At 68.9% G+C, this 44,400-nt stretch carries 24 protein-coding genes and 8 pseudogenes; 15 read left to right on the top strand and 17 right to left on the bottom strand.

Annotated features, from left to right (window positions below; all coding sequences use genetic code 11):
• The 9 genes from AB0H32_RS22985 to aroA all read right to left on the bottom strand — a co-directional run.
• The coding region (locus AB0H32_RS22985) for a type I polyketide synthase (RefSeq protein ID WP_361123654.1) at window positions 1–2,724 on the bottom strand (2,724 nt) is incomplete at its 3' end.
• A 73-nt stretch (window positions 2,725–2,797) separates the two neighbouring features.
• The gene (locus AB0H32_RS22980) at window positions 2,798–8,488 is read right to left on the bottom strand and encodes an SDR family NAD(P)-dependent oxidoreductase (RefSeq protein WP_361123651.1); all 5,691 of its coding nucleotides are present in this window, start codon (window positions 8,486–8,488) and stop codon (window positions 2,798–2,800) included.
• 2 nt (window positions 8,489–8,490) lie between these two features.
• Window positions 8,491–13,335, bottom strand: a complete 4,845-nt coding sequence (locus AB0H32_RS22975; RefSeq protein ID WP_361123648.1) for a type I polyketide synthase — start codon at window positions 13,333–13,335, stop codon at window positions 8,491–8,493.
• A 47-nt stretch (window positions 13,336–13,382) separates the two neighbouring features.
• Window positions 13,383–14,048 carry an NAD(P)H-binding protein gene (locus AB0H32_RS22970; RefSeq protein ID WP_361123645.1) on the bottom strand — a complete coding sequence of 222 codons (666 nt, stop codon included), beginning with the start codon at window positions 14,046–14,048 and terminating at the stop codon, window positions 13,383–13,385.
• Between the two features lie 2 nt (window positions 14,049–14,050).
• Complete coding sequence (locus tag AB0H32_RS22965) at window positions 14,051–15,301, bottom strand: MFS transporter (RefSeq protein ID WP_361123642.1); 1,251 nt, start codon at window positions 15,299–15,301, stop codon at window positions 14,051–14,053.
• 278 nt (window positions 15,302–15,579) lie between these two features.
• Entirely contained in the window at window positions 15,580–17,664 is a 2,085-nt protein-coding gene (locus AB0H32_RS22960) for an NADPH-dependent 2,4-dienoyl-CoA reductase (protein WP_361123639.1), read from the bottom strand.
• Between the two features lie 17 nt (window positions 17,665–17,681).
• Window positions 17,682–18,476, bottom strand: coding sequence for an SDR family oxidoreductase (locus AB0H32_RS22955; RefSeq protein ID WP_361123636.1), 795 nt, complete (start codon window positions 18,474–18,476; stop codon window positions 17,682–17,684).
• A 47-nt stretch (window positions 18,477–18,523) separates the two neighbouring features.
• Window positions 18,524–19,687 (bottom strand): acyl-CoA dehydrogenase family protein, encoded by a 1,164-nt coding sequence (locus AB0H32_RS22950; protein WP_361123634.1) that lies wholly within the window; start codon window positions 19,685–19,687, stop codon window positions 18,524–18,526.
• Between the two features lie 43 nt (window positions 19,688–19,730).
• Window positions 19,731–22,751, bottom strand: a complete 3,021-nt coding sequence (aroA, locus tag AB0H32_RS22945; RefSeq protein ID WP_361123632.1) for a 3-phosphoshikimate 1-carboxyvinyltransferase — start codon at window positions 22,749–22,751, stop codon at window positions 19,731–19,733.
• Window positions 22,752–23,359: 608 nt separating this feature from the next.
• On the opposite strand from aroA, the gene AB0H32_RS22940 reads away from it, so the two are divergent.
• Together AB0H32_RS22940 and AB0H32_RS22935 are read left to right on the top strand one after the other, a co-directional pair.
• Window positions 23,360–24,682 (top strand): 3-deoxy-7-phosphoheptulonate synthase, encoded by a 1,323-nt coding sequence (locus AB0H32_RS22940; RefSeq protein WP_361123630.1) that lies wholly within the window; start codon window positions 23,360–23,362, stop codon window positions 24,680–24,682.
• Window positions 24,683–24,702: 20 nt separating this feature from the next.
• On the top strand, window positions 24,703–25,473 hold the full coding sequence (locus AB0H32_RS22935; RefSeq protein ID WP_361123628.1) for an alpha/beta fold hydrolase: 771 nt from the start codon (window positions 24,703–24,705) through the stop codon (window positions 25,471–25,473).
• Window positions 25,474–25,479: 6 nt separating this feature from the next.
• Here the strand turns inward: AB0H32_RS22935 and AB0H32_RS22930 are convergent, their stop codons facing one another.
• Complete coding sequence (locus AB0H32_RS22930; protein ID WP_361123660.1) at window positions 25,480–26,229, bottom strand: transposase family protein; 750 nt, start codon at window positions 26,227–26,229, stop codon at window positions 25,480–25,482.
• 277 nt (window positions 26,230–26,506) lie between these two features.
• Here AB0H32_RS22930 and AB0H32_RS22925 point away from each other — a divergent pair.
• Window positions 26,507–26,641 (top strand): annotated as a pseudogene (locus tag AB0H32_RS22925) (transposase); the annotation flags it as partial.
• A gap of 905 nt (window positions 26,642–27,546) precedes the next feature.
• On the opposite strand, the gene AB0H32_RS22920 reads toward AB0H32_RS22925, so the two are convergent.
• The gene (locus AB0H32_RS22920) at window positions 27,547–28,011 is read right to left on the bottom strand and encodes an acyl-CoA thioesterase (RefSeq protein ID WP_361123625.1); all 465 of its coding nucleotides are present in this window, start codon (window positions 28,009–28,011) and stop codon (window positions 27,547–27,549) included.
• A 153-nt stretch (window positions 28,012–28,164) separates the two neighbouring features.
• The gene (locus AB0H32_RS22915; protein ID WP_361123657.1) at window positions 28,165–28,791 is read right to left on the bottom strand and encodes a GNAT family N-acetyltransferase; all 627 of its coding nucleotides are present in this window, start codon (window positions 28,789–28,791) and stop codon (window positions 28,165–28,167) included.
• A gap of 1,574 nt (window positions 28,792–30,365) precedes the next feature.
• Here AB0H32_RS22915 and AB0H32_RS22910 point away from each other — a divergent pair.
• The 9 genes and pseudogenes from AB0H32_RS22910 to AB0H32_RS22870 all read left to right on the top strand — a co-directional run bounded on the left by AB0H32_RS22910 (window position 30,366) and on the right by AB0H32_RS22870 (window position 38,061).
• On the top strand, window positions 30,366–31,712 hold the full coding sequence (locus AB0H32_RS22910) for an FAD-binding oxidoreductase (protein WP_361123622.1): 1,347 nt from the start codon (window positions 30,366–30,368) through the stop codon (window positions 31,710–31,712).
• Between the two features lie 100 nt (window positions 31,713–31,812).
• Window positions 31,813–32,061, top strand: a pseudogene (locus tag AB0H32_RS22905) (transposase); the annotation flags it as partial.
• Between the two features lie 457 nt (window positions 32,062–32,518).
• Window positions 32,519–33,142, top strand: coding sequence for a sigma-70 family RNA polymerase sigma factor (locus tag AB0H32_RS22900; RefSeq protein ID WP_361123619.1), 624 nt, complete (start codon window positions 32,519–32,521; stop codon window positions 33,140–33,142).
• Between the two features lie 77 nt (window positions 33,143–33,219).
• Window positions 33,220–33,642 carry a 3-isopropylmalate dehydratase gene (locus AB0H32_RS22895; RefSeq protein WP_361123616.1) on the top strand — a complete coding sequence of 141 codons (423 nt, stop codon included), beginning with the start codon at window positions 33,220–33,222 and terminating at the stop codon, window positions 33,640–33,642.
• 62 nt (window positions 33,643–33,704) lie between these two features.
• Complete coding sequence (locus tag AB0H32_RS22890) at window positions 33,705–34,403, top strand: MBL fold metallo-hydrolase (RefSeq protein WP_361123613.1); 699 nt, start codon at window positions 33,705–33,707, stop codon at window positions 34,401–34,403.
• A 295-nt stretch (window positions 34,404–34,698) separates the two neighbouring features.
• Complete coding sequence (locus AB0H32_RS22885; protein WP_361123610.1) at window positions 34,699–35,523, top strand: DinB family protein; 825 nt, start codon at window positions 34,699–34,701, stop codon at window positions 35,521–35,523.
• Window positions 35,524–35,632: 109 nt separating this feature from the next.
• Window positions 35,633–36,438, top strand: a pseudogene (locus tag AB0H32_RS22880) (transposase family protein).
• Window positions 36,439–36,567: 129 nt separating this feature from the next.
• A pseudogene (locus tag AB0H32_RS22875) lies at window positions 36,568–37,094 on the top strand (transposase family protein); the annotation flags it as partial.
• Between the two features lie 53 nt (window positions 37,095–37,147).
• Window positions 37,148–38,061, top strand: a pseudogene (locus AB0H32_RS22870) (transposase family protein).
• 93 nt (window positions 38,062–38,154) lie between these two features.
• Here AB0H32_RS22870 and AB0H32_RS22865 read toward each other — a convergent pair.
• The 3 genes and pseudogenes from AB0H32_RS22865 to AB0H32_RS22855 all read right to left on the bottom strand — a co-directional run.
• Window positions 38,155–38,730: pseudogene (locus AB0H32_RS22865) on the bottom strand (molybdopterin-dependent oxidoreductase); the annotation flags it as partial.
• A 171-nt stretch (window positions 38,731–38,901) separates the two neighbouring features.
• Window positions 38,902–40,032, bottom strand: coding sequence for a helix-turn-helix transcriptional regulator (locus AB0H32_RS22860; RefSeq protein ID WP_361123607.1), 1,131 nt, complete (start codon window positions 40,030–40,032; stop codon window positions 38,902–38,904).
• Between the two features lie 60 nt (window positions 40,033–40,092).
• Window positions 40,093–40,251 (bottom strand): annotated as a pseudogene (locus AB0H32_RS22855) (IS110 family transposase); the annotation flags it as partial.
• Window positions 40,252–40,365: 114 nt separating this feature from the next.
• On the opposite strand from AB0H32_RS22855, the gene AB0H32_RS22850 reads away from it, so the two are divergent.
• The gene (locus AB0H32_RS22850) at window positions 40,366–41,739 is read left to right on the top strand and encodes an IS1380 family transposase (RefSeq protein WP_361123604.1); all 1,374 of its coding nucleotides are present in this window, start codon (window positions 40,366–40,368) and stop codon (window positions 41,737–41,739) included.
• Between the two features lie 221 nt (window positions 41,740–41,960).
• Here the strand turns inward: AB0H32_RS22850 and AB0H32_RS22845 are convergent, their stop codons facing one another.
• The gene (locus AB0H32_RS22845) at window positions 41,961–42,350 is read right to left on the bottom strand and encodes a hypothetical protein (protein ID WP_361123601.1); all 390 of its coding nucleotides are present in this window, start codon (window positions 42,348–42,350) and stop codon (window positions 41,961–41,963) included.
• A gap of 242 nt (window positions 42,351–42,592) precedes the next feature.
• Window positions 42,593–42,991: pseudogene (locus AB0H32_RS22840) on the bottom strand (transposase); the annotation flags it as partial.
• 330 nt (window positions 42,992–43,321) lie between these two features.
• On the opposite strand from AB0H32_RS22840, the gene AB0H32_RS22835 reads away from it, so the two are divergent.
• Both AB0H32_RS22835 and AB0H32_RS22830 read left to right on the top strand, forming a co-directional pair.
• Window positions 43,322–43,615 (top strand): hypothetical protein, encoded by a 294-nt coding sequence (locus AB0H32_RS22835; protein WP_361123598.1) that lies wholly within the window; start codon window positions 43,322–43,324, stop codon window positions 43,613–43,615.
• A gap of 67 nt (window positions 43,616–43,682) precedes the next feature.
• Window positions 43,683–44,318 (top strand): hypothetical protein, encoded by a 636-nt coding sequence (locus tag AB0H32_RS22830; RefSeq protein WP_361123596.1) that lies wholly within the window; start codon window positions 43,683–43,685, stop codon window positions 44,316–44,318.
• Window positions 44,319–44,400 lie beyond the last annotated feature (82 nt).

Genomic DNA, 44,400 nt, shown 5'->3' with positions numbered 1-44,400 from the left:
AAGCACGTTGGACCAGTCCACCGGCAGGCCGGCGACGTGGGCCTCCAGCAGCGACAGCAGCGCACGGTCCAGCCCGCCGATGTCACGGCGGAGTGTGCCGACGGGCACGCCGGGCGCGCCGACCGCCTCAAGGGTCTGCTGCACACCGACCGCGAGCAGCGGGTGCGGGCTCGCCTCCACGAAGAACCTGAACCCGTCCGAGGCCAGCGCCTCGATCGCGTCCTGGAACAGCACGGTCTGCCGCAGGTTGCGGTACCAGTAGCCGGCGTCCAGCTCGTGCCCGGCGAGCCGGGTGCCGGTCACCGTCGAGTACAGCGGTACCGTGCCGTCCACCGGCTCGATCCCGTCGATCGCGGCGAGGAGTTCGTCGCGTATCGCTTCCACCGCCGCGGAGTGGGAGGCGAAGTCCACCTCGATCCACCAGGCCCACACGCCGTCGGCCTTGCACTTTCCGGCGAAGCCGCGCAACGCCTCCGAGGCGCCGGAGACCACCACGGAGTCCGGACCGTTGACCGCGGCGAGCGACAACTCGTCCCCCCAGGGCGCGAGACGCTCCAGGGTCTGGTGCGCCGAAAGCCCGACGGACAGGGCTCTGCCCTTCCCGGAGAGTCCGACGAGCAGCCGGGAGCGGGTCACCGCGACGCGCGCCGCATCGGCGAGAGTGAGCGCGCCCGACACACAGGCGGCCGCGATCTCGCCCTGCGAGTGCCCGACGACCGCGTCGACCCGCACGCCCCACGACTGCCATAGCCGGGCCAGCGAGACCATGACGGCGAACAGCGCGGGCTGGACCACGTCGATGCGGTCGAGCAAATGCCCGTCGGTACCGGCCACGACGTCCAGCAGACGCCAGGTGACGAGTTCGTCCATCACGTCCGCGCACGCGCGCATGGAGTCGGCGAAGACCGGTGACTCGGCCATAAGATCGCGAGCCATGCCCGACCACTGGCCGCCCTGCCCGGGGAACATCAGTGCCATACCGCCCTCGGCCGCGATGTCCGCGACCACTCCGTGTGGCAGGCTCTCACCGGTCGCCAGAACGTCCAGGCCGTCCAGCAGGGTGGCGCGGTCAGCGGCCAGCACCGCGGCCCGATGGTGGAAGAGCGACCGTGTGGTCGCCAGCGACCAGGCCACGTCGGCCAGGCGGGCCTGCGGCTGGGCCCGGAGGAAGGAGCGCAGCCGCTCGGCCTGGGCGCTGAGTGCGGCAGGGGACTTGGCCGACAGCACGACCGGTACCGTCGACGGCTTTCCGGAGCCCACCGCGTCCGTCTCCCGCGCCGGGTCCCCGCCGTCCCGCGGGTCGTCGTCGGCCGTCGGCTCCGCCTCGGGCGCCGTCGTCCGGGCGTCATGTTCCAGGACTACGTGCGCGTTGGTGCCGCTCATGCCGAAGGCCGACACCGCGGCCCGGCGCGGCCGGTCCAGCTCCGGCCAGGGCATCGCCTCCGTGAGCAGCCGAACCTGCCCCTCTCCCCAGTCGACCTCCCGCGTCGGCGCGCTGACGTGCAGCGTCCTGGGCATCACGCCGTGCCGCAGGGCGAGGACGGCTTTGATGATCCCGCCGACGCCGGCCGCGGCCTGCGCGTGGCCGATGTTGGACTTCATCGATCCGAACCACAGGGGACGCCCGGGATCGCGGTCGGTTCCGTAGACGTCGACCAGTGTCCGGGCCTCGATGGGATCGCCGAGCGGGGTCGCGGTGCCGTGCGCCTCGACCATGTCGACCTGGCCGGGCGCGACCTGGGCGGCGCGCAACGCGGCCTCGATAACCCGGTGCTGTGAGGGCCCGTGTGGCGCGGTGAGGCCGTTGGAGGCGCCGTCCTGGTTGAGCGCGGAGCCACGTACCACGGCTAGCACCTCGTGGCCGTTGCGGCGGGCGTCCGACAGCCGTTCCAGGACCAGCATGCCGGCGCCCTCGGACCAGCTGGTGCCGTCGGCGTCGTCGGAGAACGACTTGCACCGGCCGTCGGGGGCGAGCGCGCGCTGCCTGCTGTACTCGCTGAACACCGTCGGGCTGGCGATCACCGCGGCAGCACCGGTCAGCGCGAGGGTCGTCTCACCACGGCGCAGCGACTCGCACGCCAGGTGCAGCGCGACGAGGGCCGACGAGCAGGCGGTGTCCACCGTCATCGCCGGGCCTTCCAGGCCCAGGGTGTACGCGATGCGGCCCGAGGCGACGGCGGGGGCGACACCGGTCACGACATGTCCCTCGACTTCCGAGGGAATCGTGGGCGCCCCGGAGCCGTAGCTGTGTGCGGACATGCCGACGAACACACAGGTGCTGCTGCCGCGCAGTGTTTCCGGGATGATGCCCGCCCGTTCCACGGCTTCCCAGGAGGTCTCCAGCAGCAGCCTCTGCTGCGGGTCCATCGCAAGAGCCTCTCGGGGGGAGATGCCGAAGAACGGGGCGTCGAACTCGGCGGCGCCGCCCAGGAATCCGCTCTCCGTGACATAGCTTCTGCCCGGTGCGTCAGGGTCGGGGTCGTAGAGGGTGTCCAGGGGCCAGCCGCGGTCGGTGGGCAGTGGTCCGATCGCGTCCCCGTCGCCGAGGACGAGGTCCCAGAGCTGCTCCGGTGAGTCGACTCCGCCGGGGAACCGGCAGCTCATACCGATGATGGCGATGGGCTCGGTGGCGCGGTCGCGGACCTCCTTCAGGCTCTGTTTCGTGCTGCGCAGGTCGGCGGTGACGCGTTTGAGGTAGTCGCGGTACTTGTCTTCGTTTGACATGTGGGCGGGCTCCAGAGTGCCGTGCTCGTCCGTACGGAAGGCGGGGGCGTCGGGGGAGGGCGGAGACGAGGGGTCAGTCCCCGCCGAGCTCCTGGTCGACGAACGCGAAGACGTCCTCGTCGCTCTCGCCCTCGAAGACGGTGTCAAGATCCTGTGAGGGGCGCTGCCCGGGTGTGTCCGCGTGGCCGTCGACCCACCTCCACAGCAGTGCTTCCAGCCGCGTTGTGACGCGGCGCCGCTCGGCGTCGTCCGGCTGCTGCGCCGACAGCATCTCGGCCAGCCGGTCGATCTCGGCGTTCAGCGGTGAAACGGGCTCGGCGGGCCCCAGCAGCACCAGCAGACGGTCCGCGAGTGCGGCCGGTGTCGGGAAGTCGAACACCAGCGTCGCCGACAGGGTCAGGCCCGTCGCCGCGGTCAGCCGGCTGCGCAGCTCGACCGCTCCCAGGGAGTCCAGGCCCAGCTCGGTGAACGTCTGGCCGACGGCAACGGCCATGGCCGAGCCGTAACCGAGCACCGCCGCGGCCAGCTGCCGGACCAGCGTCGTCAGCCGGCCCCGTCGGTCGGCCTCAGGAAGGCCCGCGAGTTCGGTCTTCAGCGCGTTTGCGGAGTCATCGTCGTCAGCGCGGTCCCGGACACCGGCCAGCCGGTGCAGAAGGGCGGGCAGGCCGGGCTCGGCCGCCCGGCTCCGCAGGGTGCGCCGGTTGAAGGGAGCGGCCACCAGCAGGGCGTCGCCGTCGCCGGTGGTCGCCGCGTCGAACAGGGCGAGCCCCAGCCGGGTGGGCAGCGCGACGAGCCCGGCACGCGCCATCCGTCGTACGTCGGCGTCCGTGACGTCCCGGGTCAGCTCGGTGGCCTCCTGCCACAACCCCCACGCGAGGGACACCGCGGGCAGCCCCGCCGCCCGGCGGTGCTGGGCCAGCGCGTCCAGGAACGCGTTTGCCGCGGCATAGTTGCCCTGTCCGGGCGCGCCCATCACACCGGCCGCCGAGGAGAACAACACGAAGGCGGCGAGGTCCAGGTCCTGGGTGGCCTCGTGCAGCGCCCAGGCGGCCTCGGCCTTGGGGGCCAGCACCGTTGCCAGGCGCTCCGGGGTCAGCGCCGCCAGAACACTGTCATCGATCACACCGGCGGCGTGCACCACGGCGGTCAGCGGGTGTTCGGGCGGCACCGAGGCGAGCGCAGCCGTGACGGTCGCCCGGTCGGCGAGGTCGCCGGCGTGGACCCGGACATCGGCGCCGAGCCCGGCGAGTTCGCGCAACGCCCGCTCGGCGCCGGGGGTGCCGGCCCCCCGTCGGCTCAGCAGCAGCAGTCTGCGCATTCCGCGTACCTCCACCAGGTGACGGGCGACCCGCAGGCCGAGTCCTCCGGTGCCACCGGTGATCAGCACGGTGCCGTGCGGGTCCCATGCCGGCGCGGCTGTGCGTACCCGGCTGCCGGACAGCGCCTCCTCCTTGCCGACCGCGGGACGTGGCAGGTCCGGCAGTTCGTTGAGGGCTTCGGCCAGTGGTCCGGTCCCGAAGTCCCGTGCGTCGGCGAACCGTGTGTCGTCGGCCGTGAACCGGCGGACCGCCTCTGCGGCCGGCTCCGAGGCGGAGTCGGCTTCGTCGGGGAGGTTGAGAACCAGTCCGATCGGCCGGCCGCGCAGTGCCGGGGCGAAGGCGTGCGCGGCCTCCTCCGTGCGCGAGGACGCGAGGTGGGCGGCGTCGAGGCCGAGGGCACGCAGCAACGCTCGGGGGGCGGGCGCCGCAGTGGCGAAGACCTCCAGGCCCCGGTGCAGGGCCAGCGCCACGACGGCGTGGTCCAGCAGCGTGGCCGCGTCGTGCACCAGGACCGGCCGGTCCTTCGGCACCCGCGCGAGCACCCCCGCCGCACGCAGATACGCCGCGGCCGACGCCGCGCGCGGGTACGACCAGCCGGCGGGCACGGCGCGCAGTGTCCGCGCGTCGACCAGGACCGTGCGCTCGTCCGTGACCCGCTCGCCGGTCAGCGCCCGGTCGCCGGGAGCGAAATCCGTGACGTCCGTACCGGCGGCGAGTACCGAACCGGCCGCGCCGCCGCCGGACACCGCCCGCACCGCAAGAAGCACCTGGCCCTCGTCCGCGGTCCCAGGCGAGGTCGCCGACGGCATGGTCAGGTCGGCCGGGACGAGGCGGGGCACGAGCACCTCGCCGTCCCGGACCGCGTACTGCGCCTCCCCGTGCGCCAGCACGGCCGGCAGTTGGGCGGACGAGGACTCCCGGCTGTCGAGGTCCACCAGCACGAACCTGCCGGGGTGCTCGGACTGCGCCGACCGCACCAGCCCCCATACGGCGGCCTGCGCGGGATCGGGCTGTTCCTGCGGGGTGGCGGCCACCGCGCCGCGGGTGAGGACGACGAGTCGGCTGTCGTCGGTACGCCCGTCGGCAAGCCAGTCGTGCACGAGACCGAGCGCGCGGCTGGTCTCCTCGGCCACCGCGGCCCCGGAGTCCGGCTCGGCGTTCTTCCACCAGACCAGGACGGCCTCACCGGGATCCTCTTCATCGTCGAGCACGCCACGCAGGGAAGCGGCGGTTCGCACGGTCGGCACGACGTCGTGCCAGCGGGCCGGCGTGCCGGCGCCGCCGACCGCCGTCCACCGTTGGTGCTCGCGCTCCGGTGCGGGGCCCGCGTCGGACCATGCCACCCGGAACAGGTTGTCCCGGATCGCGTCCTGCGTGGCGTCGGCCGAGCCGATCGGACGCACTGTCAGCCCGGCGACGGTGGCGACGGGCGCTCCGTCGCCGTCCGCCAGGTCGAGTGTGGCAACGCCGTCCACGCCTCCCCGCAGCCGTACCCACAGCTCGGTGGCACCGGTGGCGTGCAGGGTGACGCCCTGCCACAGGAAGGGCAGCATGGCCGTGCTCTCGTTCCCGCCGCGCAGAGCCAGTGTGTGCAGCGCCGCGTCGGACAGGGCCGGGTGCAGACCGAACCGCCGAGCCTGGCCGTGGGCCTCGTCGGGCAGCCGCACCTTCGCGTAGAGGGCCTCGCCGTCGGACCAAGCCTGCGTCAGCCCTCGGAACCGCGGTCCATAGGCGAGCCCGGCGGCCGACAGGCGGTCGTAGAGTCCGGTGATGTCCAACTGCTCGGCACCTGCGGGCGGCCAGGCCGACCGGGTGGCCGCGGACGCCTCCGTCGTGGAAAGGGTGCCGGTGGCGTGCCGGATCCAGACGTCGCCGCCGTCTTCCCCTTCCGTCCTGTCCTCGCGGGAGTACACCGAGATCTCCCGTCGGCCCTGGTCGTCCGGTCCGCCGATCTCGGCCCGCAGCAGCCGGGCGCCTTCGGCCGCCAGCACCAGGGGGCTCTCCAACACCAGTTCGTCGAGCCCCGGGCAGCCGGTCGCACGGCCCAGATGCAGGGCGAGCTCGACGAAGGCAGTGCCGGGTAGAAAGATCTGGCCGCCGACGACGTGGTCGCCCAGCCAGGCATGTGTTGACAGGGACATCCGGCCGAACGCGGAGATGCCTGCGCCGTCAAGGGTGGTGGTGAGGGCGCCGAGCAGAGGGTGCCCTGCGGGTTCCAGACCGGCCGTCGCGACATCGGCGGCGGCTGGCTCGTCCGGCCAGAACCGGGTGTGCTGGAAGGGATACGGAGGCAGCACGACCGGTCGCGCCACTGTCCGGGGGAAGATCCGGGTCCAGTCCACGGGCACCCCGCCCTCCCACAACCGGACGAGCTCGGCAAGGACCTCCGCCCTGCCCCACCGGGTCTGTGGACCGAAACCGCTCTCCAGCATCCGGCCCTCGTCTTCGGGGGCGGTTGCCGGCACCGCGGCGTCCACGTCGAGTGCTTCACCAAGGGTGTGGTCTCCGCCCAGGTAGGCGGCGGCGCGGGCGGCGTCGCCACGCCAGGCGACCGGCTGTACGCCGAGGTGACGCCACATCCGCAGCAACGCGAGCCATCCGGTCAGGGAGACCAGCCGTCCGTCCAGGTCCTTCTCGATCGCGGCCGGCACGTCCTCGCCGGTGGCCGTGGTGAGTTCGGCGGCGGCCTCCGCCAGCTCGTCGGCGAAGGGCGCAAAGGCGTCGCGCAGGTCGCGGATGTCGGCGGCGGCGGCCGGATCACCGGTCAGTCGCAGGGTGGCCACAGCCGGTTCCGCGACCGCGGCGGCGGCCGACGCACTCATCAGCCGCGCGGCGAGCGTTCCGGTGTCCCCGCCCACGACGGCGGCGCGGTGGGCGAACCGTGTGGCGCGGCCCGCCAGTGCGGTGGCCACCTCGACGGCCGACGCTGCGGCGGCCGTACCGGTGGTTACCGCGTCCGCGATCCGGGCGCACTGATCCCGCAGCGCCGCGTGTGTGCGTGCCGAGACCATCCAGACGACCGGTCCGGCGGCGGGTGCGGGCCAGGTGCCGGCGTCGGGTTCCGGCGGGGCCTCTTCGATGATCACGTGCGAGTTGGTTCCGCTGATGCCGAACGAGGAGATGCCGGCGCGGCGGGTACGCTTCCCGGCGGGCCATGGCCGCGCCTCGGTCAGCAGCCGGACGCTGCCGTCGCTCCAGTCGACATGGGGGGTCGGGCGGTCGATGTGCAAGGTGCGCGGCAGCGACTCGTGGCGCAGCGCCTGCACCATCTTGATGAGACCGGCCATGCCGGCGGCGGCCTGTGTGTGGCCCAGGTTGGACTTCAGGGAACCAAGCCACAGCGGCTGCTCCGCCGGTCGCCGCCCGTAGGTGGCCTGGAGTGCCTGCGCCTCTATCGGGTCCCCCAGCACGGTGCCCGTGCCGTGCGCCTCCACGGTGTCGATCTGGGCGGGGGAGAGCCCCGCGTCGGCCAGGGCCTGCCGGATGACCCGCTGCTGTGCGGGCCCGTTGGGCGCGGTGAAGCCGTTGGACGCCCCGTCGGAGTTGACTGCCGAGCCACGGATCAGCGCCAGCACCGGATGCCCGTTGCGGCGGGCATCGGACAGCCGTTCGACAGCGATCAGCCCGACGCCCTCTGCCCATCCCGTGCCGTCGGCGGACGCCGAGAAAGGCTTGCAGCGTCCGTCGGGAGCCAGCCCGCGCTGACGGCTGAACTCGACGAACACCAGCGGGCTACTGATCACCGTGGCGCCGCCGGCCAGGGCGAGCGAGCACTCCCCCCTGCGCAGCGACTGCATGGCCAGGTGCAGCGCGACCAGGGACGACGAGCACGCCGTGTCCACCGTCAGGGCAGGTCCCTCCAGCCCGAACAGGTAGGAGATACGGCCGGAGGCCACTGACAGGGCGTTGCCCGTCGCGAGATGGCCCCGCACCTCCTCGGCCGACTGGGTCGCGGCGCTGATGTAGCCCTGGGTCCCGACACCCACGAACACCCCGGTGCGCGATCCGCGCAGGTCGGCCGGGTCAGCTCCGAGTCCCTCGAACAGCTCCCAGGACGTCTCCAGCAGCAGCCGCTGCTGCGGGTCCATCGCCAGCGCCTCACGCGGCGACAGGCCGAAGAACTCCGCGTCGAATCCGGCCGCGGCGGTGAGGAAGCCGCCACTGCGCACATACGACGTGTCGGGCCGGGCGGGGTCGGGATCATAGAGCGCTTCGACGCCCCAGCCCCGGTCGGAGGGGAAGTCACCGATGACGTCCCGTCCTTCTGCGACCACCCGCCACAGGTCCTCGGCGCTCGCCACCCCGCCGGGAAACCGGCAGGCCATGCCGACCACGGCGATCGGTTCCGCCGCCTTCTCCTCGGCGGCCCGCTGGCGCTCGCGGGTCTCGTGCAGCTCTGCGGTTACCTTTTTCAGATAATCGAGCAGTTCGCTCTCGCTGGCCATGGTCACTCCGCTTCCGGTTCGGAACCAATGCCGAGTTGGCTGGTGATGAAGGCGAGAACCGAGTCGGCGTCGGCGTTCGCCAGTTCGACCGATGGGCTGTCGCCCATCGGAGCGGGGGACAGCGCCCTGGTCAGTTCCCGCAGCCGGGCCACGACCGCCGCGCTGCCCTGCTCGTCGAGAGGGAGGCCAGCGACGAGCTCGTCCAGCCGGTCGATCTCGGCCAGGACCGGCTCCGGCCCCACCGCCGACCCGCTGAGCAGTGCGGACCGCAGGGACTGCGCCAGGGCATGAGGGGTCGGATGGTCGAGGACCGAAGCCGCCGGCAGAGCCAACCCGGTGACGGTGTACAGGCGGTTGCGTAGTTCCACGGCGGTCAACGAGTCGAACCCGAGGCTCTGGAAGGACTGACGGCCGTCGAGCGTGCCTTCGGCGGTCCCGAGCGTCAGAGCCACCTGCCGGCCGACGATCTTCAGTAAGTGCTCACGCTGCTCGTCCGCCGGGAGCCTCAGCAAGGTATGGGCCAGCCGTTCGGCGGGCTCCGGCCCGGACGCGGAGTAGCCGGAGACCAGTTCGGTCAACTGCGGACTCGGCCGGCCCGGTCGGACCTTCATGGCGAACCGGTCCCATTCCACGTCAGCGATGATCACTGCGGGCAGGTCGTCGGCGGCGGCCCGCCATAGCGCTTCGACCGCTTGGTCGGGGTCCATGGGCGTCAGACCGCCCTGCCGCAGCCGACCGGTGTCGGCGTCCTGTGCCATGCCGGCCGCCGCCCACGGTCCCCAGGCGACGGCGGTTCCGGGAAGCCCGAGGGCGTGGCGGTGCTCGGCAAGCGCGTCGAGATGAGCGTTGGCGGCGGCGTAACCGCCCTGGCCCGGAGTCCCGACTGCGCCGGAGAGGGAGGAGAACAGGATGAACGCGGACAGCGGCACATCAAGGGTCAGCTCGTGCAAATACTCGGCCGAACGGGCCTTGGCGTCCAGCACATCCGCCAGACGCCCCGGAGTCTGGCCGTCCAGCACTCCGTCATCCAGGACGCCGGCGGCGTGCACGACTGCACGTAGGGGCCGGTCCGGCGGGATCGACGCCAGCACTTCGGCGACCTGCGCGCGGTCGGAGACGTCGCAGGCTGCGACGGTTACTGCGGCGCCGAGTCGATCCAATGCGGCGCACAGCTCGGGCACGCCGGGGGCCCGAGGGCCTCGTCGGCCGACGAGCAGCAAGTGGACGCCGCCGCGCTCGGCCAGCGAAAGCGCGACGCGGGAGCCGAGCCCGCCGGTGCCGCCGGTGATCAGCACGGTGCCGGTGAGGTCCAGCGGCCGTACCGTGGCATCCGGCAGGGGCACGACGCGGCGTGCCAGGATCCTGCCCGCGCGCAGAGCGAGCTGGTCCTCGGCGGCACCCAGCGCGGTGGCCAGCAGCGGCCCGACGTCCTCAGCGGCGGACGGCAGGTCGACCAGGCCGCCCCACCGGTCGGGGTGTTCCAGGGCGACGACACGGCCGAGTCCCCACACGGCGGCGGACCACAGGTCGGGGGCCTCACCGTCGATGGCGACCGCCCTCCGGGTCAGGCACCACAGCGGTGCCGCGAGCCCCGCGTCCCCCAACGCCTGGACCAGGGCGAGTGTCGTTTCCAGTGCCACGGGCCGGCCCTTCGGCCCGGTGCCGGAGGTGAGGGCCAGCGTGGAGATCACACCGTCCGGCGCTGGGGCTTTCGCGAGTATCCGGCCGTATTCGGCGCGGTCGGCCGCCTCGGGGACCGGCAGATGTACGACCTTCGCCCCGAGCTTTGACAGGACAGCGCCGAGACCGTGGTCGTCGCCCACCAGGAGCCAGGTCCCGGTCAGGGACCTGGCCGCCGGGGAGACCGGACGCCACACGACCGCGTGGCGGCGGCCGTTCCCCGAGGCGTGGCGCGCCGCGCGTTCGCGCCACCGGGCGAGGGCGGGCAGCAATTCCGCCAGGCCGACGTGCTCCCCCGCACCGAGTTCGGCGGCCACTGTCGCGGCGTCGGCCTGGGAGACAAGCTCCCAGAAGCGCGCATCCTCGCCGATACTCGACCGTGGTACGGCATCGAGCCAGTGCCGTTCCCGCTGGAAGGGATAGGTCGGCAGGTCGACATGGACACCACAGCGGGGCAGTAGCGGGGCCAAGTCGACCGGGACGCCATGGCAGTGCAGCCGGGCCAGGGCGGTCAGAGCCGACCGGGCCTCGGGCCGATCACGGTGGAGCACCGCCACATTCAGTGTGTCCGGGTCGTCCAGGCTGTCGGCGGCCATGCCGGTCAACACCCTGTCGGGGCCCAGCTCGACGAAGGTGGTGACGCCGTCCGCGACAAGGGTGCGCACACCGTCGGCGAAGCGAACGGTGCCGCGCACGTGGTCCACCCAGTAACGGGGGTCGGACAGCTGGGCGGCGGAGGCCTGCTCGCCGGTGGCGTTGGAGACCACCGGGACGGAGGGCGCGTGGTACTTGACCGACAAAGTGACCTGGAGGAATTCGTCGAGCATCCCGTCCATTCGTGGCGAGTGGAAGGCGTGACTGACGTTCAGCCGCCTGGCGGGTCTGCCCCGGGCCTGCCAGCGCTCGATCAGCTCCGTCACCGTGTCCTCGTCGCCGGACACGACCACGGATCGCGGGCCGTTGACCGCGGCGATGCCCACTTGGTCCGCGCGGTCCTGCAGCAGGTCGATGATCTCGGACTCGTATGCCTGCAGCGCTGCCATGGCGCCACCCGGCGGCAATGCCTGCATCAGGCGTGCCCGGGCGACCACCACGGCACAGGCGTCGACGAGCGACAGCACCCCGGAGACGTACGCAGCGACGAGTTCGCCGAGAGAGTGGCCGAGCAGCCGGTCAGGTCGCACACCCCACGAGTCCAGCAGCGCGAACAGCGCGGCCTCGACGGCGAACAGGCCGGGCTGGGCGAACTCGGTGGTGTCCAGCAACGCCGACTCCGCCGTGCCGGCGTCGGCGAACACGATCTCCCGCAGCGGCCGTGACAGATGCCGGTCCAGCTCGGCGCAGACCGCGTCGAACTCCGTCGCGTAGGCGGGGAACGTCTCGTACAACTCGGCGCCCATGCGGGCGCGTTGGCTGCCCTGGCCGGAGAACAGGAAGGCGATCCGGCCGGTCCCGCGCACCTCGCCGCTTACGGCGTCCAAATGTTCGTTTCCCGCGGCCAGCGCCGAGAGCGCCGCGCGCAGCCCGCCGAGGTCCGGGCCGAGGAGGACCGCACGGTGCTCGAACCGACTGCGGGTGGTGGCCAGCGCCCGCGCGACGTGCGACGGTTCCGCCTGCGGCCGGCGGGCCGTCCAGTCGAGCAGCGCCGCCGCCTGTGCGGCCAACGCCCGCGCCGAACGCCCGGAGAGCAGCCACGGCAGCAACGGAGACTCCGGCTTTTCACGGCCGGTACCGGAGTCCTGGGCTCCGATCGCCTCCGCGGCCCCGATCGTCGCCCGGGCCGACACGGGCTCGGGGGCCTCTTCCAGCAGCAGATGCGCGTTGGTCCCGCTGATCCCGAAGGCCGACACGCCCACCCGCCGGGCATACCCGCCGTCGGTCCACGGCAGCGCCCTGGTCGCCGGCTGGACCGTGCCCGCCGACCAGTCGGCATCGGGCGTGACCTCGTCGGCATGCAGGGTGGAAGGCAAAATGCGGTGCCGGAGTGCCATCACGGCCTTGATCACTCCGGCGACCCCGGCTGCGGCCTGTGTGTGACCGACGTTCGACTTCACGGAACCGATCGCCAGCGGATCGCCCGCCTTGCGTGCCGTGCCGTAGACCGCGGTCAGTGCCTGGACCTCGATCGCGTCGCCCAGGCGGGTGCCAGCGCCGTGCGCCTCGACCAGGTCGACCTCGCCCACCGGCACACCGGACGCGGCCAGCGCGTCCCGCATCACCTGCTCCTGCGCCGTCCTGGCCGAAGTCGCCGCCGGTGACAGACCGTCCGGCGCGGTGATGCCGGCCAGTCCGTCGCACGCGCCCACGGAGTTGACCGCTGATCCGCGGATCACCGCGAGCACCGGGTGGCCGTGCCGACGCGCGTCCGAGAGCCGTTCAAGGAGCAGAACGCCGGCGCCCTCGCCGAGGCCGAAGCCGTCCGCCCCCGCGCCGAACGCCTTGCACCGGCCGTCTGGGGCCAGCAGCCGCCTGCTGCCGAGGTCGACGAGGGCTCTCGGCGACGACATCACGGTCACCCCACCCGCGAGGGCGGCCACGCACTCCCGCTCGCGCAGCGAGCCCACGGCCAGATGCAGGGCGACCAACGAAGAGGAACACGCGGTGTCGACGGTCTGGGACGGTCCGCGCAGCCCCAGCGTGCCGGAGACGCGTCCTGAGACCAGCGCGCCCGCCGTACCTGCGACAAGGTACCCTCGCGCGGCCTCACCCGCCGCGGCGTGCACGTCCGAGTAGTCATGAACGCTGGATCCGACGAACACTCCGATCCGGCGGCCGCGCAGGGACCGGGGATCGATGCCCGCGTTCTCCACGGCTTCCCAGGAAATCTCCAACATCAGCCGCTGCTGGGGGTCGAGGGCCGCGGCCTCCTGTGGTGAGATCCCGAAGAACGCCGCGTCGAACTGGTCGGCGTCGTGCAGGAAGCCGCCCGAACGGCTGTGACCGCGCCCCGGAGCGTCTGGATCCGGATCGTACAGACCCGCCAGATCCCAGCCGCGGTTGACGGGCAGCTCCGAGACGGTGTCTCGGCTCCCGACTACGACACGCCACAGGTCTTCGGCGCCGCTCACCCCACCGGGATAGCGACAGCCGACACCGACCACGGCGATCGGCTCCCGGCGGCCACCTTCCAGTTCGGTGGTCGTAGCGCCGGCCTTGTCATTGAACACTGCTCACTCCACGGGTTATTCCCGACGAAAACACGAGATCCGGATATTCAGGGACTCGGCCTCGCCAGGGCTGCTCGGATGTCCCATGTGCCGGAGGAGACGGCCAGCACTTTGTGCACCGCCGCCGGCGCGGTGAGCGCCTCCACTACGGTCATGGCCAAGTCGGGCCGGCCGATGGGCCCGTCGGGCCGGGGGTCAGAACCCGAGCGCAGCAGGATCCGTCTGGTGGGCGGGGAATCATCCAGCATCCCGGGGCGCAGCACACACCAGTCCAGGTCCCGCTCCCGCACGGCGTGTTCCGCTCTCTCCTTCTCCCGCAGATACGCCGGCAGATCGTCGCCGAGCGCTGCGCGGTCGCTCTCGCTCGGCAGCATGGCGCTCACCAGTACGAAGCGACGGACCCCGGCCCGCTCGGCCGAGAGGGCCAGCAGGACGGCCGGGGACATGACCGTGGGCGCGTCGGGCGTGCCGGGTCCGAGCCCGGTACCCGCGGCCAGCACCACCGCGCCCGCTCCGGTCATGGCGCCTACGACCTTTTCTGCCGCCCCGCCGCTGTCGCTGCCGACAACGACGGGTTCGACACCGGCTTGCCGCAACCGGGGCGCGCGCTCGGCCCCGCGGATCAGCCCCACCGGCGTCATTCCCTGAGCAATCAGGGTTTCCGACAGCCGGGTGCCGAGACGCGTCGTGACGCCCAGGATCACTACACGCATGCTCAGTTCACCTCTGTGGCCGGCACGGCGACTTCGGTCTCGGGCCGGACGGGCTTCGGCAGACTGACGGCCAGCGCCGCGGAGACCATCGCGGCAGCCGCGCCGAGGCCGATCGACGCGGCCGGTCCACGCACGTCGAGCAGCCAGCCCACCACGGGCATGGCGAAGGCAACTCCGCCGGTGGTCGCCGTGGCCAGCCAGCCGAAGGCCTCGGCGCGCCGCTCGGGCGGCGCGACTTCGCCTATCCGGGCGTTGCTCGCCCCGAGGCTCGGGGCCACCGCTGTCCCCGTCAGGGCCGTCACCACCGCGAGCCCCCACACCGGGGTCTGGTCGGAGAGCGGCGGCAGCAGCACCGCCAGCACGGCCAGGCCCACCACGAGTACCCCGATGCTGCGCCCGCTGTTCTGTCTGCGGCCGCGTCCGACGACAGCCAGTCCGCCGACGGCGGAACCCAGGCTGAACAGGGCGATCAGTACTCCCGCAGTCGTCGCTTCGTCGTTGTCGCGGCCCCAGGCCACGAGTGAGAGGTTCACCGAGAACAAGGCCGCCATCAAGAAGAACGCCACGAGCACCGCTCGCAGGAAGACCGGATCACGCAACAGCGAACTCCGCTCCGCCCGTTCGCCCGGCTGGGCCTGGCCGCGCGGCTCGACACGGTCCAGCGCGGCCGCCCGCAGCACCAGCGCAAAGGTCATCGCCCCGCCCGTGGCCAGTACGGCACAGACGGCCACGGCAGCCATGCCGCCCGACAACGTCACGACTGTCGTGGCCAGGAGAGGTCCCGCCATGGCGACCAGTTCGTACCCGGTGGAGTCCAGGGTGTAGAGGGCGTCCCGCTGCTCGTCCTTGACCAGTCGCGGCCACACCGAGCGGGAGACCTGGGAGACGGGCGGCAAGGCCAGTCCCGTGAAGAAGGCGATCACCACGGCGACCGGCCAAAGGCTCGCCGGCGACAGCCCGGCCACGGCGATCAGCAGACCGAGCCCCAGGGCGTAGGCGACGCCGGTGGTGAACAGGACACCGGTCGCGGAGTCACGGTCGGCGATCCGTCCCCGCACCGGACCGGCCACCGCCTGTCCGATCGCCATCCCGCCGGACAGCAGACCCACGCTGGCGTATGAGCCAGTCCAGTCGGCGATCAAGAACGACAGCGCGACCGGCAAGGCACTGAGGTGCGTCCGGGCGAGCAACGACAGTGGCAGGAGCCGACGCAGGCGCGCGTCCCCCAACAGTGTGCGCAGCGTACGGAACATGTTTACTTTCCCTTGGTCAGATGCCGGGGGAGTACAGGTCTGAGAGGCGTGGGTGCGGGGCGACCCGGAATGGTGTCTGTAATGCACCGCCGGGCAGTGCCGCGGACCAGGGCCGTCCCCTCGGAATGTCTGCCGAGCCGGCCGCCTCGCCCGGGCGTTGCGTCCCGCGTCGCCGAGGCCATGAACGATTTTTCGCTTCGATCGGGCAGGGCCTCCATCCCCTATCCGCCCCTGTTCTCGCTGTCCCCGCCCCGCACCAGCCCGTGTCCGCCGCACCGTCACCCCGCCGGCATACGCGCGACGTGGTGTGCGGCCCGCAGTCCTTCCGCGGTGGCTCGTACGGCGTTCAGGCCCTGGGTGCCAGCCGCGCCGCCTGCGGCGACGAACGGCACGCCGGCTGCGCGCAGCAGGGCGACGAGGTCCGTCACGGGCCGCTGGCCCACGGCAAGGACGACATGGTCAGCGGCAACGAGCCGCTCCCCTTCGGCATCACGGACCACCACCCCGTCAGGGGTGATCTCCTGGCAGGTGACGCCGGTCAGCATGCGGACACCGACGGATCGCAGCTCCCCCATGACAACCCAGCGTGTGCTGGGGCCGATGCCCTGGCCGATGGTCCTTCCACGCCGCATCAGTGTCACCTCACGGCCGCCACGCCGGGCGGTCCGGGAGGGCCCGAGACGCGCCGAAGCCGTCGCCGCGCCACTCATGGTCACGGCGTGCAACGCGAGGAAGTCCTCCGGCGTGGACTTGGTGCCGGGCTCGGCAGTGAGCCGGTGCGCCAGGTCGACTGCTATGCCGCCACCGCCGATGACGGCGATCCTGGGTCCGAGCGACTGGGATTCCGCGAACGCCTGGGCGTAGTCCAGAACATGGGGCAGCGTCACGCCCGGAAGGTTCGGCTGTACGGGGACCACGCCCGTGGCGAGCACGACGCCCTCGAACGCCCGCAGTGCGTTTACGTCCTCGGGGCCGACCCGGCGGCCGGTGTGCAGGGCCACACCCAGTTCCCGCAGTTCGCGGACATGGTGCCGGATGGTCTCCGCGAAGTCGGATTTCCCCGGTACCTGCGAGGCCAGCCGGAACTGGCCGCCGGGCTCGGCGGCCGCCTCGTACACCTCCACGTGGTGGCCCAGCCTCGCGAGGGCCCGCGCCGCCTCCAGGCCGGCGATCCCCGCGCCGATCACCGCGTAGCGACCGCGCTCCGGCCGGCCGCAGCCGGGCACCGGACCGGACGGGAACTCCGCCTCGTGTCCAGCCCTGGGGTTGACGAGGCAGGACACCTGGTCAGAGCCGAACGAGCGATCGATGCACGCCTGGTTGCAGGCGATGCAGAGATTCACGGTGTCGGAGCGGCCGGCGCCCGACTTGGCGACGATCTCCGGATCGGCAAGGAACGGCCGGGCCATGGCCACGAAGTCGATCTCGCCGTCGGCCAGCACCTCGTCGGCCTGTGCGAGACGGTTGAAGCGATGGGACGCGATCACCGGGACGGCGTCCAGGCCGTCCGCCCTCAACGCCCGCTTCACCGCCTTGGCGCTGTACGCCCAAGTGCCCGCCGGAACCTGCGCCTGCACGGTGGGCACCGGCGACTCGTGCCATCCCACGCCGACCGAGAGCGCGTCCGCGCCGGCCTTCGCCAGTGCCACGGCCAGGGCGCCGACCTCCTCCGCGGGGGTACCACCGTCGACCAGATCCGCCCCGGAGATCCTGAACAGCACTGGGAAGTCCGTACCGACGGCGGCGCGGACCGCGCGCATCACTTCCACTGGGAACCGGCGCCGTCTCCCGCTGTCGCCGCCCCACTCGTCGTCGCGGCGATTCGTCAACGGTGCCGTGAACTGGTTGATCAGGTAGCCCTCGGAGCCCATCACCTCGACGGCGTCGAACCCGAGTTCACGCGCGGCACCTGCGCCTGCGCCGAAGTCGCCGATCGTCGAGGCGATGTCCTCGGGCGTCATCGCGCGCGGAGTGCTGCGCGAGAAACGGCAGTGGACCGCGGACGGGGCGAGCGTGGGGCCTCCGTCGGCGCCCAGAAGCGCGTACCGCCCGGCGTGGAAGAGCTGGAGGGCGATCTGTCCGCCTCGGTCGTGCACCGCCCGCACCGCGGCCGAGAGCGCCGCCATGTGCGTACGGTTCCCGATCACCCCGTATCCGCGGCCGCCCGCGCCGACGGGACTGACCGCGGTGCCGCCGGTGACAATCAGGGCCGCACCGGCCTCCGCGCGCTCCGCGTAGAAGGCGGCAAGAGCCTTGCCCCCGTCGTCCGCAGTCTCCAGGTTGAGGTGCATGGCACCCATGACGATGCGATGAGCGAGGCCGAGCGTGCCGATGGCACCGGGCCGGAAGACGTGGGGGTACATGCTGCGCCCCTTGCCGCTCAGGTGTCCCGCGTCGGGCGGGGCGGCAGCCGAAGGCCCTCGCCCGCGTCGGCGAAGAACGGCGGCGCGACCACACTCAGGCCCCCGTCCACCACCAACGTCTGGCCCGTGATGTACCCGGCCCCGTCACCCAGCAGAAAGGCGATGGTGTCGGCCATTTCCTGGGCGGTGCCGCGGCGCCGGGCGGGGATACGGTCGAGCACTCCGCCTATGTCCGGCATGCCCTCGACGTTGTAGAAGTAGTCCAGTGAGTCGGAGTGGATCAGACCACCGTTCACCGCGTTGACGTTGATGCCGTACGGCGCGAATTCCACTGCCATGTATCGCACCCACGCCTCGATCGCGGCCTTCATCGCGCCCAGCGTGGCGTACGTCGGGTAGGCGCGGATCGAGCCGTAGGACGACAGGGCGACGATCCGCCCGCCGTTGTCCATCAACCTGACGGCTTCCTGCGCTCCGAGTACGAAGGGCCGCACATTCATCGCGTAGGAACGATCGAGGTGGTGCGGACCCAGGTCGACGATGTTCTTGAAGGCGCTGGCCGCCGCGTTCGACACAAAGTGGTCCAGACGCCCGCAGCGTTGCGCCACCCCGTCGAAAAGTGCGCGGACGCCGTCCGTGGTCTCCATGTCCGCCTGAACGGCGAGACCCCGGCCGCCGGCCTCCTCGATGTCGGCTACGGTCTTCTCCGCCAGGTCGGCGTTCTTTTTGTAGTTGACCACCACGGTGTTGCCCCGGCGGCCGAGGGTGAGCGCCAATGCCCGGCCGATGCCGCGCGAGGCGCCTGTGATCAAAGAGACCGGAGGTGTCCCGGTTTTCGATGTCCGGCTGCTGTCGTAGGTCAACGCTCTCCCTCTCCGGCGACGGTGCCCTGCCGCAGCAGTTCGCGGAACACGACGGCCTTCTGCACCTCGTTGGTGCCTTCCTCGAAGCGCTGTGCGCGGGCGTCCCGGTAGACGCGCTCGATCTTCTGGGACTTCCAGTAGCCGAGCCCACCGTGGATCTGCAGGGCCTTGTCCGTAACGGTGGTCAGCATCGTTACCGCGTGCATCTTCGCCATGGAGGACTGCATCGACGCGTCGTCGGCACCCGCCTCGAAGCGGCGTGCGGCGTGCAGCACCAACTGTCTGGCCGCCTCGATGTCGGCGGCGTTCTCAGCGAGCATGAACTGGATCGCCTGACGCTCGGTCAGGGACTTACCAAAGGTCATCCGGGTACGCGCGTACTCGAGGGCGAGTTGCTGGGCGCGCCGGGCCAGTCCGACGCAGCTCATGGCGACCGAGATCCGCGAAGGAGTGAGGAACCCGCCGAGGAAGACCTTCAGCCCCTCGCCCTCCTCTCCGAGGCGGTGGTCCACCGGCACGGGCGTGTGGTCGAAGACGAGGGACGCATGGTCGGTGCCGGTGACGCCCATCGTGTCGGAGATGTCCTCGGCCTGTACTCCCGGCGCGTCGCGGGGCACCAGCAGAGCGACCGTGCCCTCGTGCCCGGTGGTACCCGCCAGGCGTGCGGCCAGCAGATAGTAGTCGCAGCGCATTCCGAACGTGATCAGGTGCTTTCGGCCGGACAGGTAATAGGTGTCGCCCTCACGCGTCACCGAGGTGGTGATGTCCGCACCCGTTCCGTTGCCGGGTTCGGTCAGCGTGAACGCGATCTTGATCTCACCCATGATGGAGGGGACGACGAACCGCTTTCGCTGCTCCGCCGAGGCGTGCCCGTCCATGGACCGCCAGATGCCGTTGACGACATGCACGATCATGCGGATGGATCCGTGGGAGCGGGAGAAAATCTCCATCAGTTCCATCCATTGTGCGAATCCGAGCCCCTGCCCCCCGTACTCGACCGGAGCGGCTGTCCGCAGGAACCCCAGTCCGTTCAGCTCGGCCCACAGCGCCTCCGGGACCTGGCCAGTCTCCTCGATGCGCTCGGCCCAGCGTTCGCCCGGCCCCCGCACCCATTGGTCGATCTCAGCTCGGATGCGGCAGAACCGCTCCTCGTCCATCATCTGCTGTTTCTCCTTACCTTCTTCGTTACGGGGTGACCGAGGATCACGAGGAGGGTTCATCGGCGGCCTCATCGTGCGGCCGCAGACCGCAGGCCCTGGCGCGCAGTTCGAACTTCTGCACCTTGCCGATCGGGTTGCGCGGCAGGACAGCCACCCGTTCAAGCCGTTCAGGCCAGTACTGCTTCGCCACCTGGCGTCGGTCCAGGTACCGGCGCATGTCGCCGAAGCCGAGCTCCGCGCCGGCCTTCAGCACCACGAAGGCGCACGCGCGCTCGCCCAGACGGTCGTCGGGCATGGCCACGATGGCGACATCGTCGACCGACGGATGCCCGAACAGCAACTGTTCCACTTCCGCGACCGGGACCTTCTCGCCACCGCGGTTGATCACGTCCTTGACCCGCCCGGTGATCCGCACGAAGCCGTTTTCGCCGATAACCGCCAGGTCACCGGTGCGGTACCAGCCATCCCGGGTGAAGGCCTCCGCCGTCAGGTCGGGCCGGTCCAGATAGCCCGAGAAGACCGTGGGCGAACGTATCTCGAAGTTGCCCTCGGCACCCGCAGGCAGGACACGGCCTTCGTCGTCGGTGACCCGCAGCCGGATGCCGCCGAACGCGCGGCCGTCGGTGCCCCAGCACTGCTCCGGCGTATCGGCCGGCGCGGACAGCGCGCCCAGGCAGGTCTCGGTGGTGCCAAACGCTCCGCACACCGTGGTACCGAGCACCAGACTCGCGCGTTCTGCCAGACCACGCGGCACGGTAGCCCCGGTGGCCACGAATATCCGCAGGTGGCGCGGTACCTCCCCGGTGCCCTCGACAGCCTTCACCAGATCGGACAGGAAGGGCGTGGCGGCCTGTACGAATGTCGCCTTGTACGTGTTCAGCGAGACCACGGCGCGCTTCGGGTCCCACTCGGACTGCAGGATCTGCGGCACGCCGAGTACGATCGCCAGCACCATCCCGTACAGGAACCCCGTCTGGTGCGCGAGCGGCGAAGGCACCCACACGGTGTCGGCGGCGCTGAGGCCGAGATGCCTGATCTCCATGACGGCGGCCCGGACCAGGTTCGCGGACGGCTGCGTGACACCCTTGGGTTCGCCTGTGGTGCCCGAGGTGAAGAGCAGTTGCGCCGTCATGTCCGCCGTCGGCAGGATCGCGTCGAGCGCCGGACGGTCGACCGCGGTCACGTCCAGGGCGGCCGCCCAGTCGTGTACGGAGACTCCGTCCACGGACACATGCGGCAACCGGGCGGAGCCCGACGGGCTCACCACGACGACATGCTCCAGATGCGAGGTCTGCGGGGCAGCGAGTGCCAGGACCTCCTGAGCGGGGCGCCGCGAGCGGTGCTCGTCCATGACCACCAAGACGCGTGCCTTGGACCGGCGGAGCACAAACTCCAGTTCACGCTCACGGTAGAACGGCATGACCGAGCAGCAGACCGCACCGATCCGGAGGGCCGCCAGCGACAGCACCACGAACTCCAGGCGGTTCGGCAGTTGGTACGCCACGTTGTCCCCGGGCCGCACGCCGAGCCTCATCAGCAGCGCCGCGGCCCGCTCCACCCGGTCCGCCAGCGCACGCCAGGTGATGACGAGGTCCCCGTCCTGGCTCACGTCCACGATGGCGGTGTCCGCCGGGCGGGACGCGGCGTGCCGGTCCAGCCATGCGGGCAGAGTGGTCTGTGCTGCCGTGTCCGGCGCCGTCGCCGTCGCCGACGCCGTCGGTGCAAGTCGTCGATCGGGTTGTGTGGCAGCGCGCTGGGTGCCCTCCTCGACCGTCATCGGCACGCCGATGGTGTTCATCGCGTCGAGGAACCCCGGGTACGAGATGCGATACGCGTTGGGATAGGTCAGCGTGGAGTGGCCCCGTACCCGTGAGGAGGCGACGGCCAGCGACATCAGCACGCGGTGGTCGTTGTACGACGAGAGCCGCGCACCCACCAGATCTCCCACACCGCGCACTGTCAGGGTGTCGCCGGTCAGCTCCAGTTCGCCGCCCATGGAGTTGAGCTGGAGCATCGCGGCGGCCCGGTCGGACTCCTTCAGCCGGGTGTGCGCGATGTTGTGGAAGACCGACTCGCCGTGCGCGAAGGTGGCGAGGGAGGCCAGGATCGGCAGCATGTCCGGTACGTCGCGGCAGTCCACTTCGACGGCTTTCAGCAACGGCGTGCCCTGCCGGATGCGCAGGCCGCCGGCCGTCTCGTCCTTCTCAAGCGGCACCCCCATGGCACGGGCGATGTCGAGGAAGTGGAATTCGGGGTGATCGGCGGGCCCGCCGTCAAGACTCGTCATTCCACGCAGCAGTACGTCGGAAGGGTGCAGGGCGGCGGTGGCGATACCGAAGGCCGCCGAGCCGATGTCCGGCGGCAGCGTCAGCTCGACGGCACGCGCCGCCTGGTCCGGAGCCACCTCGAAGCGCCGCAAGTCCGGCGACACCACCACGTCGAGACCGAACTGCCGCATCATTGCGACCGTCAGTTCCAGGTAAGTGCGTTCGTTGAGCTCCCCTTCCACCTCGATGGTGGTGGGCCCGGTGGCGAACGGCGCAAGCAGAAGCAACCCGGATATCCACTGGGACAACGTGCCCGGAATGGTCACATGCCCCCCGGTCGGCCTCCGGGACTCGACATGGACGGGCGGGCAGTCGTCCGCGGACCACAACTGGACGCCCATCTTTTCAAGTGCCCGCAGCAGCGGCCCCACGGGACGTCGCCGGAAGTACTTCTGTCCTGTGATCGCGACCGGACGGTCCGACAGCGAAGCAAGCCCGATCATGAAGTAGAGAGTGGTGCCGGAGCTTCCGGCCGAGACCTCCGCACGGCGCGGCCGGAACCTGCCGCCGAGCCCCTGCACCACGAAAGTGTCACCTTGGCGGGTGATGTCCACCCCGAGCCCGCGCAGCATCCGCACGGTGTACTCGACATGCCGGGCGTCGGTGAGTCCGTGGACGCGGCTCTCTCCGTCGGCGAGGGAGGCGAGGATCAGGGCACGGTGCGCGTGGTATTTGGAGTTCGGTACGAGGATCTCACCGGATACCCGGTGCTGGATTCCCTTGACAAGAAGATGCATATGACTGACTGCTCCTAGTCGTTGGCGGCACTCCGGAAAAGCATCGAAGAACGACCGGAGTTCTCTCAGCGCTCCAAGGAGACGGGCCTCGACCTGCCGCAAGCTCGAGCGCGCTGCGCCCCGAAGACTTGTGGCGATCCGCAAGACCTCACACTTATGTTCCACGGCACCGGGGAGATGCGTCAGCCCCTAGCATCCCCTAAAGGTGGATGACGGCAGCTGACACAACCACACTATGTGTCGCGGCGTGTTGGAAGTGTGGAAGAGGTCGTCGAAATGGAACGCGGCCTCGCCCGCGTCCGACCGGCGGTCGGCTTCGACGCGGCGCGGCGCGGCAGGTGAAGTAGCGGTGTCTAGGGGTTGCCGATCCGAGGAGTCTCCGGTCGAAACATCACCGCACGCTCACAAGCTGCATTCGTGCGGGTGCCGCCGTGCTGGAACGTCGGATGCCCGGGCAGCACCCTCCCAGGCATCCCCTATTTCCGCCTCGCTCCCCCCTGGCGCAGTTGAGCCGGATTGAGCGTGCCGTCGTTCGCCTCCTATCGTCGATACCCGGTCACGAGTTCCCTGCAGATCCGTTATGAGTTGTTCGTGACGGCTCGTGGACTGTGCTTTCCCGACCGATCTGTGACCTGGAGACCGCCTTGAGACAAAGCCCTGTCACACAGACACGCAAACCGGCCGGCCAGCAACCCGACTGGCCGGACAGAGCACTTGCCCATCGGGCACGGGCGATCCTGGCCAGTCGACCCCCACTGGTCCGACTCGAGGACGTTCTCAGGTTTCGCTCACTGCTGGCGAGAGTGGCCCAGGGTGAAGCACTGGTACTTCAGGTCGGCGACTGCGCCGAGAACCCGGACGAGTGCACGGCCGAGCATGTCTGGCGCAAATCCGCCCTGCTCGACCTCCTCACGGCCGCCCTCAAGCTCGACACCGGCAAACCAGTGCTGCGCGTGGGCCGCATTGCGGGCCAGTTCGCCAAGCCTCGTTCCCATCTCGTGGAAGTTGTGGCGGGCCGTGAACTGCCCGTCTACCGCGGCCACATGATCAACTCCCCGCTGCCCGACCCCGACAGCCGCCGCCACGACCCGCTGCGCATGCTTGCCGCCTATATGACCGCAGGGGATGTCATGGAGCACTTGGGATGGCGTGGACCTTCCGTCGGCCTCCAGTCCCCCGGTGCGCCTGATACCGAATCTGCCGTGTGGACCAGCCATGAAGCCCTCGTTCTTGACTACGAGCTACCCTTGATGCGCCGCCTCGGTGACCGACAACACCTGTTCGGATCCACGCATTGGCCCTGGATCGGCGAACGCACGCGACAACTCGACGGCGCCCATGTCGACCTGATCACGGATGTCGTCAACCCCGTCGCGGTCAAAGTCGGCCCCACAATGACCGAGAACGAGATCACCACCCTGTGCGCCCGCATCGATCCTGGGCACGAACCCGGACGCCTCACTCTCATCGCGCGGATGGGCGCCGACGCCGTCGGCCATCGGCTGCCCCCGCTCGTCCGGGCGGTTGATCGCGCCGGCCACCCGGTCATCTGGTTGTGCGACCCGATGCATGGCAACACCGTCACCGGGCCGGGCGGTCACAAGACCCGCCTGCTGCCCACGATGGTCGACGAGATTCGGGAATTCCACCGTTCGATCACCGCCGGGGGCGGCGTCGCCGGCGGACTTCACCTGGAAACCACCCCCGACGACGTCCTCGAGTGCGCGGATGGCTTCCACGCCCTGGAAAGGGTCGGCAGCCGCCGCACCACGCTGTGTGATCCCCGTGTCAACCCCGAGCAGGCCATCGCTCTCGTCTCCGCTTGGAGTGACACCCGCCACGCCACGCCCGCTTCCCGTCATGCGTCAAACGGACGATCCTCGGAAATCGCCACCACATCCCGGGAAGCGGAATCCATCACAAATACTTAAGCCAAATTCAAGGAATCGCAATGAAGGACACGAACAGCAAGGCTGAGCAGGAATCAGCACTGTGGCTTCGCAGTTACCGTCCCGGACCGTTCGAAGCGATGCGTTTTGTCGTATTTCCACATGCAGGCGGCTCCGCGAGTTACTATCGCCAATTCTGTACGACCATGTCCGACCGTTTCAACACGTTCGCTCTGCAATACCCGGGCCGCCAGGACCGGCGCCATGAACCCTCCCCAACCGACCTCCACATCCTGTCCGACCAGTTGTTCGATCAGCTCAAGGGGTTCACGGACCGTCCACTGGCGCTCTTTGGTCACAGCATGGGCGCCGTGCTCGCCTTCGAAGTAGCCCGACGCTTCGAACAGCGTCTGAGTCATCCCCTGGAGATGCTCTTCGTTTCCGGCCGCCGAGCCTCGGCGCAACCCCGCGACAAAGCCTTTGACCCGACCAACGACGACGATCTGCTCGCCGAGATGCAAAAGCTGAGCGGCACCGACCCGCGCCTGCTGGGCTACGAAGACATGCTCCACATGATCTTGGAACCCCTTCGCGCCGACTATCTAGCCCTGAATTCCTACACCTCGGGCCCCAACCCTGCCCTCCGCACCCCGATCACCGCCCTCGCGGGCGCCGCCGACCCTTGTACCACTCAGGCCGAGGTCAACGCCTGGCACGAGCGCACCACCGGCCCCTTCGACCTGCGCGTCTTCCCGGGCGGGCACTTCTTCGTGAGTGAGCACCAAGAAGCGGTGACAGCCTTCGTCACCGAAAAGCTGTCCGCCCTTCAGTGAGGTCTTTCAGCGTTGCCGCTCCAGAGTGGGGACGGCCGCGGCGATTGACGACATTCGATTCGGACTCCACCGGGACCGGCGGAAGATGTACCAGGCCTTCAAGCGTGCGACGCCGCGCTCGACCGGTGCCCGGGCCGCGGGCAGAGCGCGGTTGACGGTTTGCTGAGCCGGCGTGAGGTCACGGCCCGGCGGGCGTCTGAGAGGTGTCGTCACCCACGGGCCGGCGCCCAAGTAGACGCGGTCGGCCAGAACGGGTGCGCCCTGGCGTGCGCAGATCCGGATGATCCGGTGGGCGCGGGCCGTGGTGAGATCGTGCGCGCGGTCGGGCAGCGTCGGCGAGATCCACGGCAACCGCCCGACCGGGTCGGTCACCACCCGCACGTTCACCCCGTGCCGGCGGTGCTTGTGGGAGAAGCCGGCCCGGCTGTCACCGACGCGGTCGCACTCCGCCAGGGTGCCGTCCAGCAGGACGTAGTCCGGGTCCGCCTGACGCAGGGCCCGCAGCAGGCCGGGCGCGCGGTCGGCGAGCAGGTCGACGACGGCTGCCACGTAGGCGTGTGCGGTGCCCACCGGGATGCCGAACCCGGCAGCGAGCTGGGCGAGGGTGTCATGGTGGCGTAGGTACACCACGGCGACCAGGGCACGCTGGCGCGGTGGGAGCTTGCAGCGGCGGTCAAACTCACGAGTGACGATGAGCATCGTGACCCACTCGACCAGGGCGTGCGGCAGGTCGAGTGCGGCAAAACACGGAACCAACGCAGCTCCCATGCCCATGGGTTGAGACTTCGAACACTTCCCTCAACGGCTCGGGAGCCTCGTGCGTTGCGGGCATCGATTCCGTCACCCGATCAGTGCCCACGCTCAAAGACCTCAGTGGGAGTACCTGCCGCAGGAGCTGGGCTTCGGCTCGGGCATGACCTGCCGGCGCCGTCTGGCCACCTGGAAACAGAATCCCGCGCAAAGCCTGCCGGTCCGGCACTCGCGGCCGACCTGAGACCAGCTTCGGCCCCGGCTCTTCAGTACCAGCTGTCAGTGGCGTGAGCTGCCGGCACGGTTCGGTCCGTGGAAGACCGTGCACAAGCGGCACTTGATGTGGTCGGTCGATGGCGCCTGGGAGAAGCTGCTGCGGCATGTCCAGGTCGTCGCCGACGCGTCCGGCAACCTCGACTGACAGGCGCTGCCAAGCCTCGACCCAGGTGATGGGCAGGCGAGCTTGGCCAGAACGCCTCCGTGAATGGCATCCACGATGGTGACCGTGTCGCGCCCGCGGTCGGCTACCCAGGACTGGCCACCGCCCTTGGTGAACCATCCCTCATGAGCAGCGCGGCCTACACCGGTGTGGCTGACCACCTTGTTGGTGGCGGTGTCGACGATGTCGACTATGCCGCTGGCGATGCTCAGGACAGCCAGGCGCTGCCGACCGGGGACATACGCCAGGCCATGTACGTTGATGTCGTTGACGTACTGAGGGTTCAGGACGTTGGAGAGCCGCCGTGCTCCGAGAGCGATGGCTCCCAGGGTCTTGCTGGTCGCAGGAGCGATCACACTCACAATGTTCGACGACTGGTCCGCGCTGTAGAGGCGGTCGCGGCTCGAGCGAGCCACCGTGCGGGGGGGGAGAGAAGGGAGGGCAACGGCCCGGCAACGGCTCCGCGAGCAACATCAGCCTGCTGCGTTGACTGCGAAGGCGCGACCGATGCAGGTGTCGCCGCGACAGTACTCACGGCGAGTAATGCTCCCAGGGCGGCTCCCATCGTGGCGGCCAGGGCACCGACCTGGACCAGGCCGCGGCGGTTGTGCCAATATTTTCCCACGAGCTACATTTCAAAAATGCGTTGTTCCTGCACTTGGGACCCGCATGTGATCACGAAACGTCAAGCAGCCTCGGGACGGAGTCGGAAATCAGGAGAGGAAACGCGTGAGGTTTCCGCATGAATCGGAGGCCATCGCGTTCTGATTGCCCGCCGCGCATGGTCAAGTCCCCTCACGCCGCAGGGGGCGGCTCGATTCCGAGCGGCAGGCTTGTGTGGCCCGTGCCGGTCTTGTCGCGTATCCCGTGCAGTGGAGCCCCGCTTATTTTCGGTCCTGCGGAACTCCGATGGTCCGGGCGACCTCACGTCCTCGGTCCGACCACGGTGTGGGCAGCAGCGTCGTGCTGTCGAGGCGCACGAATGTGCGCGTGCCCTGTGCGTACGTGGTGTCTCCGTCGGCCGAGCACACCCGGTAGCCCGCGGTCGCCGAGGTGTTACCCATGTGCTCCATCCACAGATGTACGGCGCACTCGCCGGGCTGTGTCAGGGGAGCCTCGTAGGTGATGGTAAATGCCTTGATAACCTGGAATCCGTCGCCTTCCAGACCTGTCTTGCCGCCGAATCCCTGGCCCATCCAGAATGCCGACCATGCGCGCTCGACCAATACCTGGTAACGGGAGTTGTGCAGAATTCCCATCAGGTCCAAGTCGTCCAAGTAGACGGTTATTGGCATCAGAATGCCAAAGTCGGGTGCCGAAGCAGCGGCGGTCGGCGTGGTACGCTTCATTTCATTCTCCTTAGTTACTGGTTTGCGTTGTGACGCAAGAGGAAACTCGCTGGTCAGTCGGATTGAGCGACACTTTTCTCGGCGCATGTGCGAGCCTGGCATGCGACGGACCGAACCCCGTCCGCGGCGTGGCCGGAAAGGTTTCGAAGCAGGTCATCGCTTCTCGTGGCCCCGCGGAGGGGTCGAAGAGATGTCGCCAGTCGCCGAGCAGCAGTTGGCCATCGGGCCGCAGGACTGGTCCCGCCGCCGCTCGTCGCTGTCGGGGCGCTGCCACCGGGGTGAGGCGCGTAGCGACTCCGGCACGTGGCTCGTTTGGATTTCCTCGTGCCGCGCCTGAGCTTGGCCGGAGGTGCTTCTCAGCTCCGTAGCCATGCCAAGAACACGGACTTCCGCGCCTTGTTCCTGGTGGCGTGCCGGCTCGGCCGCCGATGTGACTGGGTCGCCAGACCGGCTACCAGCCTGTGGTCTGCTGCTGCCTAGCAAGGGGGCTGGGCGGGGAGATTCTGTGTGTGTCGTCGTCGAGGCGCGGCAGGGTACGACGAAGTCGAGCGTCGGTCCGGACGGAGCCCAGGGAAGCACACCCAGTGGGAACAGGATGGCCTTCATGCGGTCGTTGTCCGATGCGACCGTTGTCCGCAGGGCATGGCCTCCTTCGCTTTGAACCTGCGCCACTGCGGCACGCACCAGGAACGTGCCCAGGCCATGTCCCTGCCAGGCGTCTTCGATGAGGACGCCGAGTTCGTACGTTCCCACTTGGGGCAGGCTCATGGTGTCGGTCATGGCGATGACTCGTTGCGGCTCGTTGCAAAAATGGGAAAGCAGGGTCACCCCCTTCCGTGGGCTCGAGAGGTGTCGCCACTCCCCCCACGGTCAGCCCGGACTTGAGCCGCAGGTAGCGTATGTAGCGGCTTGCGGTTGAGCAGCGCGTGTGCAGCTCCTGGACGAGTTCGAAGTCGTCAGGATGCGCTCTCCTGGTGATCACAGGACTCTCCTTGCGGGGAGACGCATCCTGCGGGTTTCGTGGCAGGAAGGCATGCACGTGACCTGACATGCCTGGAGTCGAGGGCATGTGGTGGCTCATCGAAGTTCCTTCTTCCCGCGGCCCAGGGGCCAGAGCGGGGCGATCATGGTGTGGGGTTCGGGTGATCACGGCTTGGGAGCCGTCAGGAACTGAAGCGTGCGGCGGGTTCAGCCCTAGCGCCTTTGCAAGGCTGCGCACGACGTATGCCCTGACCATGCCGACCGAGGCGTGGTCCATCGGATCCTGGCGCCTGCTCCGCGTCATTTCGGCGGCTTCATATTGGCGGACCGACGGGACGTCGCAACAGCCCAATCCGCGGGCGGGTCGACACCACGAGGTCGCTCGGATCGCCAGCCGCCCCAGCCCGTAGCTCGCCGCTGAGCGAGCGACAGTGACTGGTCGAGATCGCTGTGCTCATCATGGACAAAGTCTTCGTCTCCCACGGCTTTGCCGTGCAGTCTCGCGGCCGCTGCCAGGCACCGACCACCTTTGGGTCATCGAGTCGGCATCCGGCCGGGCGCGCTGCCGACACTCCGCTGGTCGATGGCTGCCCGCGCCGCGCGCGTCCGAAGGCAGCGACCGCATGCGGGAACGTGTCCCGCTGGCGTGCCTCGTCGAGGTTGGCCACAACACTCTTTCCTGTACCGTCACCGCAGCGCAGTGGTGCCGTCCAGGCGATGAGCCGATGGCCGCATCCATGGGGGGACGGCTTGGTGTGCGGTGTCGCGGGGAGCGTCGACAATGAGGTGATGGGCAGCAGGAACCGGTCCGTCGCCCCCGTGCCCGACTGGGCTCGGAACTCCCCGTCAGCACCGAATCCCTGCTCCGGATGCAGGAGACGGGCGAACCGCTCCTGGTAGTTGACGGTCTCGGCTCCTGACGACGTGGTCAGGGCCGGCCTGCCAGCAGCGTTCCGGACATCGCACACGCCCACCGCCCGGAACGCGAAGCGGGCCCACTCGTCATCCGAGGCGTTCGGCAGCTCGCCCCGCTTGGTCGTGCCAGTGAGGACGCGGATGGCGAGGTCGGCGGTAGAGGTGCGGGCTGACCGGCATGGGATGGCACAGGTCAGCCCACCGCGGGCTTGGTTGTCGAAGGCTTGTGCGTCCAAGCCGGCTGCCGCCAGCCGCGCGTTATGTGCACGTTTCCGGCCAGCGTGTGTTGTCGGCATGAGCAGAACTCTGTCAGCGAGGCCGTTCATGAGGCACTCCCAAATTCCTGGGGTGAGCGTTGCCCACGACTCTGGTCTACGAAGTACTGGAGTTGATCGCTGAGGGTGGATCTGTGACCGGCGCCCGAACCGCAGGCGACGGCATCGAGCGAAAGAACTGTGATGACTGCCTTGGGCATTAATGAGCTGTCAGCTGCACTGGACGGCCAGGTACTGACCGAGCCGGATCTCGTTCCGTTCAATCCGGCGTTTCCGCTTCGCCCAGCAGCCCTGGTTTCAGCCACGCACACCAAGGACGTCGCTGTCGCGGTGCGTTGGGCCGCGCGGCACGGCATGCGCGTGGCGGTGATGGCCACCGGACACGGTCTCAATGCCTCCGTCGACGACGGCATGCTGATCACCACCGAGCGGATGAACAAGGTATCGGTGAACGCCGGCTCGCACACGGCGACCGTCCAAGCCGGAACCAGGTGGTCGCAGGTCGTCGAGGCCGCCGCCTCGCATGGTCTCGCTCCCATCAACGGTTCGTCCTGCGCCGTCGGCGCCGTCGGTTACACGCTGGGGGGCGGGAGCGGCCCGCTGTCGCGCGCATTCGGCTTTGCCGCCGACCATGTCGTGCGCGCCCGCCTCGTCGATGGCGAGGGCACCGTCCATGACGTGGACGTCGAGAGCGATCCCGAACTGTTCTGGGCGCTGCGCGGCGGCAAAGGCAACTTCGGAATCGTCACCGAACTTGAATTCAAGCTGATGCCTGTGACCGACCTCTATGCCGGGTCGTTGTTCTACCCGGCTGTCGGCGCCAAGGACGTTCTGCACGCTTTCTCTGAGTGGTCAGCTGACCTGCCCGAGCAGGTATCGACGACGTCGGTGGCGGTGCTGCGGCTTCCGCCGCTGCCTGAGATCCCCGAGCCGCTGCGCGGCCAGTGCGTGATGCAGCTCCGCTACGCCCACCTCAAAGGTTCCGAGGCCGGCGCCGAGGTGTTGGCGCCGATGCGGCGGGTCTTCAAGCCGCTCGTCGACACCGTCCAGGACATTCCCTACACCGCGGTCGACTCCATCCACCAAGACCCCACCGACCCGATGCCGTTCTGGGACGGTGGAGCCAACCTGACCAGTCTGCCGCACGCTGCGGTCGACGCCCTCCTTGAGGCAGCAGGCCCCACCAAGGACATCCCCGTCCCCCTGGTCGAAGTGCGACTGCAGGGCGGAGCGATGGCTCGCCCGCCGGCAATCCCGAACGCGGTGTCCGGCCGTGACGCTGCCTATGCCCTTTCGGTCGTCGGCCTCATGACCGAGGAAGCGGCCCCGGTTGTCCCCGGGCTCGTCGACGGCATCGTCGAGGCCATGGCCCCGTGGCGCTCCTCTTCGGACCTGTTCAACTTCATCGGCCCCGCGTCGCCTGACCGCGTCGCGGGCCTGTGGAACGATCAGGACAGGTCCCGGCTCCTGGATGTCAAGCGTCGACTTGACCCTGCAGGCATGTTCGGAGCCGGTCACACGCTCATCTGAGCCAGCGCGCGAGCTGTTGCGGTCAGGTCCGCGGCGATACGCCGGGAACATGCCGACGCGACGCCCGTATCCGAGTGATCTGTCCGATGCCCGCTGGGAGTTGATCGACGCAGCAACCCTCGGCATCGACATGGAAATCACCGCCCGCACCCCTGGGACCAGGTGATTGCACCCAGATCCCGAAACGGTGGGCCATCGAGCGGACCTACGGCTGGCTGATGTTCCACCGACGTCTCGCCCGTGACTACGAGACTCTGCCGCCCGCTCCGAAGCCATGATGCACCTCGCCATGACCGACCTCATGACCTGCCGCCTCACCAACGAGAGCACCATCTCCTGGCGCGACCCGATACTCCAGACCAAACAGCAGATCCCGGGACAAAGCACCGGGAGAAGGCAACCTCTGAGGACAAGCGCCGGATCGAGCGACCCCGGACACATCCGCGAGCAGCGATCGCGACGCCTACTCCGAGCACCCCGGACTTCCCCGCCGGGGTGCTCGGTCCTCCTCCGCCCGCAGAGGCGCTGCGCTTCACGAGCTCAGCTCGTCACAGGCGCCCAGTCGGCAAGCTCAGAGCGGAGTGCGATCCACCGGTGGCTGATGCGGTCGAACACCGCCTCCGGGGTCTGCGTCATCGGCCGGGACGACGCGGAGGTTCTCCGCGGCCGCGATGGGGATCGGAGCAGCTTTCCTCTTGACGCCGATCATGACCCCTCACAATCACCGTGCTTCGCATCCAGATCACGAGCGTCCTGCAGTCCCAGCTGAGGCCCGGGCAGCCCAACGAAGGCAGAGAGACATCACCATGAAGACGACCATGCGCCACGAAGCCGTGCCCGAGCCCGGATCTCGCACCTATGTGCACACGCTGGTCACGCAGCACCGTTCCGCGCTCATCGCCTACGCGGAGACGCTGCTCGCCGATCGCTACCTTGCCGAGGACATTGTTCAAGAGGCATTCATCCGCATCTGGCACCACGCGGAAAAGGTGCGTGCCGGCGAGGGATCAGTGCGGGGCTGGTTGCTCAAGGTGACCCGCAACCTGGTCATAGACCAGACCCGCAGCGCCTACGTCCGGCACGAGACCGCGACCGACGAGACCTGGGACATCCGCCAACCCGACCACGCCGACGCTGTCCTGGCCTCGGTAGAGGCTGGCGCTCTTCTCCGCTGCCTGAGCCCGGAGCACCGCAAAGTGCTCGTGCACACCTATCTGGTCGGGCACACGATCCAGGAGACTGCTCATCTGCTCGGCATACCCGCAGGAACTGTCAAGTCGCGCCGACACTATGCCCTACGCGTCCTGCGAAGCCGCACCGGCAATCCGTCCGCAAGCGGGCCCGGTTCAGGGAAACTCGCTCCCGCCTGTCCTCACCGGCCTGCACAAGCCTCCACACCAGACCGCCCTGATCACTTTGGTGACAGCTGACACACAAGGTGGCCCCGCCGGGATGAGACCGGTCGCGAAGAGTCGTGCCAAGCCTTCACCGCGGCCTACGCCAGTAGTTGCCGGTCGCCGAGGCCGCCAGGCCTGTCTTCTACGCACTGCGTCCTGACTGGACTACGCAGGTACAGCCAGGCGACATCTTGATCGCCGGACGCAACTTCGGCCTCGGCCCGTCCCGCCCGGCCGCCACGATGCTTCGTGAACTGGGCATGGCCGCCCTGGTAGCCGAAGGACTCAGCTCCCTGTTTCTGCGCCATTGCATCAACCACGGCTTGCCCGCCCTCACCGTCCCAGGCGTACGGGGCCACCTTCAGCGACGGCGACATCGCCTATCTGGACTTCGCCGATGGCTGGATCGAGAAGACCACCACGCGCACCTGCCTAACCGGCTCCCCCTTGCCCGCAATGGTCATCGCCATCCTCACGGTCGGCGGCATCCCCCCATGCTCGCCCGTGAGGGCTACATCCCCAGCATCCCCTAGCAGCCACCCCTTCGGCGGTACAACAGCAGCCGCCGAAGCCCCCTCCGTTGGAGCACCCCCCCTTGACCGAGAAGCTCGCCCCGGGCGTCTTCCGCATCCCCACCACGCGTCGCGACGCTGCCTTCCTCATCGAAGGTGAAGACGGCTATACACTCATCGACGTCGGCTGGGCAGGCGCGCCCAAAGTCATCCTCGCCACCCTCGCGGAGTTGCGCCGTGCACCCTCCGATATCAAGCGCATCGTGATCACACACGCGCACCCTGACCACGTCCAAGGGGCAGCAGACATGAGGGAGCTGACCAGAGCTCCGATTCTTGCGCACGCTGCGGAGCACGCCTGGCTCGCACAAGGCCGAGTCCCCGCCGAGGGCCGCTCCGGCAGGCTGGGGCGAGCCCTTGACCACCTGCCCAAGCTGCGTTGGCGGCCCTTCTCTGCCGACGACACCCTCCTCGACGGCATGCTCGTCGAAGGCGGAGGCGGGCTCCGCGTCATCCACACCCCCGGCCACTCCCCCGGCCACGTCGTCTTCGTACACGCCCCCAGTCGAACCCTGCTCGTCGGCGATGCCGTCTTCCACCGCGGTGCCCTTGCGCTCGGCCCCGCACCGCTCGCAGCCGACCCCCTACTGCGCGCCCCCAGCCTCACCCTCATCGGCCGCGAGTTCAAAGCCATCGGCTTCGCCCACGGCCCTGCTCTCACAGGCGGCGGCGTTGAGCGCTTTCACAAGTGGCTCGACTCCCTCCAGACCGAGAATCGCTGAAAAGCGCCGTCACCTCATCGGCAGGCCTATCCCTTCGGATGCGCAGCCGTAGGCACTCCGCACACACCGGTGCTGTGCACGCCGTGCATCCGCTGTACTCCAGTTGCAGACCATCCCGTCGCGGTGCACCGGACCAAATGTTGATCGCGCCAGCTCCTCGTTGAACTGCTGCCGCTACAGGAACGTATCTTCAGTCGCACGCTGAAGAACGGCGCGGCCGCGCTGCAAGACGCGCGATAGCACGCCCCCATCTCGTCGTGGATGACTTCAACCCCCAACCAAAGGAACAGCGAAAATGTCTATGTCATCACCGGAAAAATGGAGGCTGTCCGAGAAGGACGGCTTCAGTGGCGGAGAAGGCGGCGTCTATCGCGTTCTAGTGAGCCGACGACGTGCTTTTTTGAACCTCATTCAGGACATGCCGCCCTCGGCATGGATTGCGCCGTCGCGTTGCTCGGACTGGTCCATACATCAAGTCGTCCGCCACGTGCGAGATGTGGCTCGGGTCAACGTGGCCCGTCTTGAGGCAAGCCCGCATCCATTTGGCACGATCCAGTTCGACCCGAAGACTTCCCCAGCGGAATGGATGGCACACTCCGAAGGTGAGAGTCCTCAGCAAACCATGAACCAACTGGGCCTGCTTTTCCTCAGAGAAGAGAGTCTCTTCCTATACCGAATGCGACATGGTTTCCCGGATCTGCTGCCGGGGCAGCTGCGCAGACAAGTGCACTGGTCCGTGACGTCGGTCCATTGCCTCTGGGACGCCTGGATGCACGAGCGGGACATCTGTCTGCCCTTGGGTCGGGCCATGTCGCTGAATGACGACGAGCTGCGTCTGATGGTTATGTATTCACTTATGGCCGCGGCGGCTCCGGCCGCCTGGGTTCAGAACTATGTTGATACGGTCGTGGGCCTGTCAGGATCCCCAGACAGCGCGTACCATGTCGCCCATTCCGACGGCGACGTGCATGTATATGCAGGTGGCTCGCCCCAGCACAAAGCATCGATGGAAACAGTCGTGGACAGCCTAGCGGGGCGAGGGCCTGAACTTTCGGAGGTGTTTCGGTCTTCAGGGGAATCCGTACGGAAACTTGCCCTCCTGCGTGCAGCAGCCACGTAGACATGCTTTACGCCGCCGCCTGATCACTGAGCCTCTTTCATCCTGTGCTGGCGGGTGAAACGGACTGGTCAGCAGGTCCGGTGACGAGACAGGGCCCCTCGTCGTTGGCGTGGTGATTGCACTCAGCACACCGTCGACCAGAGGGGCCCTGTTGGTTCCGTATCCTGCCATGCTCGACGTCCCGCACGAGCTCGTCGAGCATGTTGCCTGGCTGCTGCACGAACACCAACGCGCACGCAACACCCGTTGGCGCAGACTCGGTTGCTTCCAACAGGCTCTGCTCGCTCTGGTCCACCTGCGTAAGAACGAGACGTTCGCGCAGCTCGGCGCCGGTTTCGGCATATCCGAGAGCACCGCCTGGCGCTACGTCGACGAGACACTGGACATCCTGTCTTCCTGGGCGCCCGGCCTCCAGGAAGCTCTCACCGGTCTCGGCGAGGGCGACCACGTCATCGTTGACGGCACCCTCATCCCTACCGACCGCATCAAGGCGGACGAACCGTACTACTCGATGAAGCGTCGCAAGCACGGCATGAACGGCCAGGTCGTCGCAGCCCCGGACGGCACGCCGCTGTGGTTCTCCCGCGCGACGCCCGGCCGCACCCACGACCTGACCTCCGCCCGTGCCCACGGCATCGTCCAGGCCTGCCTGACCCGGCAGATCCTCATCCTGGCCGACGCGCCTACCAGGGCGCCGGCGCCACCGTCCGCACCCCCTACTACCGCCACAGCGAACAGCCCACGCACTACCAGCAGTTCAACCGCGAGCACGCCCGGCTGGGAGCCCCCGGCGAACGAGCCTTCGCCCGACTCAAGTCCTGGCGCATCACGCGACGAGCACGCTGTTCCATCCGCCGCATCAGCCGCACCGTCCAAGCCATCCACGTACTACTGACCTGCGACTATTCAGGCTGAAAGAGGCTCACTGAGCCTCTTTCAGCCTGGCCACTGATCGGGTGACGGAGTCAGGACGCGCAACGCACGAGGCTCCCGTGCCGTTGGGGGAGGCGTTCGAAGTCTCAACCCACAGGCACACGAGCCTCGTTGGTTCCCTATCCTGCACGCACTCAACCTGCCGCATGCGCCGGTCGAGTGGGTCACGACGCTCATCGTCACCCGCGAGGGTGACCGCCGTTGCAAGCTCCCGCCGCACCAGCGCGCCCTTGTCGGCCTGGTGTACCTGCGCCGACACGACACCCTCGCGCAAACCGCTGCGGGCTTCGGCATCGCCGTCGGCACCGCCCAGGCCTGCGTGACCGCGGTGATCAATCTGCTCGCCGACCGCGCGCCCGGCCTGCTACACATCCTGCGCGAGGCCGACCCCGACCACGTTCTGCTCGGCGGGACTCCCGCGGAGTGCGACCGGGTCGGCGACAGCCGGGCCGACGACTCCCACAAACACCGCCGGCACGGCGTGAACGTGCAGCTCGTGACCGATCCGCATGGCCAACTGCTGTGGATCTCCCCCGCCCCTGCTCGGCCGCGCGCACGACCTGACCGCAGCCCGCACCCACCGGATCATCCGGATCTGCGAGCGTCAGGGCGTTCCGGTCCTCGCCGACCGTGCCCACCTCTTACCAGTTGGTGCGTGATAGCGGGTGGGCATGCTCGTGTGGTGAGGGGCATGGTCGATCGGGCGGTGTTGGCGCATCCGTTGTTCACGGGCGTCTCGATGGCTCATCTTGCGTCGCTGGTTGAGGAGTTGGCCCGGCCGTGGGCAGCCGCGGTGGAGGGGCGGCGTTTCCGGCAACGAGGCGGTGTGAGGAGACGTGCGCAGGGCGCCGGTGCCCGCTATCGGCTGGTGTTTGTGGATCGCCTGTTGGCCACCTTGATTCATCTGCGGCACGATCTGCCGCACGCTGTGCTGGCAGTGCTGTTCGATGTCGATCGCTCGACTGTCACCCGGGCCGTCGGTGAGATGCGCCGACCTCGCCGGAGCGGGGTTTTGCTGTTCCCGACAGGCCGGGCCTGCGGCTTCGAACGCCGGAGGACGTGTTCGCCTACGCCCAGGCCGAGGGTGTCGAACTGAGGCTCGACGCCACCGAGGTTCAGGTCCGGCGGCCGACCGCCGGCCGGGGCGGCAGGCGGGCATTCGTGTCGGGCAAGAAGAAGCAGAACACGATGAAGGCAACCGTTATCGCAGACAAACGGGGCCGCACCTGGTGGGCCGATGGCATGCGGCCGGGACGGATGCATGATGCGACCGCCGCTCGCGCCGCGGGTATCACCGGCTGCTTCCACCACTTCGACCTGGTCGAAGTGTTACTCGACGACGGCTACCTGGGCCTGAGCCGTGACCATCCTGGCCAGGCACTCACCCCGCCGAGAAAGCCCCGGCCCGGGGCACTGCCCGGCAGAGTCGAACAGTGGGAACGCGATCGGCACGGCCACTCATCGGACCGCATCACCGTCGAGCACGCCCTGGCCGATCATAAACGGTGGAAGCAACTGATGCGCTGGACCCACCGACGTGATCGCCTGCCCGAGACCTACCGAGCCATCGCCAGCCTCGTCTCCGAACGCACCCTCATGACCTGAAAATGACCGTGAGCAGGGCGAACACGCCTCACCCGCTATCACGCACCAACTCGTTAGCGTCGGTCGAGCCCGGGGGAAGCCGTGGGTCTGCCAAGGATCCTTGCCCAGGAACACGACGACCTCGGCATGTTCGAAGTCCCCCTTGGTGTGGCCGCCGTAGAGCTTGCCGTCCACCCACATCTCACCGGTTTTGTCCTGCGCCAGCGCGTGGGAGAAGTAGCGGGCGCCGAGGGCTGCTTGCAGGGCTTTGCCGTAAGTACTTCCGCCCAGGTGGTTGCCTTGCCCACCGCCGCCGTAGAAGAAGATCTTGTCGCCGCCGGCTCCATCACGGACCCCCTTGAGGCGCTCGCTGACCTCCCTGATCGCCGTCTCCCAGTCGATCTCCTCATGGGTACCGTCCGGGTTCCGCCGCAGTGGGCTGGTGAGGCGGTGACAGCCGTTTTGGTAATGGTCCAGGCGCAGCGCCGTCTCACAGGTGTAGCCGGCACTGCTCGGGTGCCGCTTGTCGCCACGGATCCGTTCGAACCGGCGGCCGTCCAGCTTGATCTCAATGCCGCAGTTGCACTCATACAGAATGCAAGTGTTCTGCTTCCATACCTCGCGTTCGCCGATGATTGCATCGTGTGTCTGCGGTGGCAAATCGCTCTGGGACAGTCCTGGTTCACTCATCGGATTTCTTCCGGGAGGCCGGTGGCGGCGCGGGTGCGACGTCCTCACCGGCGCTGGTTCATTCCCTGTTCCGGCCCGCGTCGAAGCTGAGAGCTTTCAGCGCGCAACTTCTGGGTGTGGCCCCTGCCGAGTCTGCTCGCTGATCACGATGCTTTCGGTTGATGACAGCGGCTATCGGGTGTCGGGGCGTGGGGCGAACCAGCCGGTGGGGGAAAGAGGGTTGCCCATGCGTGGTGCGTACTGTTCGAAGAAGATTTTGGACGTGAGTTCGCGGCGGCTGCGGACTCCGGTCTTGTCGAAGACAACCTTGAGATGGTCCTGGACTGTGTAGGCCGACAGGTGGAGCGCCTTGGCGATCTGTGCGGTCCCCAGACCCTGCAACACCAGCTGGACCACGTCCTGTTCACGCGGTGTGAGCCCGAAGGCTGCGACGATGAGCGGAATGATTTCCGGCGGGCGTGCCTCGTCGAGGCTGACCACGACGTCGGTGTCCTTGCCATCGCCAGAACGCAGTGGTGCTGCATGGGCGATGAGCCAGCGGCCGCATGCCGTGCGCAGTCGTGCTCGGGGGACGGCGGAGTGTCCGGTGTCGCGGACGGCGCGAGCAGCGTCGACGAGGGACCGCAGCGCAACGGGAAGCAGAAACCCGTCCACAGGCCCTGCATCCATCTCGGCAGCAAGCTCCGCGGTGCCGGGGCTGGCTTGCTTGATCATGCCTTCCGCGTCGATGACGAGAATCACAGGAGTGTCCAGCGATGCTCCGGTGGTCGTCGCGACGAGCAGGCCGACGCGCAGCCCGACCGCCAGTTGGGGGGCGACTGAGCTTATGTACCGCTGGTCGGCGAAGCTGAAGGGTGCTCCGTCGCTCCGGTAGAGGGCTAGGTAGCCCCAGATGTTGCCGTCGTCGGCTCGCAGAGCAGCTCGCAGTTCGTCGTCGAATCCCCACTCCGGGCGCAGGTAGCGGGCGAAGCGGGCAGACCGTTCCGGGTGGTTGGCGGTTTCGGCCCGCAGAGAAGTGACCAGGCCGGGCCTGCTGGCGACGTCCCGGAAGTCGTAGACGTCGGGCACCTGGTATTCGAACTGGGCCCATTCCGTGTCGGAGGCGTTACGCAGCTCGCCCCATTTGGTCGTGCCGGTGAGGATACCTGTGGCCGGGTCGGCGGTAGCCATGCACGCCGATGCGAACGGGATGGCACGGGCGAGCAGGCTGAGGGCGGCTTCGGTGAAGGCTTGTGCGTCCAAGCCGGCAGCTGCCAATTGCGCGATATGCGCATGTATCTGATCGGCGTGTGTTGTCGGCATGGTCTGACTATGCCAGTGAAGCTGTCAACCCTGCACTCCCAGGTCTCTGGGGGGGTGCCTCTATGTCTTTGATCGAGCGAGGCGTGGGGATCGGGGTTCGTAGAAGGTGCCGTCGCGGAGCATCGCAGAGAGCACGCTGATGCGATGCCGGGCCAGGCGGAGGAGAGCCTGGGTGTGGGTCTTTCCTCGGGCTCGGCATGTGTCGTACTAGCCTCGCGCTTTCACGAGGTGGGGTGTCCGAGACTTGATCAAATAAGCGGAGAGTGCTGCTGACCTGCAACGATGTGGCTTGTCTAGGGTCCATGTCGACGCAGGGAAAGAAGCACTCTCCAGGTGAAGAAGCGTATCGGGTCGTACCCGCGTGTCCGCATCGAGGGCGGCGGCCGGGCGGTGGTCTCGCAGGCCGGGGGTGTGCTGCTGGTTGAGACCGTCCGCAAAGCCGGCTTGGACACCGCGATTTCGGCCGGGCTGGTGCCGTGGCGGAAGGCTCGGGCGGTGCACGATCCGGGCAAGGTCCTGCTGGACGTGGCCCTGGCGGTCGCGCTGGGCGGCGACTGCCTCGCGGATGTCGCCATGCTGCGGGCCGAGCCGGCAGTGTTCGGGCCGGTGGCCTCCGACCCTACGGTCTCCCGCCTCATCGACACCCTGGCAGCCTCCGGGGAGAAGGCCCTGCGGGCCATCCGTGCCGCGCGGGCTGAAGTCCGTCAGCGCGTCTGGCGGTTGGCCGACCGGGAAGCGCCTGATGCGGGCGGGGCGGTGACCGTGGACCTCGACGGGGTGCTGGTGATCGCGCACTCGGACAAGGAAGATGCCGCACCCACGTGGAAGCGGACCTACGGCCACCACCCGCTGATGGGGTTCAACGACCACGGACCGAGCGGCACGGGCGAACCGGTCGCCGCCCTGCTCAGAGCAGGCAACGCGGGATCGAACACGGCGGCCGACCACATCACGGTCGCCCAACTGGCCTCGGTCCAGCTGCCGAAGAAGTACCGGCGCGGGCGCCGGACCCTGATCCGCACCGACTCCGCGGGCGGCACCCATGACTTCGTCGCCTGGCTCGCTCAGCGGGGACGGTGGCTGGCCTACTCGGTCGGCATGGTGATCACCGAGGCAATCCACCAGCATGTGCTGAAGGTTCCGGCATCGGCCTGGACGGCGGCCGTTGAGGCGGACGGCGAGATCCGCGACGGCGCCTGGGTCGCTGAACTCACCGGCGACGTTCTGGACGGCTGGCCAGAGGCCATGCGGCTGATCGTCAGGAAGGAACGACCGCACCCTGGGGCCCAGTTGCGGCTCACTGACGCGGACGGCATGTGCTTGACCTGTTTCGCCACCAACACCTCGGGCCAGATCGCCGAGCTCGAGCTCCGTCACCGGCTGCGGGCCCGGGCTGAGGACCGCATCCGCGCCGCCCGGGCCACCGGCCTGCGCAACCTGCCCTTGCACCGCACGGTCCAGAACCGAATCTGGCTCGAGATCGTGCAGATCGCTCTCGACCTGCTGGCCTGGATGCCCATGCTCGCCCTGACCGGCAAGGCCCGGCTCTGGGAGCCCCGCCGGCTACGGCTCCGCCTGTTCACCGCGGCCGCCCAACTCGTCACCACGGGCCGTCGGCGGATCCGCCGCCTGGCCCGCCACTGGCCCTGGACTAGCGAGATCACCGCAACGATGGCCCGACTCGCCCTCCTCCCCAACCCAGGCTGACCAGCACCTTCCCCGTCCCTGCGAGCATCAGCATCACAGCCCGGGCAGCGGAACCCGGCGCACACCCAACGCGACACTCGGGCCCTCGGCCTGCACCTGACCCCTCACCGAAGCCGAATCGGTCCACCGACGCCGTCGGCGGACCGTCAAGAAGCTTCGTGGTCAGGGTGGGGGTCTTATGGCTTACCGATCCCCGCCCTGTCCTGGTGTGCTCGGCGTGATCAGCACTCAGGGATTTTGGGGTCCCGGTTGACGCTATGGGCGTTGTTGTCGGCGTACCCGGCGAAGACGTACGCGGTGGGGATGCTCACCCACCCCTGGCCTTCGTTGTAGTCCACGTCGTGCACCTGGTACCAGGTGTTGCCCCAGTTGCCGATCTGCTGGCCGCGGGTCCAGCAGTGGGCAAAGAGCCTGCCGCCCGGAGGAACGTCACCGTTTATGATCTTGCCGTGCGTGGTGTCGGGGGCGTTGTAAAGGCCGACCCAGTTGCTGGTGGTGAGCGGGACGATATCGTCGGCGGAGGCGGCCCCCGTCATCACGGTGAGCGTGCCGACGCTCAGCGCCGCGGCGGTGGCGACCATCGCCACCCGGCGTCCGAACATGAAACTCATGAAGTGTTCCCCCCTGAGATCGGCCCCGGAGCCCATAGTCCTGGCAACCGGAAGCTGTGCGGCGCCGTCCCGCTGACGGGCGCTCCGATGCGGGTGAAGCTACCGGTGCGGATCCTGCGTCCGTCCTAGATCCGTCCTTCCGCCAGGTCAGCGTGGGGGTCAACATGCCCGCCACCGCCCCAATAAGCCGAAACGGCCCGCCAGACGAACCGGCGGACCGTCACGAAAGATCGAGGCTAGGCGCGGGAGTCGGGGTCGGGCAGAGCGGCGAACGCGGACGGAAACATCGCGCGTTTGAATTGTCGGTTTCCGCCGCGGGGTGCGTGTTCGCCGTGGGTGGAAGTCCCGGAGGACTTCGTGGTGGGTGCCAGGCCGGCGTAGGAGGCCGGGTGGGCGGCAGTGGGGACGCTGATGCCGTCGCCGACGGTGACCAGCAGGGTGGTGGCGGTCCTGACCGCGACCCCTGGCATCGAGGTCAGGACCGGGGAAAGAGGGTGCGCCTCCGGCAGCGTGCTGATCTGGGCTTCCAGCGCTCGTCGTTGTTCGTGGACGGCTCCGAGTTGGCGGGCCAGGGAGGGGATGACGATGTCGAGGGTGCCTGTGCCGGGGACGACGAGGGTCTGTTCGTCAAGTGCGTCGAAGCACGGATGGTGATTACTGGAACAAGGCCGGCGCCCCGGCTCCGCACATCCCGGCCCCGCGCGCGGCCGAGTTCACCGAGGCCACCTTCACAAACCGACGACACCGACCTGTCCACCGCCCCGCTGGCTGGCTCCGGCGGGGGTTTCGGCGTTCGGGGATGGGCCTGCCGGGTGAACAGCGAGGTCATGCCTACAACCACGAGACAGGTACCGAGAAGGGTTCAACGCCGGGGGGAGCGGCGGAGGCGTCCGTGGCGGTGAACGTTTTCCGCCGTCGACGTCGTGTTCCCGAAGAGGCGAATCCTCACCGCACAGGAACGGAGGCCCCAAGTGGCGTCAGACGTCAGCATCCCCGGGAGTGAACTCAAGGAGGCCCAGGACATGCTGGGCTTCGTGCACGACTTCATCGACATCGGACACCACACGTTCGACTTCGATGCCGCGTTCGGGCGCGAGCTCTCCCACGGCTCTGCACAGCACTTCGAGAACAAGTGGGAGGACGGCAAGCACCAGCTGCAGAAGCAGGTGCAGGGCATCCGGGACGCCATCGGCAACATCCTGGACTCCTTCGAGAAGACCGACCAGGACGCGGTGTCGAACCTCGACGACGGCAACGGCCAGTGAACCCCCACGGCGCATCACCCGACTTCACCGATCTCTCCCACACCTCCCCGAAGGCGACGGCTGACCGATGAGCACTGCACAACGATTTCTGCTGGACATTCCGGACCAGTGGCAGCAGGTGGACCTGAGCGGCGAGGAGCTGGCAAGGACCCGCGCCCAGGCGCTCGCCGCGACCGACAGCCCTCGCGAGAAGGCGCGGATCAACGACATGTTCCGGCAGGGCCGGGAGGTGACCCGGGCGGCCCGCCGGCACGGGGCACTGCTGGCCACGGGCACGGCGACGATGTACACCGAAGGCCTCTTCATGGCGTACGGCATGGTCTTCGCCGTCAGCACGCCCGAGGGCGAGGGGCTCACGCTGCCGGTGCTGTCCGCCCGGCTCGGGGTCTCCTCTGCAACCGGGGTGGCGCCCAGGGACCGGGTCATCGCGTCGGCGCACGTGCCGCACGTGGGCACGGTGGCCCGGGTCACCGGCACCGAGGTGACCCGGCTGACCGGGGACATCGACGTCAAGCTGCTGACGATGCACACGATGATGCCGGTGCCGGGCAGTGCCGAGGACTTTCTCGTGGTCACCCTCGCCAGCCCCAACCTGCCGCTCAAGGACGAGGTGTACGAACTCTTCGACGCCATCACCAGCACGTTCCGCTTCGTGACGGACGACGGTGTCCAGGTTCCCTCGAACGACGGCGTGGCCGCCTGATCCCTGCCGCACGGCAGGGCCAAGGGCGGCCGGGCTCACAGGCGGGAGGGAGGCGCACCCCGACGGGGGTCGCGGGGTGCGC

Source organism: Streptomyces sp. NPDC020362, from assembly GCF_040642095.1.
In the GTDB taxonomy this organism is placed as follows: Bacteria; Actinomycetota; Actinomycetes; order Streptomycetales; family Streptomycetaceae; genus Streptomyces.
The sequence above is the reverse complement of the archived record's forward strand: the minus strand, read 5'-3'. Positions and strand labels throughout refer to the sequence as shown.

Excerpts from the sequence above, each read along its gene's own strand:
- AB0H32_RS22965 (WP_361123642.1), bottom strand. The coding sequence starts at position 15,301 with ATGTTCCGTACGCTGCGCACACTGTTGGGGGACGCGCGCCTGCGTCGG.
- AB0H32_RS22830 (WP_361123596.1), top strand. The coding sequence starts at position 43,683 with ATGAGCACTGCACAACGATTTCTGCTGGACATTCCGGACCAGTGGCAG.
- AB0H32_RS22915 (WP_361123657.1), bottom strand. The coding sequence starts at position 28,791 with ATGACCGACACCATGAGCCTGCCCCAAGTGGGAACGTACGAACTCGGC.
- AB0H32_RS22900 (WP_361123619.1), top strand. The coding sequence starts at position 32,519 with ATGAAGACGACCATGCGCCACGAAGCCGTGCCCGAGCCCGGATCTCGC.
- AB0H32_RS22935 (WP_361123628.1), top strand. The coding sequence starts at position 24,703 with ATGAAGGACACGAACAGCAAGGCTGAGCAGGAATCAGCACTGTGGCTT.
- AB0H32_RS22950 (WP_361123634.1), bottom strand. The coding sequence starts at position 19,687 with ATGATGGACGAGGAGCGGTTCTGCCGCATCCGAGCTGAGATCGACCAA.
- AB0H32_RS22980 (WP_361123651.1), bottom strand. The coding sequence starts at position 8,488 with ATGGCCAGCGAGAGCGAACTGCTCGATTATCTGAAAAAGGTAACCGCA.
- AB0H32_RS22910 (WP_361123622.1), top strand. The coding sequence starts at position 30,366 with ATGACTGCCTTGGGCATTAATGAGCTGTCAGCTGCACTGGACGGCCAG.
- AB0H32_RS22845 (WP_361123601.1), bottom strand. The coding sequence starts at position 42,350 with ATGAGTTTCATGTTCGGACGCCGGGTGGCGATGGTCGCCACCGCCGCG.
- AB0H32_RS22885 (WP_361123610.1), top strand. The coding sequence starts at position 34,699 with ATGTCTATGTCATCACCGGAAAAATGGAGGCTGTCCGAGAAGGACGGC.
- AB0H32_RS22920 (WP_361123625.1), bottom strand. The coding sequence starts at position 28,011 with ATGAAGCGTACCACGCCGACCGCCGCTGCTTCGGCACCCGACTTTGGC.
- AB0H32_RS22860 (WP_361123607.1), bottom strand. The coding sequence starts at position 40,032 with ATGCCGACAACACACGCCGATCAGATACATGCGCATATCGCGCAATTG.
- AB0H32_RS22960 (WP_361123639.1), bottom strand. The coding sequence starts at position 17,664 with ATGTACCCCCACGTCTTCCGGCCCGGTGCCATCGGCACGCTCGGCCTC.
- AB0H32_RS22970 (WP_361123645.1), bottom strand. The coding sequence starts at position 14,048 with ATGCGTGTAGTGATCCTGGGCGTCACGACGCGTCTCGGCACCCGGCTG.
- aroA (WP_361123632.1), bottom strand. The coding sequence starts at position 22,751 with ATGCATCTTCTTGTCAAGGGAATCCAGCACCGGGTATCCGGTGAGATC.